The 43,254-nt window shown below is 72.9% G+C and carries 32 protein-coding genes and 1 riboswitch; of the genes, 19 read left to right on the top strand and 13 right to left on the bottom strand.

The window, feature by feature from the left end:
- The 3 genes from NOD94_RS21295 to NOD94_RS21305 all read left to right on the top strand — a co-directional run.
- On the top strand, window positions 1-945 hold a 945-nt coding region (locus NOD94_RS21295; RefSeq protein ID WP_281207611.1), incomplete at its 5' end, for a protein phosphatase 2C domain-containing protein.
- 66 nt (window positions 946-1,011) lie between these two features.
- Window positions 1,012-2,754: a pyruvate dehydrogenase gene (locus tag NOD94_RS21300; RefSeq protein ID WP_281207612.1), complete on the top strand. Its 1,743-nt coding sequence runs from the start codon at window positions 1,012-1,014 to the stop codon at window positions 2,752-2,754.
- Window positions 2,755-2,886: 132 nt separating this feature from the next.
- Complete coding sequence (locus NOD94_RS21305) at window positions 2,887-3,327, top strand: ATP-binding protein (RefSeq protein ID WP_281207613.1); 441 nt, start codon at window positions 2,887-2,889, stop codon at window positions 3,325-3,327.
- 143 nt (window positions 3,328-3,470) lie between these two features.
- On the opposite strand, the gene NOD94_RS21310 is transcribed toward NOD94_RS21305, so the two are convergent.
- Together NOD94_RS21310 and NOD94_RS21315 are read right to left on the bottom strand one after the other, a co-directional pair.
- On the bottom strand, window positions 3,471-4,529 hold the full coding sequence (locus NOD94_RS21310) for a DUF2637 domain-containing protein (RefSeq protein ID WP_281207614.1): 1,059 nt from the start codon (window positions 4,527-4,529) through the stop codon (window positions 3,471-3,473).
- 192 nt (window positions 4,530-4,721) lie between these two features.
- On the bottom strand, window positions 4,722-5,588 hold the full coding sequence (locus tag NOD94_RS21315; protein WP_281207615.1) for a (2Fe-2S)-binding protein: 867 nt from the start codon (window positions 5,586-5,588) through the stop codon (window positions 4,722-4,724).
- A 194-nt stretch (window positions 5,589-5,782) separates the two neighbouring features.
- On the opposite strand from NOD94_RS21315, the gene NOD94_RS21320 reads away from it, so the two are divergent.
- On the top strand, window positions 5,783-6,484 hold the full coding sequence (locus NOD94_RS21320; RefSeq protein WP_281207616.1) for a GntR family transcriptional regulator: 702 nt from the start codon (window positions 5,783-5,785) through the stop codon (window positions 6,482-6,484).
- 185 nt (window positions 6,485-6,669) lie between these two features.
- On the opposite strand, the gene NOD94_RS21325 is transcribed toward NOD94_RS21320, so the two are convergent.
- Together NOD94_RS21325 and NOD94_RS21330 are read right to left on the bottom strand one after the other, a co-directional pair.
- Window positions 6,670-7,428, bottom strand: a complete 759-nt coding sequence (locus NOD94_RS21325) for a hypothetical protein (protein WP_281207641.1) — start codon at window positions 7,426-7,428, stop codon at window positions 6,670-6,672.
- Window positions 7,429-7,632: 204 nt separating this feature from the next.
- Window positions 7,633-9,312, bottom strand: a complete 1,680-nt coding sequence (locus tag NOD94_RS21330) for a PucR family transcriptional regulator (RefSeq protein ID WP_281207617.1) — start codon at window positions 9,310-9,312, stop codon at window positions 7,633-7,635.
- 254 nt (window positions 9,313-9,566) lie between these two features.
- Between NOD94_RS21330 and NOD94_RS21335 the strand changes: the two genes are divergently transcribed.
- From NOD94_RS21335 to NOD94_RS21365, 7 genes are all read left to right on the top strand, one after another.
- Entirely contained in the window at window positions 9,567-10,460 is an 894-nt protein-coding gene (locus tag NOD94_RS21335) for a xanthine dehydrogenase family protein subunit M (RefSeq protein ID WP_281207618.1), read from the top strand.
- A 2-nt stretch (window positions 10,461-10,462) separates the two neighbouring features.
- Window positions 10,463-11,068, top strand: a complete 606-nt coding sequence (locus NOD94_RS21340; RefSeq protein ID WP_281207619.1) for a (2Fe-2S)-binding protein — start codon at window positions 10,463-10,465, stop codon at window positions 11,066-11,068.
- Between the two features lie 2 nt (window positions 11,069-11,070).
- Window positions 11,071-13,476 (top strand): molybdopterin cofactor-binding domain-containing protein, encoded by a 2,406-nt coding sequence (locus NOD94_RS21345; protein WP_281207620.1) that lies wholly within the window; start codon window positions 11,071-11,073, stop codon window positions 13,474-13,476.
- A gap of 320 nt (window positions 13,477-13,796) precedes the next feature.
- Window positions 13,797-15,260 (top strand): NCS2 family permease, encoded by a 1,464-nt coding sequence (locus tag NOD94_RS21350; protein WP_281207621.1) that lies wholly within the window; start codon window positions 13,797-13,799, stop codon window positions 15,258-15,260.
- 116 nt (window positions 15,261-15,376) lie between these two features.
- Window positions 15,377-16,540, top strand: a complete 1,164-nt coding sequence (locus NOD94_RS21355; RefSeq protein WP_281207622.1) for an XdhC/CoxI family protein — start codon at window positions 15,377-15,379, stop codon at window positions 16,538-16,540.
- A 150-nt stretch (window positions 16,541-16,690) separates the two neighbouring features.
- Window positions 16,691-17,989, top strand: a complete 1,299-nt coding sequence (locus NOD94_RS21360) for a YncE family protein (RefSeq protein WP_281207623.1) — start codon at window positions 16,691-16,693, stop codon at window positions 17,987-17,989.
- A gap of 140 nt (window positions 17,990-18,129) precedes the next feature.
- On the top strand, window positions 18,130-19,365 hold the full coding sequence (locus NOD94_RS21365; RefSeq protein ID WP_281207624.1) for a GNAT family N-acetyltransferase: 1,236 nt from the start codon (window positions 18,130-18,132) through the stop codon (window positions 19,363-19,365).
- 81 nt (window positions 19,366-19,446) lie between these two features.
- Here the strand turns inward: NOD94_RS21365 and NOD94_RS21370 are convergent, their stop codons facing one another.
- Window positions 19,447-21,663 carry a germacradienol/geosmin synthase gene (locus NOD94_RS21370; protein ID WP_281207625.1) on the bottom strand — a complete coding sequence of 739 codons (2,217 nt, stop codon included), beginning with the start codon at window positions 21,661-21,663 and terminating at the stop codon, window positions 19,447-19,449.
- Window positions 21,664-21,953: 290 nt separating this feature from the next.
- Between NOD94_RS21370 and NOD94_RS21375 the strand changes: the two genes are divergently transcribed.
- Window positions 21,954-23,216: a hypothetical protein gene (locus NOD94_RS21375; RefSeq protein WP_281207642.1), complete on the top strand. Its 1,263-nt coding sequence runs from the start codon at window positions 21,954-21,956 to the stop codon at window positions 23,214-23,216.
- Window positions 23,200-23,970 (top strand): hypothetical protein, encoded by a 771-nt coding sequence (locus NOD94_RS21380; RefSeq protein ID WP_281207626.1) that lies wholly within the window; start codon window positions 23,200-23,202, stop codon window positions 23,968-23,970. Before NOD94_RS21375 ends, NOD94_RS21380 begins: the two co-directional genes overlap by 17 nt.
- Window positions 23,971-24,038: 68 nt before the next feature.
- Here the strand turns inward: NOD94_RS21380 and cobN are convergent, their stop codons facing one another.
- Window positions 24,039-27,656, bottom strand: a complete 3,618-nt coding sequence (gene cobN / locus NOD94_RS21385; protein WP_281207627.1) for a cobaltochelatase subunit CobN — start codon at window positions 27,654-27,656, stop codon at window positions 24,039-24,041.
- Window positions 27,657-27,688: 32 nt separating this feature from the next.
- Window positions 27,689-27,848, bottom strand: a riboswitch (cobalamin riboswitch).
- Window positions 27,849-28,180: 332 nt separating this feature from the next.
- Here cobN and NOD94_RS21390 point away from each other — a divergent pair.
- Genes NOD94_RS21390 through NOD94_RS21400 form a run of 3 tightly spaced genes read left to right on the top strand, consistent with a single transcriptional unit; the run spans window position 28,181 to window position 31,681 of the window.
- On the top strand, window positions 28,181-29,524 hold the full coding sequence (locus NOD94_RS21390) for a cobalamin biosynthesis protein CobG (RefSeq protein WP_281207628.1): 1,344 nt from the start codon (window positions 28,181-28,183) through the stop codon (window positions 29,522-29,524).
- Between the two features lie 13 nt (window positions 29,525-29,537).
- A complete protein-coding gene (locus NOD94_RS21395) occupies window positions 29,538-30,185 on the top strand; it encodes a precorrin-8X methylmutase (RefSeq protein WP_281207629.1) in 648 nt (215 codons plus the stop codon).
- The gene (locus NOD94_RS21400; protein WP_281207630.1) at window positions 30,182-31,681 is read left to right on the top strand and encodes a precorrin-2 C(20)-methyltransferase; all 1,500 of its coding nucleotides are present in this window, start codon (window positions 30,182-30,184) and stop codon (window positions 31,679-31,681) included. Before NOD94_RS21395 ends, NOD94_RS21400 begins: the two co-directional genes overlap by 4 nt.
- 174 nt (window positions 31,682-31,855) lie before the next feature.
- Here NOD94_RS21400 and NOD94_RS21405 read toward each other — a convergent pair whose 3' ends face one another.
- The 4 genes from NOD94_RS21405 to NOD94_RS21420 are packed head-to-tail and all read right to left on the bottom strand — an operon-like array spanning window position 31,856 to window position 36,000.
- Window positions 31,856-32,731, bottom strand: a complete 876-nt coding sequence (locus NOD94_RS21405) for a cobalt-precorrin-6A reductase (protein WP_281207631.1) — start codon at window positions 32,729-32,731, stop codon at window positions 31,856-31,858.
- Window positions 32,721-33,470, bottom strand: coding sequence for a precorrin-4 C(11)-methyltransferase (cobM, locus tag NOD94_RS21410; RefSeq protein WP_281207632.1), 750 nt, complete (start codon window positions 33,468-33,470; stop codon window positions 32,721-32,723). Before cobM ends, NOD94_RS21405 begins: the two co-directional genes overlap by 11 nt.
- Window positions 33,467-34,786 carry a precorrin-6y C5,15-methyltransferase (decarboxylating) subunit CbiE gene (gene cbiE, locus NOD94_RS21415; protein ID WP_281207633.1) on the bottom strand — a complete coding sequence of 440 codons (1,320 nt, stop codon included), beginning with the start codon at window positions 34,784-34,786 and terminating at the stop codon, window positions 33,467-33,469. Before cbiE ends, cobM begins: the two co-directional genes overlap by 4 nt.
- Window positions 34,783-36,000 carry an MFS transporter gene (locus NOD94_RS21420; RefSeq protein WP_281207634.1) on the bottom strand — a complete coding sequence of 406 codons (1,218 nt, stop codon included), beginning with the start codon at window positions 35,998-36,000 and terminating at the stop codon, window positions 34,783-34,785. Before NOD94_RS21420 ends, cbiE begins: the two co-directional genes overlap by 4 nt.
- 272 nt (window positions 36,001-36,272) lie before the next feature.
- Between NOD94_RS21420 and NOD94_RS21425 the strand changes: the two genes are divergently transcribed.
- Together NOD94_RS21425 and NOD94_RS21430 are read left to right on the top strand one after the other, a co-directional pair.
- Window positions 36,273-37,241 (top strand): ArsR family transcriptional regulator, encoded by a 969-nt coding sequence (locus tag NOD94_RS21425; protein ID WP_281207635.1) that lies wholly within the window; start codon window positions 36,273-36,275, stop codon window positions 37,239-37,241.
- A 120-nt stretch (window positions 37,242-37,361) separates the two neighbouring features.
- Window positions 37,362-38,765: an FAD-dependent monooxygenase gene (locus NOD94_RS21430; RefSeq protein ID WP_281207636.1), complete on the top strand. Its 1,404-nt coding sequence runs from the start codon at window positions 37,362-37,364 to the stop codon at window positions 38,763-38,765.
- Window positions 38,766-38,828: 63 nt separating this feature from the next.
- Here the strand turns inward: NOD94_RS21430 and NOD94_RS21435 are convergent, their stop codons facing one another.
- Window positions 38,829-39,764: a trypsin-like peptidase domain-containing protein gene (locus tag NOD94_RS21435; RefSeq protein WP_281207637.1), complete on the bottom strand. Its 936-nt coding sequence runs from the start codon at window positions 39,762-39,764 to the stop codon at window positions 38,829-38,831.
- 199 nt (window positions 39,765-39,963) lie between these two features.
- Here NOD94_RS21435 and NOD94_RS21440 point away from each other — a divergent pair, with 199 nt between their 5' ends.
- Complete coding sequence (locus NOD94_RS21440) at window positions 39,964-41,028, top strand: phosphatidylinositol-specific phospholipase C domain-containing protein (RefSeq protein ID WP_281207638.1); 1,065 nt, start codon at window positions 39,964-39,966, stop codon at window positions 41,026-41,028.
- Between the two features lie 71 nt (window positions 41,029-41,099).
- On the opposite strand, the gene NOD94_RS21445 is transcribed toward NOD94_RS21440, so the two are convergent.
- Together NOD94_RS21445 and NOD94_RS21450 are read right to left on the bottom strand one after the other, a co-directional pair.
- Window positions 41,100-41,813: a 4'-phosphopantetheinyl transferase superfamily protein gene (locus tag NOD94_RS21445; protein ID WP_281207639.1), complete on the bottom strand. Its 714-nt coding sequence runs from the start codon at window positions 41,811-41,813 to the stop codon at window positions 41,100-41,102.
- Between the two features lie 10 nt (window positions 41,814-41,823).
- Window positions 41,824-43,095: an MFS transporter gene (locus tag NOD94_RS21450; protein WP_281207640.1), complete on the bottom strand. Its 1,272-nt coding sequence runs from the start codon at window positions 43,093-43,095 to the stop codon at window positions 41,824-41,826.
- Window positions 43,096-43,254: the final 159 nt, after the last annotated feature.

Below are 43,254 nucleotides of genomic sequence, written 5' to 3' on the forward strand. Positions count from 1 at the left end.
GCCGCGGCCCCGCCCGGCAGGCCGCCCGTGCGGGGGCCCGAGCGGCCCACGGTCAGTCACCTCGGGGACCGGGCTCCGACCTACGCCGCCGAACCGGGGGCGCTGCCCGCGGCCGACCCCGCGGCGCTGGACGACCTGACCCCCGACACGGTCCTGGAAGGGGCCCGCTACGGCACCTACACCCTGCGCGCCGCCTCGGTGCGCGGGGACTCCGCCCGCTACCGGGGCGAGGCGCGCCGGGACTGCCTGCTCACGGCCCGCTTCGGCAGCGGTGACGACGCCCTGGTGCTGGTGGTCCTGGCCGGCGGGGACCGGGCGGCCCCCGGCGCCGGCGAGGCCGCGGCCGAGCTGTGCCACACGGTCGCCGCGGCCGTCGGGCGCAGCAGGGAGCGGCTGGCCGACGACATCCGGGCGGGCCGGCGCGAGGCCCTGCGCTCGGGCCTCCAACGGCTCACCGACCGGGGCTACGGACGGCTCCGCGCCCGCGCCGCCGAGCTCGGGCTCCCCGAGGACGCCCGCACCGCCGGGCTGCGCGGCCTCCTGCTGCCCCTGGATCCGCGGTGTCCCCACCGGGTGTGCTTCGGCGCGGGCCCGGGCGGGGTCTTCCGCCTGAGGGCGGGCGAGTGGCAGGACCTGGAGCCCGGCACGGGGTCGCCCCCCGCCCCGGGGGCCGCCCCGACCGCCCCCGACCCCGAACCCGGTACGGGGACCGGCACCGGCGGCTTCCGGTTCCGGGCCTCCGTGGCCCGCCCCGGCGACACGCTCCTGCTGTGCTCAGGCGGCCTGGCCGAGCCCATGCGGGAGGAGGCGCTCCTTCCGTCGGAGCTCGCGGCCCGCTGGTCGCAGGGCGAGCCGCCCGGCCTCGCCGCGTTCCTCGCCGACACCCAGCTCCGCCTCAAGGGGTACGCCGCCGACCGGACGGCCGCCGCGGTCTGGGAGGCGTAACGGCGCGGAACGTGCGTGGATGGGAGGCGCACCCGGCAGTGCCGAACCGGAAAGGGCGCCCCTTCCATGGCCAAGCAGAACGTGGCGGAGCAGTTCGTGGACATCCTCGTGCGCGCGGGCGTGCGGCGGATGTACGGAGTCGTCGGCGACAGCCTCAACCCTGTCGTCGACGCCATCCGCCGGACCGGTGACATCGAGTGGATCCAGGTCCGGCACGAGGAGACGGCCGCCTTCGCGGCGGGCGCCGAGGCGCAGATCACGGGCAGGCTCGCCGCCTGCGCCGGCTCCTGCGGCCCCGGCAACCTGCACCTGATCAACGGGCTGTACGACGCCCAGCGTTCCATGGCGCCCGTCCTCGCGCTGGCCTCGCACATCCCGTCCAGCGAGATCGGCCTCGGCTACTTCCAGGAGACCCATCCCGACCAGCTCTTCCGTGAGTGCAGCCACTACAGCGAACTGATCTCGAACCCGCGGCAGATGCCCCGGCTGTTGCAGACCGCCGTGCAGCACGCCATCGGCCGCAGCGGCGTGAGCGTCGTCGCGCTGCCCGGTGACATCGCCTCCCAGCCGGCGCCCGAGAAGGCGGTGGAGCACGCGCTGGTGACCGCGCGGCCCACCGTTCGGCCCGGTGACGGGGAGATCGAGAAGCTGGTCCGGCTCGTCGACGAGGCCGACCGGGTCACCCTCTTCTGCGGCAGCGGCACCGCCGGCGCGCACGCCGAGGTGATGGAGTTCGCGGGCCGGGTCAAGGCCCCGATCGGGCACGCCCTGCGCGGCAAGGAGTGGATCCAGTACGACAACCCGTACGACGTCGGCATGAGCGGGCTGCTCGGCTACGGCGCCGCGTACGAGGCCACGCACGAGTGCGACCTGCTGATCCTGTTGGGCACGGACTTCCCGTACAACGCCTTCCTCCCCGACGACGTGAAGATCGTCCAGGTGGACATCCGCCCCGAACACCTTGGCCGGCGATCACAGTTGGACCTCGCCGTCTGGGGAGACGTACGGGAGACGCTGCGCGCGCTGAACACCCGGGTCAAGGCCAAGACGGACCGTCGTTTCCTGGACCGGATGTTGAAGAAGCACGCGGACGCCCTGGAGGGGGTGGTGAAGGCCTACACGCGCAAGGTGGAGAAGCACACGCCGATCCATCCCGAGTACGTGGCGTCGGTTCTCGATGAACTGGCCGATGATGACGCGGTGTTCACCGTCGACACCGGCATGTGCAACGTGTGGGCCGCGCGCTATCTTTCCCCGAACGGTAAGCGGCGCATCATCGGCTCGTTCAGCCACGGTTCCATGGCCAACGCACTTCCCCAGGCCATCGGGGCGCAGTTCACCGACCGGAACCGTCAAGTGGTCTCGATGTCGGGCGATGGTGGGTTCTCGATGCTGATGGGAGATTTCCTCACCCTGGTGCAGTACGACCTGCCCGTCAAAGTGGTCCTCTTCAACAACTCTTCGCTCGGAATGGTCGAGTTGGAGATGCTGGTTTCCGGCCTGCCCTCGTACGGAACCACGAACCGGAACCCGGACTTCGCCGCCATCGCCCGCGCGGCGGGCGCCTTCGGGGTCCGCGTCGAGAAGCCCAAGCAGCTCACAGGGGCTCTCAAGGACGCGTTCCGGCACAAGGGGCCCGCTCTGGTGGACGTGGTGACCGACCCCAACGCCCTGTCGATTCCACCGAGGATCAGCGCCGAGATGGTGACCGGTTTCGCACTATCCGCCAGCAAGATCGTGCTGGACGGCGGGGTGGGCCGGATGATCCAAATGGCTCGATCCAACCTCCGCAACGTTCCGCGCCCGTAACTCCGCAGGAGTGCGAATTGCCCCGGGGGGCATGCATTCCGTAGACCAGTTCGAGCAGTGTGGATGCGGGGGAGGTACATCGCCGTGCGGGTGGGGGCGAATACCGGAAAGCTGTGGAAGAGGGGCCGGCCGGTGCCGCGCGAACCGTCCGTCGGGGGCGGCGGCAGCACGACGGACGTGGTGCGGATCAGGCGGAGCGTGGAGCGGGCGGACCTGAAGGCCGTGGGTGAGGTCCGACGGGCGCTGCGGGAACTGCTGCGCCACCGGTGCCGGACCGACGCCGCCGATGTCGCGGAGTTGCTGATCACCGAACTCGTGACGAACGCACTCGTCCACACCGAGCACGGCGCGGAGGTGTCCGCGAGCCTGGCCGCCGCCACGCTGCGGGTCGAGGTCCGCGACTACACGGCCCGCCGCCCCCGCCCGTACGTACCGTCCGCCGACGACGGTACGCACGGCCGGGGGCTGGTGTTGGTGCAGGCGCTGGCCGACGACTGGGGGGTGGACCCCGCCGCGCTGGGGCGCGGCAAGGTGGTCTGGTTCGAGCTGCGCGCCGGCCAGGGCGTGTTGTGAGTCTCGCCCGGCCCGCGACGCCCGGCCCGCGACGCCCCGCACCGCGCCTCGCCGCGTTGTCGCCCGGAACGCGGCGGCGGGGCGGTTGCCCCCGGGGAACCCCGGGCGGCAGCCGCCCCGCCGTGTCGTACGAACGGTCCGGATCAGCCGAACTGTTGCTCCAGGTCCTTCAGTTTGCGCTCCAGTGAGTCGAGCCGGGGAATGGTCTGGGTGTCGTCCTCGGCGGTGAGGTCGACCGTCCGGGCGCCGGACGGATCAAGGGGTTCGGTTCCGTTGACGGCCTGCAGGGAGGGCCGGCGGCGCAGGGGCAGCTGTCCCGCTTCCGATATGGCCGGCTCCGCGCCGACCGGCGCGGAGCCCGTTCCGGGGTTGAGCCCCGGCATGTCGACCTGTCGGGCACGGGCCCGGCCGAACGCCCGGTTCTGCCGGCCGAGGGCCTTGATGTGGGCCCGGTCCAGGCGGTGTTGCTCCCGCCTGCGGTGACGGTCCTGTTCCTTCTCCTTCTTGTCCTCGCGCACCTCGTCCACGGCCTCGTCGAGGGTGCGGACCCCTTCCAGCAGCATGAGCGACCACGCGCCGAAGGTCTCGCGCGGGGCCCGCAGCCAGCGGACCATCCGGATCTGCGGCAACGGCCTCGGGATCAGGCCCTGTTCGCGCAGCGCGGCCCGGCGCGTCTGCTTGAGGGCCCGGTCGAAGAGCACGGCCGCCGACAGCGACATACCCGCGAAGAACTGCGGGGCGCCGTCGTGTCCGAGGCCGCGGGGCGCGTGCACCCAGTTGAACCAGGCTGCGGCGCCCGCGAACATCCAGACCAACAGGCGGGACCCGAGGGCCGCGTCGCCGTGGCTGGCCTCGCGCACGGCCAGGACCGAACAGAACATCGCGGCGCCGTCGAGGCCGAAGGGGACCAGGTACTCCCAGCCGCCGGACAGGTTCAGGTTCTGTCGGCCGAAGCCGACGAGTCCGTGGAAGGAGAGCGCCGCGGCCACCGCCGCACAGCAGAAGAGCAGGACGTACGAGGCGGTCCCGTAGACGGCTTCCTTGCGCCGTCGCCGTTCCTCGCTGCGTTCCCAGCTGTCCTCGGCCGCGGCCTTCTCGCCCTCCCGCTTGCCCCGGGCCAGTACCGCCACTGCCGCAAGTACGCCCAGGATCAACAGGCTGCCGGGCAGCAGCCAGTCCAGCGATATGTCGGTCAGTCTCATGCGGATGTCCCTTGCCTCGCGTATGCGGCTTTCCGGGCGCCATAGTGACGCAGCCGGTCCGTGGTGCACGCGGGTTTCGGGGCAAGTGGACGCCATCGGGGGGCGGGGCCCGTCGGATAGGGTGTTGTGGCTCGAACTGGCGCTCGTGTGAACGGGGTTGAGTTCGAATCCGCTTCATCCCTGCGGGTGGGTTCAGTCGGCGGCGGCCTCCGCCACGAGCCGGGCGACGCGGTCCGCGTCGCAGGTGCGCGGACAGGTCGTACAGGTGTCCTCCGGGCGGATCGTGTAGAAGAAGCAGCAGCCGGCCCGGTCCCGGGTCGACAGTTCCTGGCCCTCGGGGCCGCGCAGGGTGCGGAAGCTCGCCCCGCCCGTGTACGGGGCGGTCGAGCCGGGCAGCAGCAGTTCCAACTCCCGCATCGCCCGCCGCTCCTCGCCCAGCAGCTGTCCGAGGTACCACAGGCTCTCGACGAGGTCGTCGGTCGCCATCGCCCACAAGGCCCGCCGGCCGCGCCGCGTCCGCGGGCCGAAACCTTCCAGCAGCGGGGTGAGGTGCTGGGACACCGCTGCCCGCACCTCGCTCCGCAGTGACTCCTCGTCGGGCACGACACGGGCCCCGGGGAGGGCGGCCGCCGGATCGTCCGGCAGGCACGCGAAGGTTTCGACCCGTACGGACATCTGTCCGCGGGTCCGGTGGTACGCCACCCGGGACACCGGCAGCCGGGGTACCCGGCGGTCCAGGAACCAGGGGACCGTGATCAGCAGGACGGCGGGCCAGGCGTACCGGTGCAGTCCGAACCCGGCCACCACGTCGGGCCGGCCCGGGGTGCCGTAGTCGCGCAGCACCTGGGCGTGGTCCCAGGCGAGGAAGGCGTCGACCGCCTCCCCGCCCGCCGCGAGCTCGTCCGCGCCGACCCATCCCACACCGCGAGGGAGGGGTTCGTGCGCGTCGTGCTCCGTGATCCGCAGCCCGGGGTATGCGGCCGTCAGGCGCTCGTACGCGTCCGCCACCGGAGAGCCGGCCGGGGCGGGTGCGGGCGGGAGCAGGACGTCAACAGCCAAGCCGGTCATGACGGACCACCGAATCACGCGATCGTTAGAAGGTTAGCCTTACCTTATCTGACCTTTGGGGTGACGCGTCCACCCCCCGCCGCCGGGAATTCCCCCGACCGCGGCGGATTCGGCGCGCCCGGCCCCGTCCACCCCGCTGACCTTCGCCTATTCTCGGAGCCGGTCGAGACCCGGAGGAGGGCCGAATGCACGCTGCGGACCACTCCGCGGCATCGACGAACCCGTCGATTCCCGCACAGAACGCACCGAGCGCACTGAGCGCACCGAAGGTACTGCGCCATTCGGTGCGCGCGCAGGTGCTGGACGCCCTGCGGGCCGCCCTCGTGGAGGGTGAGCTGGCGCCGGGGGAGATCTACTCCGGCCCGGCCCTCGGTGAACGGTTCGGGGTCTCCGCGACCCCCGTGCGGGAGGCGATGCAGCAGCTCGCCCTGGAGGGGGCGGTGGAATGCCTGCCCAACCGCGGGTTCCGGGTCCTGACCCGCACCCCCCGCTCCCTGGCGGAACTGGCCGAGGTCAGGGCCCTGCTGGAGGTCCCGGTGATGCTCCGCCTCGCCCGCACCGTCGCCGTCGAAACCTGGGAATCCCTGCGCTCCCGGGCCCTCGCCACGGCCGAGGCGGCCGCCGCGGGTGACCTGCCCGGCTACGCGGCCGCCGACCGGGCCTTCCACCGGGCCGTGCTCTCCCTCGCGGACAACGCCGAGCTCGTCCGACTCGCCGAGGAACTCCACCGGCGTGCCCAGTGGCCCCTCCCCGGAACCCCCCGCGTCCGCCGCGCCGACCTCGTCGCCGACGCGGCCGAACACTCCGCCCTCCTGGAGGCCCTCATCGCGGGGGACCTCCCGGTGGTGGAGTCACTCGTACGGGAGCACTTCGCCGGCGCCCGCTGAGCCGACAGGCCTGGGGCCTGTCGGCGAACTCCCGTCTGCCTCGCGGCGCCCGGTGCGTGCTCCCGCCGCACCGGGCGGAAGCCCGAGTACGTCCGCTACGCGGGCTTCCGTCCGGCACGCCGGGAGCACGCACCGGCCCCCGCGACGCCGCCCTCCGGGCGACGACGGGAGTTCGCCGACAGGCCCTACGCCGGTGACGGGTGGAGCTGGTCGGCCAGCCAGGTCGGGATGCCGCCCAACAGGTGGAACAGGCGACGCGCCTCCGCGCGCAGCCGGGCGGCCTCGGGCTCGGGCTCGGCCTCGGCCAGGGCCGCCAGCGCCGGCGCGGTGCCGACCAGGAACCCCAGCTCCTCCCGGATCCGCAGGGACTCCGTGAAGCCCTTGCGGGCCTCCGCGACCTCCCCGTCCCGCAGGGCGAGCGCGGCCAGGTGCCGCCAGGTGAAGGACAGCAGCAGGGTGTCCCCGTGGGTCACCGCACCGGCGTGGGCACGCCGGTAGGCCGGCAGGGCCGCCTGCGGGGACTCCGAGAGGTGCTCCGCGACCAGCCCCCGCCGGAAGTCCAGCAGCGGCCTGGTCCGGGACCCCGGGGACAGCAGGGCCGCCGAGCGGCCGAGGGCCGAACGGGCCTCGTCGGCCCGGTCGCGGACCCCGAGCACGGTCGCGGCATAGGCCAGCTGGCCCCGTTCGCACGCGGCCGCGCCCCGCTCGTCGTCGTCCCGGGCCACGGCCTCCGCCACCCGCAGCGCGTCCTCCGCCTCGGCCCACCCCTGGCCGGTGAACAGGCACCGCTCCACCAGGAGCGCCGTCCGCTGCACCGCGGCGCCCGCGTTGTGCGCGTGGGGCGTCAGGAGGGCCGCCGCGTCGGTCCAACAGCCGCGCGAGCGCAGCCGCCATATCGCTCGCTGGAGGGGGTCGTCGCCCCCCGTTGATCCCGCACCGGACATGGCGGTATCCGCCACATTGCCCTCCCCGAAGCAACCAAGCAGCACGTCTTTGAGCCCTGGGGCGAAATGAGAGCACGGATCGGCTGCATCGGCCAAGGGGTCGGGTGAACTCTTTCACAAAGTCCGGACGACGTGTCAGGGGCCCCCGACCGTACGGCCGTCCCCGCGCACCGCCCCGGGGAGGTGGGGCGGTGCGGTCTTTCCTCAGCTCATCCGCAGTGCGAGGAAGAAGTCGAGCTTGTCCTCCAGCCGGGACAGGTCCCGCGCCGTCAGCTGCTCGATTCGCCCGACCCGGTAGCGCAGCGTGTTGACGTGGAGGTGCAGTCGGGTCGCGCAGCGGGTCCAGGAGCCGTCGCAGTCCAGGAACGCCTCCAGGGTCGGGATGAGCTCCGCCCGGTGGCGCCGGTCGTAGTCGCGCAGAGGGTCCAGCAGGCGGGCCGTGAAGGCCCTGCGGACGTCGTCCGGGACGAACGGCAGCAGCAGGACGTGCGAGGCCAGCTCGTGGTGGCCGGCCGCGCAGACCCGGCCCGGACGGGCGGCGGCGACCCGGCGGGCGTGCCGGGCCTCCTCCAGTGCCCCGCGCAGCCCCTCGGCGGAGTGCACGGCGGCGCTGACGCCGAGGGTGAGCCGTCCGTCGTCGGCCAGGCCGGCCGCCAGGGGCTCCCGTACGGAGGCCAGGAGCACGTCGGCGTGCAGGGCGGAATCGGGTCCGCCCTTGTCCTCGCCGGGCTCCCCGGGGAGCGAGGGCAGCGGCACCAGCGCGATGGCCTCGTCACCCGCATGGGCCACCGCGATCCGGTCGGACGGCTCGGGCCCCGCGATCGACGGGTCGACCAGGATCTCCTCCAGCAGCGACTGGGCGACCGGCCCGCCGGGGATGTCCCCGCCGTCCCAGTCCACCCGCGCCACCACGACCTGCCAGTGCGGGGCGCCGCCCAGTCCGGGCAGCAGCACCGGGGCGGCCACCCGCAGGCGGGCCGCGATCTCGGCGGGCGCGGCGCCCGTCTGGACCAGCTCCAGCACCTCCTGGGCCAGCCGGCGGCGCACCGTACGGGCCGCGTCGCGGCGGTCCCGCTCGACCGCGATCAGCTGGGTGACGCCCTGGAGCAGGTCCAGCCGCTCGGCGGGCCAGTCGCCCGCGTCCGCCTCGACGGCCAGCAGCCAGTCCGACAGCACGCTCTCGCGCACGTCACGGGCCGCGGGGCCCGGGCCCCGGCCGTGTCCCCTGATCGGGAACAGCGAGTAGGTAATACCCTGGATGGACATCCGGTGCGGGCCCCTGCGGCCGGTCCGGACCGCCGCGAGGTGTTCGCTCGCCAGCGTCGCGCAGACGCCCGGAGCCAGCGGCTCGCCGGCGCCGGCGATCTGCCGGCCCGTGGGCGAGAGCACCCAGGCCCGCAGATCGAGGTCCGTGGTGAGCAGATCCAGCACCACATCGGGTCCCCCTCCTGCCGGACCCGATGTCATGAGCCGCCGGTGGCGGTCCACGACCGCCGCGAGGTCGCCCGCGCGCTCGCCGGAGACCTGCCGCACCACGTATTCCGTGATGGTGGCGAATGCAACGTCCTCGTTCACGGCGAACAGCGGTAGCCGGTTGCGCCGACAGGCTGAAACCAGATCGTCGGGGATGTCGCCCAGTTCGGCCTCGCCGGCCGCGAGGCCCGCGACGCCCGCGCTCGCGAGGATTCGTACGAACGGCTCGGAATCGGCTGAATTTCTTCGCCATGCCAGGCCGGTGAGCACGAGTTCTCCTCCCGACAGGTACCGGCTGGGGTCCCGTAGGTCGGTCGTCATGACCCCGCGGACCGTCCGGTCGAGTTCGTCCTCGCCGCCCAGCAGCCGCAGCCCCAGCGCCTCGGTTTCCAGCAGTGCGCGCAGCCGCATGATGTCGCCGCCGATCTGTCTCGAATGTTGCCGTTGGAAATCGGGCAGGTCGTCGCATCCTGCCTTTCATACGAATCTACAAGACGAGGGAGGCCCCCAGCCAACTCCTTCATGGTTTCGGTGACTGCACCCGGGGGACGCGTGGCTTGTGTACTGACTCCACACCGCATTAACAGCACGTGAACGACCAGTCGAGGGCCCTTCGGCCTCCTGGCTTGAAGTGAACGACACGATGAAGAAGAAGAGAGCCGCACATGGACTTCCTTCGCCCCGCCAGCTGGGAGGAGGCGCTCGCCGCTAAGGCCGAGTACCCCACAGCTGTGCCGATTGCGGGTGGCACCGACATCATGGTCGAGATCAATTTCGACCACCGCCGTCCGGAGTACCTCCTCGACCTCAACCGCATCGGTCTGCTGCGGGAGTGGGAGGTAGGCGAGGAGGTCACCAAGCTGGGCGCCTCCGTCCCGTACACCCAGATCATGGAGAACCTGCGCGGCACGCTGCCGGGTCTCGCGCTCGCCTCGCACACGGTCGCGTCCCCGCAGATCCGCAACCGCGGCGGTGTCGGCGGCAACCTCGGTTGCGCCTCGCCGGCCGGTGACTCCCACCCCGCCCTCCTCGCGGCAGGCGCGGAGGTCGAGGTCGAGTCGGTCCGCGGCGCGCGACTGATCCCGATCGACGAGTTCTACACGGGCGTCAAGCGCAACGCGCTGGCCCCCGACGAGCTCATCAAGACGGTCCACATCAAGAACGCCTCCGGTCCGCAGCAGTACTCGAAGGTCGGCTCCCGCAACGCGATGGTCATCGCGGTGTGCGCCTTTGGTCTGGCGCTGCACCCCGACTCCCGCACGGTCCGCACCGGCATCGGGTCGGCCGCGCCGACCCCGATCCGGGCGAAGGCCGCCGAGGAGTTCCTGAACGCCGCGCTCGAAGAGGGCGGCTTCTGGGAGTCGGGCAAGGTCATCACGCCGTCGATCGCCAAGCAGTTCGGTGACCTCGCCTCCGGCGCGGCCAACCCGATCGACGACGTCCGCGGCACGGCGAAGTACCGCCGCCACGCGGTAGGCATCATGGCTCGCCGCCAGCTCGTCTGGACGTGGGAGCAGTACCGCGGCACCAACGGCCGCTCGCTCGAAGGGGCTGCGTAACCATGCGCGTCAATTTCACTGTCAACGGTCGTCAGCAGGAAGCCGACGACGTGTGGGAGGGCGAGTCCCTCCTCTACGTCCTGCGCGAGCGCATGGGCCTGCCGGGCTCGAAGAACGCTTGCGAGCAGGGTGAGTGCGGTTCGTGCACCGTCCGACTGGACGGCGTGCCGGTCTGTTCCTGTCTGGTGGCCGCCGGCCAGGTCGAGGGTCGCGACGTCGTGACCGTCGAGGGCCTGGCGGACTTCGCCAAGCAGCGCGAGGAGCACGGCCACGGCGGTGCCTGCGGCACCGGCGGCGGCTGCGGAAGCAAGGGCGTGACCACCGACGAGGCGAAGCGCTGGGCTGCCAAGCCCGGTGACTCCCAGACCGGTGAGGGCATCGAGCTCTCCAACATCCAGCAGGCGTTCATCGACGCCGGCGCCGTCCAGTGCGGTTTCTGCACCCCCGGTCTGCTCGTCCAGGCGGACGCGCTGCTGGAGGAGAACTCCGACCCGTCCGACCAGGACATCCGTGAGGCCCTGTCCGGCAACCTCTGCCGCTGCACGGGCTACGAGAAGATCCTCGACGCGGTCCGCCTCGCGGCCGCCCGTCAGGGAGAGGCGGTCTGACCATGGCTCAGAACACCCGCACCGTGCCCGCCGGTACGCCGACGAACGTCACCCAGAAGCACAACAAGGGCGGCATCGGCGAGTCCATCCTCCGTCCGGACGGCACCCTCAAGGTCACCGGCGAGTTCGCCTACTCCTCGGACATGTGGCACGAGGACATGCTGTGGGGCCAGACCCTGCGCAGCACCGTCGCCCACGCCGAGATCGTCTCCATCGACATCTCCGAGGCGCTGGCCATGCCGGGCGTCTACTCGGTGCTGACGTACGACGACCTGCCGGCCGAGATGAAGAACTACGGCCTGGAGATCCAGGACACCCCGGTTCTCGCCAACGGCCGAGTACGTCACCACGGTGAGCCGGTCGCCCTCGTGGCCGCCGACCACCCGGAGACCGCCCGCCGCGCGGCCGCCAAGATCAAGATCGACTACCGTGAGCTGCCGCTCGTCACGGACGAGGCCTCCGCCCTCGCCGAGGGCGCGCCGCTGATCCACGAGGGCCGCGACGACCACCACATCGGTCACGTCCCGCACCCGAACATCGTGCACCGCCAGCCGATCATCCGCGGCAACGTGGAAGAGGCCCGCAAGCGCGCCGACGTCATCGTCGAGGGCGAGTACACGTTCGGCATGCAGGACCAGGCCTTCCTCGGCCCGGAGTCCGGTCTGGCCGTGCCGTCCGAGGACGGCGGCGTCGAGCTGTACGTCGCCACCCAGTGGCTGCACTCGGACCTCCAGCAGATCGCCCCGGTCCTCGGCCTGCCGCCGGAGAAGGTCCGCATGACGCTCTCGGGCGTCGGCGGTGCCTTCGGTGGCCGCGAGGACATCTCGATGCAGATCCACGCCTGCCTCCTGGCCCTGGCCACGAACAAGCCGGTCAAGATCGTCTACAACCGCTTCGAGTCGTTCTTCGGCCACGTGCACCGCCACCCGGCGAAGCTCTACTACGAGCACGGCGCCACCAAGGACGGCAAGCTCACCCACATGAAGTGCAAGATCGTCCTGGACGGTGGCGCGTACGCGTCCGCCTCCCCGGCGGTCGTGGGCAACGCCTCCTCCCTCTCGGTCGGTCCGTACGTCCTGGAGGACGTGGACATCGAGGCGATCGCGCTCTACACGAACAACCCGCCGTGTGGCGCGATGCGCGGCTTCGGCGCCGTCCAGGCCTGCTTCGCCTACGAGGCCCAGATGGACAAGCTCGCGGAGAAGCTGGGCATGGACCCGGTCGAGTTCCGCCAGCTCAACGCCATGGAGATGGGCACGGTCATGCCGACCGGCCAGGTCGTGGACGCCCCGGCGCCCGTTGCCGAGCTGCTGCGCCGGGTCAAGGCCCGCCCGCTGCCGCCCGAGCGTCAGTGGGAGTCGGCCGGCGAGGGCGCGGACGTCCGCGCGCTGCCCGGCGGCCTGTCCAACACCACCCACGGTGAGGGCGTCGTCCGCGGCGTCGGCTACGCGGTCGGCATCAAGAACGTCGGCTTCTCCGAGGGCTTCGACGACTACTCCACCGCCCGCGTGCGCCTGGAGGTCATCAACGGCGAGCCCGTCGCGATGGTCCACACGGCCATGGCGGAGGTCGGCCAGGGCGGCATCACCGTCCACACGCAGATCGCCCGTACCGAGCTGGGCGTCACGCAGGTGACGATCCACCCGGCCGACACGCAGGTCGGCTCCGCCGGTTCCACGTCCGCCTCCCGGCAGACGTACATGACCGGTGGCGCCGTGAAGAACACCTGTGAGGCGGTCCGCGAGGCCCTGCTGGAGATCGGCCGTCGCAAGAACGGCTCGTACCACCCGGCGTGGGCCACGGCCGAGCTGCTGCTCGAAGGCGGAAAGGTCGTCACCGACGGCGGCGAGGTCCTCGCGGACATCGCCGACATCCTGGAGGGCGAGGACGCGATCGACCTCGAACTCGAATTCCGTCACGCGGCGACCGAGCCCTTCGACCTGGTCACCGGCCAGGGCAACGGGCACGTCCAGTACACCTTCGCCGCGCACCGCGCGGTCGTCGAGGTGGACACCGAGCTGGGCCTGGTCAAGGTCGTCGAGCTGGCGACCGCCCAGGACGTCGGCAAGGCGCTGAACATGCTCTCCGTGGTCGGCCAGATCCAGGGTGGTACCACCCAGGGCCTGGGCGTCGCGATCATGGAAGAGATCATCGTGGACCCGAAGACCGCGAAGGTGCGCAACCCCTCCTTCACGGACTACCTGATCCCGACCATCCTCGACACCCCGACCATCCCGGTCGACGTCCTGGAGCTCGCCGACCCGAAGGCCCCGTACGGCCTGCGCGGCATGGGCGAGGCCCCGACCCTCTCGTCCACCCCGGCCGTCATCGCGGCGATCCGGCAGGCGACCGGTCTGGAGATCAACAAGACGCCGATCCGTCCGGAAGCCCTCACCGGCACCCTCTAGGACGGCGTGGTCCGGGGGCTCCGGCCCCCGGACCCACTCCCCAAGATTTCCGGGCGGTGTGACAGGGAACGTCACACTTTCGGCCACACCGCCCGGAGCACGAAGTACCGCACCGCTCGCGGTCCTCGCACCTGGCAGTACCCCTGCAGAAACCCCCACGTAGTACCAGCGGTCACCCCCGCACTACCCGCAGTAAACGCAGTGAACATTCGCGTCGCCTCGGGCCGTCACCCCGGGTCGTGCAGCCAAACGCAGTTTCCCAAATCCCGTGTCTCCAATCTTTATGCGGGTGCCCCTTTGAACCTTGGGAGTTAGGCACCATGACCCAGTCATCAGTGGAGCCCAAGACCACCGCGGAGGAGGCCGGCGACGGCACTCTGAACCCCGCGGGCCGTTCTTGGCTCGACCGGTATTTCCATATAACGCACAGAGGATCCAACGTCGGCAACGAGGTTCGTGGCGGTATCACGACCTTCATGGCCATGGCGTACATCCTGCTGCTCAACCCGCTGATCCTTTCCGGCAAGGACGTCGCCGGAAACACCATGGCCCCGGCAGCGCTGATCACGGCAACCGCGTTCGCGGCCGCCCTGACCACGCTCCTCATGGGCTTCGTCGGCAAGGTGCCGCTCGCACTCGCCGCCGGTCTCTCCGTCTCCGGTGTGCTCGCCTCGCAGGTGGCACCGCAGATGACCTGGCCGCAGGCCATGGGCATGTGCGTGATGTACGGCGTCGTGATCTGTCTCCTGGTCGTCACCGGCCTCCGAGAGATGATCATGAACGCGATCCCCCTCGCGCTCAAGCACGCCATCACCATGGGCATCGGCCTCTTCGTGGCCCTCATCGGCCTCGTGAAGGCCGGCTTCGTGGGCCGCGGTCCCGAGTTCGGCGCCCCGCTCCAGCTCGGTGCGGTCGGTGAGCTCGCCGGCTGGCCCGTCCTGCTCTTCTGCATCACCCTGATCGCCATCTTCATGCTCCAGGCCCGCAAGGTCCCCGGCGCGATCCTGATCGGCATCGTCGGCGGCACCATCCTGGCCGTGATCCTGAACCTCATCGTCGACATCGACCCGAAGGCCTGGAAGAACGGCCCGCCGGAGCTCTCGGGCTCCGCGGTCTCGATGCCCGACTTCTCGCTGTTCGGCGAGGTCTCCTTCGGCGGCTGGGGCGACGTCGGCGTCATGACGATCGGCATGATCGTCTTCACCCTGGTGCTCGCCGGCTTCTTCGACGCGATGGCCACCATCATCGGCGTCGGCACCGAGGCCAAGCTGGCGGACGACAAGGGCCGCATGCCGGGCCTGTCCAAGGCCCTGTTCATCGACGGCGCCGGTGGCGCCATCGGTGGTGTCGCGGGCGGCTCCGGCCAGACCGTGTTCGTCGAGTCCGCCACCGGCGTCGGTGAGGGTGCCCGCACGGGTCTCGCCTCCGTCGTCACCGGCCTCTTCTTCGCCGCCTGCCTCTTCTTCACCCCGATCACCCAGGTGGTCCCCGGTGAGGTCGCCTCCGCGGCCCTGGTCGTCATCGGCGCGATGATGATGCAGAACGCCCGCCACGTGGACTGGGCCGACAGCGCGACCGCGATCCCGGTCTTCCTGACCGTCGTGATCATGCCGTTCACCTACCAGATCACCGCCGGTGTCGCGGCCGGTGTCATCTCCTACGTGGCCATCAAGGTCGCGCAGGGCAAGGCCCGCGAGATCGGCGCCTTCATGTGGGTCCTGACGGGCATCTTCCTGGTGTTCTTCGCCCTCAACCCGATCGAGGGCTGGCTCGGGGTCCACTGACCCGAGCCGGAGCACCGGCCGATCGGGTCGATCAGGTCGATCAGGTCCGATCGGTCGAAGTACCGCACCCTCCACGTACTCGATACTGGAAACGAACCCCTCCGAGGAGGCCGCACATGCTGGACATCGCCGAAGAACTCAACCGGTGGGTCGAGCAGGGACGTGACTTCGCCGTCGCCACGGTCGTGGCGGTCGGCGGGAGCGCACCCCGGCAGCCCGGTGCCGCGCTCGCCGTCGACGGCGAGGGCACCGCGATCGGTTCGGTTTCCGGTGGATGTGTGGAGGGTGCGGTCTACGAGCTGTGCCAGCAGGCGCTGGAGGACGGCGAGACCGTCCAGGAGCGCTTCGGCTACAGCGACGACGATGCCTTCGCCGTGGGTCTGACCTGTGGCGGAATCATCGACATCCTGGTCACCCCGGTCCCCGTGGGCTCGCCCCTGCGCCCGGTACTGGCGGCCGCGCTGGCCGCCGCCGCCCGCGGCGAGGCCGCCGCGGTGGCCCGGATCGCCGAAGGCCCGGCCGAGCTCATGGGCCGCGCCGTCACCGTCCGCGCCGACGGGTCCTACGAGGGCGGCTTCGGGGGACACCCCGAACTGGACCGCACACTCGCCGAGGAGGCCCGCGCCATGCTGGACGCCGGGAAGACCGGCGTACTGGAGATAGGCGCCGACGGCCGGCTCTGCGGAGAGCCCCTCAAGGTGCTCGTCGAGTCCAGCGTGCCGCCCCCGCGGATGATCGTCTTCGGTGCCATCGACTTCGCCTCCGCCCTGGTGCGGATCGGCAAGTTCCTCGGCTACCACGTCACCCTTTGTGACGCCCGGCCCGTGTTCGCCACGAAGAACCGTTTCCCCGAGGCGGACGAGATCGTGGTCGACTGGCCGCACCGCTACCTGGAGGCCCAGGCCGAATCGGGTGCCGTCGACGCCCGCACCGTCCTGTGCGTCCTGACCCACGACGCCAAGTTCGACGTCCCGCTCCTCGAACTGGCCCTCAAGCTTCCCGTCGCCTACGTCGGCGCCATGGGCTCCCGCCGCACCCACGAGGACCGCAACAAGCGGCTCCGCGAGGTCGGCGTGACCGAGCTCGAACTGGCCCGGCTGCGTTCCCCGATCGGCCTGGACCTCGGCGCCCGCTCCCCGGAGGAGACCGCGCTGTCCATCGCCGCCGAGATCGTCGCGAACCGCCGCGGCGGCACCGGGGCGGCGCTCACCGGCGCGCACATCCCGATCCACCACGACACCTCGAACTCCGTGATCGGCAGGATCGGATCCGTCGCTTGAAGCGGTGAGACCCGGCCGGGAGTGAGCGAAGGCCGGAAATGAGCGAAGGGCGCGACCCCATGGGTTGCGCCCTTTTGACGTTCCCCCTATCTTACCGGCCGGTAAGGGGAGGCAACCTCTCCGTCCCTTCGGAACACCGGAGTTGACCGGATGTTACGTACCGAGCGAACCCCGCGAACCCCGCGGCCCCCGCGGGCGCGGCGGCTCCTGCGGACCCTGGCCGTGCCGGCCGCGGCCGCCCTGCTGATCACCCTCGCGCCGGCGTCGGCCGCGACGGCGCCCCCGGCCGCCCCCGGCGACGGCCTGCGCGAGGTGTTCTTCGTCGGGAACAACTGGGAGGGGACCGCCGACGTCCTCGCCTCCACCGGCGACCTCGCCCGGATCGGCCGGATCGACGTGATCCCCGACAAGGCCGACCGGCTGTGGGAGATCCACCTCAACCCGCTGAAGCTCGCCTTCTTCCTCGGTATCCGCGAGAGCGCCGGCGAGGGCCACGACCAGTTCGTCGACGACATGTACACCACCCCGGACGGCTCGGCCGTCGTGGTCTCCCGGCCGAGCTTCGCCGACGTCGTGTCCATCGACGTCCGCTCCGGTCGGATCAACTGGCGCTTCCCCGTGGCCGGGTTCCGATCCGACCACATGGCCGTCTCGCCGGACGGCACCCGCGTCGCGGTCTCCGCCTCCACGGCCAACACCGTTCACGTGTTGGACATCGCCACCGGGCGTCAGGTCGGCTCGTTCAGGACCGGCGACAAGCCGCACGAGAACACCTACACCCGCGACGGCCGCTACCTGTGGAACAGCTCCATCGGCGAGGTGAACACGGCCCTCGACGCGCCCTGGCTGGACTGGACGAAGGGCGACCGGAAGATCACCGTGGTCGACACGCAGACCTTCCGCACCGTCCGCGTCATCGACATGCGCGAACGCCTCGACGCCTTCGGCCGCTCCGACCTCTCCGATTCCGTACGCCCGGTCGCCTTCGGTCCCGACGAGTCGAAGTTCTACTTCCAGGTGTCGTTCTTCAACGGTTTCCTGGAGTACGACGTGCCCACCGACCGGATCACTCGCCTCAAGACCCTCCCGATGAACCCGGACACGAGCGCCGACCGGACCACCTGGGTCAACGACTCCCGCCACCACGGCATGTCCATGAGCCCGGACGGATCCAAGATCTGCATCGCGGGCACGATGGACGACTACGCCACCGTCGTGGACCGCGCCACCCTCGCCGAGGGACCGCTGGTGCCCGCGGCCAAGCCCTACTGGGCCACGGTCGACGGGGACGGCAAGGGCTGCGTGATCTCGGAGAGCGGCGCCGACCGGGTCACGGCCATCGACTTCGCCACCGGCGCCAAGCGGGTGTCCGTGCCCGTCGGCGACCACCCGCAGCGCGTCCGGCTCGGCCACGTCCCGACGGGCTGGACGGGACCGGCGGCACACTGACGGATCAGCGGCGCGGGCGGGGCGCGGCGGGGGCGGTGAGCGACGCGGGTGCCGCGTCGCCGGCGCTGGAATTGGCCATTCCGGCGCATGAGGGCCCTTATGGGGTGACCGGTCCACGATGACCGATTAGTCTCACGATCATGGTGGACATCCGCGAGGTACCCGAGGCCGACATCGACCGCGCCCAGGAGCTCGCCTACCTGGTCTTCCACGACCGCCCCGAACCCGAAGGACGCCGGCGGCACCACGCCCTGCTCACCCGCTGCGCGCGCCTCGGCGCCTACGACGGCGCCGCGCTGGTCGGGTTCATGGCCGCGCACGACTTCCGGCTCTCCGTCCCCGGCGGCGAACTCGACTGCCCCGGGCTCACCTTCGTGTCCGTTGCCCCCACCCACCGCCGCCGGGGCGTCCTGACGGCCCTCATGGACGAACAACTGCGCCGCGCCGCCTCGGCGGGCAGTCCGCTCGTCGCCCTGTGGGCCTCCGAGGCCGCCATCTACGGGCGCTTCGGCTACGGGGCCGCCACCCAGGGCCTCACCATCGAGATCGACTCCGGCCGGCCGCTGGCCCTGCGCATCGCCCCCGACCCCCGCCCGCTGCGCCTCGTGGCGCCGGAGGACGCCCTCGCCGTGATCGGCCCCCGCCACGAGGTCGCCCGTACGGAACGGGCCGGTCGTCCGAGTCGCAGCACGCAGCGCTGGAACGAGGAGTGGCTCTGCGAACAGGACGAGGAGGACGACGAGTTGGGGCCGCCCCGGATCATCGTCCTCGGCGATCCCGGTGAACCCGTCGCGGGATACGTCCTCTTCCGCACGAAGCCTGAGGACGACGCGGCCGGACCGGGCCGGACCCCGGGACTGGTGCGCGTCGACGAACTGGAGGCCGACACACCGGCCGTGGCCGCCGCCCTGTGGGACTGCGTGGCCTCCCTGGACCTGACCGGCCGGGTCCGGGCCTGGGGTCGCCCCGCCGACGACCCGCTCCTGCACTTCGCCGCCGACCGGGACCAGGTCAGGGTCACCGCCCAGTTCCCCGCGCTCTGGCTGCGCCTGGTCGACGTACGGGCGGCCCTGACCGCCAGGGGCTGGGCCGCGCCCGTGGAAGTGGTCCTGGACCTGTCCGACGTGCGCAGGCCCGCGAACGCGGGCCGCTTCCGGCTCAAGGCGGGACCGGCCGGCGCGGCGTGGGAGCCGGCCCGGGCGGACCCCGATCTGACGCTCGACGTACGGGAGTTGGCGGCCTGCTACCTCGGCGGGACCCTGATGACCGAGCTCGTGGCCGCCGGTCTCGTCACCGAACGCACGCCCGGCGCGGCGGCCGCACTGGACGCCGCGCTGCGCACCGACGTACTGCCGCACACGGCGGACGAGTTCTGATCCCGGGCGGGGGCTCCGGGGCGGGGACGGGCGAGCGGTCCGCCCCCGCACCCGGTCGGTGCCGCCGCCCGGCCCGCGGGCTCAGGCGGGCAGCGAGATCCGCGCCGCCGACATGCCGAAGCCGGGCCGCAGGACCCCCGTGGACAGGGCGTCGGCCGGTCGGTGCAGGTCCTCCTGCCGGTAACGACGGCACTTCTCGTGCCAGTTGAGGATCCCCGCCAGCCAGTCCTGGAGCTCGCCGACGTACGCGTCGAGACCGGCCCGGGCGTCGGAGTCCAGCTTCCAGTCCTCGTAGAGCAGCGGCAGCTGGTTCGCCACGATGTGCTGGAACTCCTCGATGCGCTGCGTCATCAGCGAGTGGCAGATCCTCAGGGCCTCGGGGTAGCCGATGTCGAAGAAGTTCTGCGTGACCAGCACGTGGTTGTGGACCTCGCCCTCGACCTCCAGCTCCTTCTGGTAGGAGAAGATGTCGTTGATCATGCAGGCGGCGTCGGCCGCCGCGTTCTCCAGGGACCGGATGGTGCCGCAGGCGTAGATCTCGTCGGGGATGCCCCGGCCCGCCTGCCCCAGCCGGCACAGGTACATCGTCAGGTGGGAGCCGAACGTGCTGCGGCGCATCTCGGCGTAGTCGACGGGGTCCGGGATGCGGTTCTGGATCTGGTTCCCGACCTCCCACACCCAGCTCTCCAGCATGCTCACCAGGGTGGCCCGGAACTCGGTCCGCACCTGCGGGCTCATGCCCGCGCTCGTACGGACCCACAGGTCGGCGAGTGAACGTTCCATCGCGGTGACCGGTGGCGGCTGCTCGCCATGGTCCACGGGGATCATGGAGATGAGGCGGGCGGTGGTCGCCTTGGCCGCCGAGAGGTCCTTCGTCCGGCCGAACACCACCGGGTAGTAGTCGTCCCCGTACGTCCCCCAGGTCAGCCAGCACGCGTTGAGGAGCAACGCCTCGGGCGTGGCGTCGGGGTCGATTCCCGCGGAGCAGAGCGCGAAGTCGAAGCCGCGCATCCGGTCCTCGGTCCAGATCGAGGAGCCGGGGTCGCCGGGCTGCGGGTCGAGCAGCCCCATGTCGCGGGACCATGCGACGGCACCCTCGCGGGCGTGGTCCAGGTGGGGACTGAGGGAGAGCGGGAACGGCATGTACAGGTCCGGGATCACGGAGGGCCCGGTCGACCGGAAGGGCACGTGCGTGAAGGAGCGCCGGCGCAGTTCCATCGAGCGGCGGGTGAAGAGGGAGCCCAGGTCGAGGGCGGTGGTGCCCAGGCCCGAGGGGAGGAAGGGGAGGGTGAGCGGGGCGGTGGGTTTGGCTTCCTTGTTCATGTAGCGGCTGGAGACCATGTGCCACTCGTGGCCGCCGGACTGCCAGTCCTGGAGGCCCTTGGTGTACGCGAGCACGGCGGCGATCTCGGCCGGGTTCATCGCCCGGTCGGCGAAGAGCTGGGGGAGTTCGGTGAGGGCGGTCTGCTCGAACTGGTGCAGGCGGGAGGTGAGCAGGTCGTTGGAGGCTTCGGCGGCCTCCTGGGTGGTGCAGTCGAGGAAGGTCTCCAACACCAGGATCGCGTTGGAGAGTTCGCCCTCGTCGGCGACCTCGCGCTGGTAGGAGAAGATGTCGTTCCTGATGTGCACGGCGTCGGAGAAGGCGTCGCGCAGCACGCCGAGCGGCCGCGAGTGCGCGACGCGCGCCGGGACCTCGGCGGAGACGTACTCGATCAGGCCCGCCGACCAGGGGGCGCCGCCCACCTTGCGGCGCATCTCGATGTATTCGAGGGGGTTCGCCACCCGCCCGATGTTGATGTTGGCGAGTTCCCACATCGACTCGTCGAGGAGGTTCTTCGTCGACAGGGAGAACCGTTCCCGCCAGTCCATCGTCATCGCCGGGACGGTACGGGCCCACAGGTCGGCGAGGCCCGCCTCGACCGGGTTGGTGGGCTCGGGGAACCCGTCGGCCAGGTCCATCGGCATGAAGGCGGCGAGCCGGTCGAGATAGGCCTTGGCGCCGTCGCGGTCCTGGGAGCGCTTGTACATCTCCAGGAAGTGGTCGTCGAAGAAGAAGACCCACACGTACCAGTCGGTGACCAGGGAGAGCGCGGCGGCGTCGCAGTCGGGGTGGGTGTACGAGCAAAGGAGGGCGTAGTCGTGCGAGTCGAGGTCCTTCTCCTCCCACACGCCGGAACCCTCCAACATCCCGAAGGCGCGGGCCCACTTCTTGGTGTGGATCCGGGCGTCCTCCAGGTGTGGGTTCAATCGCGCCGGATAGGGCACGTAGAAATCCGGCAGTTGGAACGGCTGCGTCACGACGGGGTCGGCCTTTCGTCCACGGGTGCGGGGAGCCGGCGTTTCGTCCCCCCGGCACGAGATCAGCAGGGCCCTACCCCTGATGCAGGTGGGATAAGGGGGAGTTCACCGCATCAGGTGACACGAGCTCCTTTGTACGGCGGCGCGACACGGCGGGGGCTAAGGGGGCGTCTCAGGTGGGACGGCCTCCACGCCTTGATCGGTGCGGCCGCCCCGGCGGCCCGCTCGATCTTCGCGCGTGGCTTCCTTTGACGCTTCGCGACGCGAATGAAAGAGTGCGGATCATTGTCATGTCCGCGGTTTTCACTGGCAGGTACCGCTTGTCGCACTCAACAGAGCCGAGAGAAGCCCGCATCGACGATGCGGGCAACATCCTTGTCGCGCCTTCCATGTTGCGGGACCACGCCTCGATCAGGGACTTCTTCGGGTCCACGATCACGCCCGAGGACCTGGCCTCCGGTTCGCGTGACCTCGCGGGGAGGTCCGTCTATCTGTGTGGCGATGTATCCGGGATCAGTGCCCGCCAACTGCAAGCGGCCGAGCGGGTGTTCGTCATCCGGGAGCTGTCGCACGGTTACCGCGAGGGCGTCGACGAACCTTGGACCGCCGTCGACCTCGGTCGGGTTCCCCTCCGTGTGCACGGCGTCGGCGTGTACTACCGCCGCTTCTTCGCACCCGGCGCCGATCACTTCGGTCGGATCCGCGCGGAGCATGAGTTCCAGTCCCTGACGGAGTCCACCAAGCCCGGAACCGCGCATCGCAGCGGGATCTATCTGACGCCCGTCACACGAGACGATGACGAACTGCATTTCCGCCTGCTCCGGTGCTCCACGAATCTCTCGGGGCCGACCGAGAACTTCCGCCCGACCGACACGAGCATCGTCGAGGATCTGAACCGCGAGGCCGCCGCCGTCTTCCGGGACCAGGCACCGCTGAATCACGTCCTCGCCCAGATCTACCACAACACCGCCGCCACGGCCGAGCGCAAGCAGTCCAAGGCGAGGATCTCGGCCCACGCCGACAAGACCAAAGACATGCCGGTCAACGGCATCATGGCGTTCTGCACCTTCTACGACGGGATCGACGCGCTGCGGCCCCTGGCCGAAGACGCCTTCGATCACGGCGTGCGGGGTGCCAGTGGACTGACCAAACTCCGCTTTCGCCTCAAGGACCCGACCGGGGAACGCGACGGGGTCGCGCTTCCCGCGCAGTTCACGCTCACCCTCCACCCCGGCTCCGTGTTGTTCATGCCACTGTCCACCAACCGCCTGTACACGCATGAGATCCGGCCCTCGGCTTTGGACGCGGACCTGCTCCCGACCCGTTTGGGATACGTGGTGCGCTGTTCGAGCGCCGAAGCCGTCCACAAGCTCGGCCGGACGTTCCTCAAGGTGGGAGGAGAGCTGGTGAAGCTGGGGCCACCCACTCCGGCCGGCCTGGACGAGCTGCGCAGGCTGTACGCCGAGGAGAACAGGACCTCGTCCTTCATCGACTACGGCGAAGAATTGCTCTTCAGCATGAACACGGGAGACTACGTTGCCCCCCGAGCCTAGGATCTCGGACGAGATCCTCTCGTTCGCGTTGCCGACCGGGGAGAACCCCTTCGCGGAGCTGTCCGCTTCGGCCCGTATGGAAGACGCGGGAAAAGGCCGGCGAGGCGCCGTGCTCACCCGGATCGACGACGCGGGTGACGTGCCCCTCGTACGCACCACCACTCGGTACGGCAGCCCGGCACGGTGTTTCCGGGCGGCGCACGAACGGCTGGCGCGGACGATTCAAGAACGAGCGGGGCTGTCGGTCGGCTTCAACAACGCTCTCATCGAGAATTACACGAACGCGTACCGAACCATGGGCAGTCATTCCGATCAGGCCCTCGACCTTGCCGACGAGTCGTTCGTCGCCGTCTTCTCCTGCTATCAACATCCCGAAGCGGGCCCGCCGAGGAAGCTGATCTTCGAAACGAAGGGATCCGGCGGCGAGAAGTTCGAGATCCCGCTCACGCACAACGGTGTCGTCGCGTTCTCCGTCGCCTCGAACCGGCTGCTCAAGCACCGGATCGTGTTGGAGGCGCCCGTCGGGACGGCGGACAACCAATGGTTGGGCGTGACCTTCAGAACGTCGAAGACCCTCGTTCGGTTCCGCGACGGACACGCGTACCTCCCGCAGGGCGCGCGCCTCACGTCGGCCGACGACGAGCAGAGGCGCGAGTTCTACCGACTGCGGCGCCGTGAGAACGACGAATCGGATTTCAGCTACCCCCTGCTGACGTACACCATCAGTGAGAGTGATCTGATGCCGCCGGTCTGACCCGCGGGCCCGGAGGTTCCGGCGGCATGCGCGCAAAAGGGGCGCATGCCGCCGGAGAGCAGGGGCTGTTACTCCGCCTCGCCCTCCAGGTTGCCCTCCGTGTCCAGGTAGACCTGGCGCAGGGATTCCAGGATCTGCGGGTCCGGCTTCTCCCACATGCCGCGGGACTCCGCTTCCAGCAGGCGCTCGGCGATGCCGTGCAGGGCCCAGGGGTTGGCCTCCTCCAGGAAGGCACGGTTGGTCGGGTCCAGGACGTACGTTTCCGTCAGCTTGTCGTACATCCAGTCGGCGACCACCCCGGTCGTGGCGTCGTAGCCGAAGAGGTAGTCGACCGTCGCCGCCAGCTCGAAGGCGCCCTTGTAGCCGTGGCGACGCATCGCCTCGATCCACTTGGGGTTGACGACGCGGGCGCGGAAGACGCGGGAGGTCTCCTCCACCAGGGTCCGGGTCTTGACCGTCTCCGGGCGGGTGGAGTCGCCGATGTACGCCTCCGGGGCCGTGCCGCGCAGCGCGCGGACCGTGGCCACCATGCCGCCGTGGTACTGGAAGTAGTCGTCGGAGTCCGCGATGTCGTGCTCGCGGGTGTCCGTGTTCTTCGCCGCGACGGTGATCCGCTTGTAGGCGGTCTCCATCTCGTCCCGGGCCGGGCGTCCTTCGAGACCGCGGCCGTACGCGTACCCGCCCCACACCGTGTAGACCTCCGCGAGGTCGGCGTCCGTGCGCCAGTCGCGGGAGTCGATCAGCTGGAGGATGCCGGCGCCGTACGTGCCCGGACGGGACCCGAAGATACGGGTCGTCGCGCGCCGCTCGTCACCGTGCTCGGCCAGGTCCGCCTGGGCGTGGGCGCGCACGAAGTTCGACTCCGCGGGCTCGTCCAGGGACGCCGCCAACCGCACCGCGTCGTCGAGGAGGCCGATCACGTGCGGGAACGCGTCGCGGAAGAAGCCCGAGATGCGCAGCGTCACGTCGATACGAGGGCGCCCCAGCTCGGCGAGCGGGACCGCCTCGATGCCGGTGACGCGGCGCGAGGCCTCGTCCCACACCGGGCGGACGCCCAGCAGCGACAGGGCCTCGGCGATGTCGTCGCCCGCCGTGCGCATCGCGCTGGTGCCCCACAGGGACAGGCCCACCGAGGCCGGCCACTCGCCGTTGTCGGTGCGGTAGCGGGTCAGCAGGGACTCCGCGAGCGCCTGACCCGTCTCCCACGCGAGGCGGGACGGGACGGCCTTCGGGTCGACCGAGTAGAAGTTCCGGCCGGTCGGCAGGACGTTGACCAGACCGCGCAGCGGGGACCCGGACGGGCCGGCCGGCACGAAGGAGCCGTCCAGGGCGGACACCACGTGGGCGATCTCGTCCGTCGTGCCCGCCAGGCGCGGCACGACCTCGCGCGCCGCGAAGTCCAGTACGGCCGCCACGTCCGCGGAGTGGCCCGCCGCGACCTCGGCGACCGCGTCCGCGGACCAGCCCGCGTCCTCCATCGCCTGCACCAGCGCGCGGGCCTGCTCCTCGACCGCGTCGGCCGAGGTGCGCGTGGCCGCCGACTCGTCCAGGCCCAGCGCCTCGCGCAGACCCGGCAGGGCCGTCGTACCGCCCCAGATCTGGCGGGCGCGCAGGATCGCGAGGACCAGGTTCACCCGGGCCGCACCGGTCGGCGCGCCGCCGAGCACGTGCAGCCCGTCGCGGATCTGGGCGTCCTTGACCTCGCACAGCCACCCGTCGACGTGGAGCAGGAAGTCGTCGAAGCCGTCGTCGTCCGGACGCTCCTCCAGACCCAGGTCGTGGTCCAGCTTCGCAGCCTGGATCAGGGTCCAGATCTGCGCGCGGATCGCCGGCAGCTTCGACGGGTCCATCGCCGAGATCTGCGCGTACTCGTCGAGGTGCTGCTCCAGCCGGGCGATGTCGCCGTACGACTCCGCACGCGCCATCGGCGGCACCAGGTGGTCGACCAGGGTGGCGTGCACGCGGCGCTTGGCCTGCGTGCCCTCGCCCGGGTCGTTGACCAGGAACGGGTAGATCAACGGCAGGTCCCCGAGCGCGGCGTCGGGCGCGCAGGACGCGGACAGGCCCGCGTTCTTGCCCGGCAGCCACTCCAGGTTCCCGTGCTTGCCCAGGTGGATCATCGCGTCGGCGCCGAAGCCGCCGTCCTGCTCGCGGGCCTGGATCCAGCGGTACGCGGCCAGGTAGTGGTGCGACGGGGGCAGGTCCGGGTCGTGGTAGATCGCGATCGGGTTCTCGCCGAAGCCGCGCGGCGGCTGGATCAGGATCAGCAGGTTCCCGCGGCGCAGCGCCGCGAGGACGATGTCCCCCTCCGGGTTCGCGGAGTGGTCGACGAACATGTTGCCGGGGGCCTCGCCCCAGTGCCGCTCCACGCTCTCGCGCAGCTCGGCCGGCAGCTGCGCGAACCAGCGCCGGTAGTCGGCGGCCGGGATGCGGACCGGGTTGCGGGCCAGCTGCTCCTCGGTCAGCCAGTCCTGGTCGTGGCCGCCCGCCTCGATCAGCGCGCGGATCAGCTCGTCGCCGTCCCCGGAGACCAGCCCCGGGATGCCGTCCGCGGGACCGAAGTCGTAGCCGCCGGCGATCAGGGTGCGCAGCAGCTCCACGGCGCTGGCCGGGGTGTCCAGGCCGACCGCGTTGCCGATGCGGGAGTGCTTGGTGGGGTACGCGGAGAGGACCAGGGCGACCTTCTTGTCGCGCCGGTCGATGTGCCGCAGTCGGGCGTGGCGCACGGCGATCCCGGCCACGCGGGCGGCGCGCTCCGGATCGGCGACGTAGGCGGGCAGACCGTCCTCGTCGATCTCCTTGAAGGAGAACGGGACGGTGATCAGGCGGCCGTCGAACTCGGGGACGGCGACCTGCGTCGCGGCGTCCAGCGGGGACAGCCCCTCGTCGTTCTCCTCCCACGTGCCGCGCGACCCGGTCAGGCACAGGGCCTGCAGGATCGGCACGCCGAGCGAGGCGAGGGCGCCCGCGTCCCAGGACTCGTCGTCGCCGCCCGCGGAGGCGGTCGCGGGGCGGGTGCCGCCGGCCGCGAGGACCGTCGTGACGACCGCGTCCACCGACTCCAGGGCGGTGATCAGCTCCGGCTCGGGGGTGCGCAGGGAGGACACGTACAGCGGCAGCACCTGTGCGTCATGGGCCTCGACGGCCTCGCACAGGGCGTGCACGAAGGCGGTGTTGCCGCTCATCTGGTGGGCGCGGTAGTACAGCACGGCGACGACCGGACCGGTGGTGCGGCCCGGGGTGCGTTCCAGGGGGCCCCAGGTCGCGGAGGCGGCGGGCGGCTCGAAGCCGTGACCGGTCAGCAGGACCGTGTCGGAGAGGAAGCGGGCGAGCTGGTCCAGGTTGGCCGGGCCGCCGTGCGCGAGGTAGCCGTGCGCCTCGGCGGCGATGCCGATCGGGACGGTGGACGCCTCCATCAGCTGCGCGTCCGGGGCCTGTTCGCCGGTCAGCACGACCACCGGGCGGGTCTGGCCGGGCGCCAGCAGCAGGTCGAGGCCCTCCTGCCAGGCGCGCAGGCCGCCGAGGAGGCGTACGACGACCAGGTCGACGCCGTCGAGGAGCCCGGGGAGGTCGTCCAGCGGGAGACGGGAGGGGTTCGCGAACCGGTACGGGACGGGGCCGTCCGCCGTGTTCGCCGCGCGGGCGCTCAGCAGATCGGTGTCGGACGTCGACAGCAGCAGGATCATGCGGCGGCAGGCCTTCCTCGGGGTTTCCGCGCCCCGGGCAGTGTGAGGACAGCGGGAGTTCCTGACTCACCCCGGTCGCCGGATCGCTCCGCGGGGTTCACAGTGGCGGGACCGCGCCGGATTCGCACCGGGCTTCCTCCCATGTCGCCGTCCTCGGCGATGACGGGCCGAACGGTCCGTCGAAAGGTCATCCTAGGCGGCCGGGTCCCCGGCCGGAATGTTCGGGGTGGCCGGGTGCCGGTGCGGGTGCCGGTGCGGGTGTGTTGGGGGGGCTCTGCCCCGGGCCCCGCGCCTCAAACGCCGGCGGGGCTGGATCGGGCGGGCGTCGGTGGGAGCGGGGTCGGTGGCGCGGGGTGCGGGTGCCGGTGTGTCGGCGGGGCTCTGCCCCGGGGCCCGCGCCTCGAACGCCGGCGGGGCCGGATCGGGCGGGTGTCGGTGGGGCCCGGTGGGTTGTGGCTGGTCCGGGGGGTGGGGTGGCGACGGACACAGGTCGGGGTGGGGGAATCGTGGGTATGCTCGCGGCCATGCCCCAGCCCCCTTCCGCCGCGTCGCGGGACGAACCCGTCATGCGGGAACGCGGTGACGCCTGCCCCGGCGCGCTGCGCCTGCACGCGGCGGACGACGGGCTGCTGGCGCGGGTCCGGATCCCCGGCGGGCTGCTCACGGTGGAGCAGGCGACCGTGCTCGGGCTCGCGGCGGACCGGTTCGGCGACGGGCACCTGGAACTCACCTCGCGCGGCAACGTCCAGCTCCGGGGCCTGACGGAGGACTGCGGCGCGGGACTGGCGAAGCTGCTGACGGCGGCCGGCCTGCTGCCCGCGCCCACCCACGAACGCGTGCGCAACATCGTGGCGACCCCCGTGTCCGGGCTCTTCGACGACGGACGGCCCGACGTCACGCCGTGGGTCGGGGAACTGGACCGGCTGCTGTGCGCGAGCACCCGCGCGGCCGCCCTGTCCGGGCGGTTCCTGTTCGCCCTCGACGACGGCCGCGGCGACGTCGCCGCGCTCGACCCCGACGTGACCGCCCTCGCCCTGCCCGCCGGCCGGGCGCTGATCCGCCTCGGCGCGGCCGAAGGGGCCCTCGAAGTCGCCACCGCCGACGCCCCCCGAGCGGCGCTGCTGGCCGCCGAGTACTTCCTGGACACGGCCGACTCCGCCGGTACCCGCGCCTGGCGCGTCGCCGAGCTGCCCGACCGACACGGCCTGCGCGCCGACGAGTTGGGGCGGCGCCTGGCCGCCGCCGGGATCGACGCCACCCCCGTGTCCGACGTGCGGTGGCCGTACGCGCCGCCGCCGCGCCCCTGGGGCACCGGCGCGGGAGACCTGACCCCCCTGTGCGTGCTGCCGCCCCTGGGCCGGATCGACTCCGGCCAGTGGAAGCTGCTCGTACAAGTCGCCTCCCGGGGCAGGGGCGGTCTGCGGATCACCCCCTGGCGGACCGTCATCCTGCCGATGGCGAGCACCCGTAGGCCCATCAACGGCGCCGACCGGATCGAGTCGGCCGGTCTGGTCATCCGGGCCGACGACCCCTGGCAATCCGTCACCGCCTGTACGGGGCGGCCCGGTTGTGCCAAATCCCTGGCCGACGTACGGGCCGACGCGCGCGCGGTCGTCGCCGGGTCGACCGGAGCGCTGCCCGTGCACTGGTCCGGCTGCGAGCGCCGGTGCGGGCATCCGCGCGGCACCGCCTGGGTGGACCTCGTCGCCACCGGGGACGCGTACGCGCTCTCCGTGCACGGGCGGGACCCCGTACCGGCCGACCGCGAAGGCCTGGCCGCCGCACTCAAGGCCGCGCGTGACAGCGGCGACGGCGAGAGCGGCGACAACGTCGGCACCACCAGCACGTCCACCTCACCGCCGCAGTGAAGACAGTGAAGAAATGAGCGAGTACACCGTGTTCGAGTACGAGAAGGACGGCGCGGCCATCTACCGCCAGTCCTTTGCCACGATCCGCGCCGAGGCGGACCTCTCCGGGCTGCCCGCCTCCGTCGCCCAGGTCGCGGTGCGCATGATTCACGCCTGCGGCATGACCGACCTCCCCCAGGACCTCGGATACACCCCCGAGGTCGTCCTGCGGGCTCGCGCCGCCCTGGAGGCCGGCGCGCCGATCCTCTGCGACGTCCAGATGGTCGCCAGCGGCGTCACCCGCAAGCGGCTGCCCGCCGACAACGAGGTGATCTGCACCCTCTCCGACCCGGCCGTACCGGAACTCGCCGCGAGGATGGGCACGACGCGCAGTGCCGCCGCCCTCGAAGTCTGGCGCGACCGGGGCCTGTTGGAAGGTTCCGTGATCGCCGTCGGCAACGCGCCGACCGCGCTGTTCCGGTTGCTGGAGATGATCGAGGAGGGCGCCCCGCGCCCCGCCGCCGTCATCGGCGTACCCGTCGGCTTCATCGGCGCCGCCGAGTCCAAGGACGCCCTCGCCGCGCACCCCTCGGGCCTCGACCACCTGATCGTGCGGGGCCGGCGCGGTGGCAGCGCCATCGCGGCCGCCGCCGTCAACGCCATCGCGAGCGTGGCCGAATGAGCACCGCACCGGCCAAGGGACGCCTCTACGGCGTCGGGCTCGGCCCCGGCGACCCGTCCCTGATGACCCTGCGCGCCGTCGAGGTGATCGCCGAAGCCGACGTGGTGGCCTACCACAGCGCCCGCCACGGGCGTTCCATCGCCCGCTCGATCGCCGCGAAGTACCTGCGCGACGACCACGTCGAGGAGCCGCTGGTCTACCCGGTCACCACCGAGACCACTGATCACCCCGGCGGCTACCAGGGCGCGATGGAGGAGTTCTACGAGGCCTCCGCCGCCCGTCTCGCCGCCCACCTGGAAGCCGGCCGCACCGTCGCGGTGCTCGCGGAGGGCGACCCGCTCTTCTACGGCTCCTACATGCACATGCACAAGCGCCTCGCCGACCGCTACGAGGCCGAGGTGATCCCCGGAGTCACCTCCGTGAGCGCCGCCGCCGCCCGGCTCGGCACCCCCCTCGTCGAGGGCGAGGAGGTGCTGACGATCCTGCCCGGCACCCTGTCGGAGGAGGAGCTGACGGCCCGGCTCGCCGCCACCGACTCGGCGGTCGTGATGAAGCTCGGCCGGACCTTCCCCACGGTCCGGCGGGCCATGGAGAACAGCGGCCGGCTCGCGGAGGCCCGCTACGTGGAGCGCGCCACGATGGAGGGCGAGCGCACCGGACTCCTGGCGGACACCGACCCGGAGTCGGTTCCGTACTTCGCCGTCGCCGTCGTGCCCAGCCGGATCGGCAACCCGGGCAGCGTGCCGTCCGGCCCCGGCGAGGTCGCCGTCGTCGGCACCGGCCCGGCCGGGCCGCTGTGGCTCACCGCCGAGACGCGGCGGGCGCTGGCCGACGCCGAGGTGCTCGTCGGGTACACGACCTACCTCGACCGGATCCCCGCCAGGCCGGGCCAGGTCCGGCACGGCTCCGACAACAAGGTGGAGTCCGAGCGGGCCGAGTTCGCCCTCGACCTCGCACGGCGCGGCAAGCGGGTGGCCGTGGTCTCCGGCGGCGACCCCGGGGTCTTCGCCATGGCCACCGCCGTCCTGGAGGTGGCCGCGCAGCCCGAGTACGAGGACGTGCCCGTACGGGTCCTGCCGGGGGTGACCGCGGCCAACGCGGCGGCCGCCGCGGCCGGAGCCCCGCTCGGCCACGACTACGCGACGATCTCGCTGTCCGACCGGCTCAAGCCCTGGGAGGTCATCGCGGAACGGCTGCGCGCCGCGGCCGCCGCCGACCTGGTGCTCGCCCTGTACAACCCGGGCTCCCGCAGCCGCACCTGGCAGGTGGCGCAGGCCCGGGAGCTGCTCCTGGAGCTGCGGCCGCCGCAGACCCCGGTGGTCGTCGCTCGGGACGTGGGCGGTCCGGAGCAGTCGGTGCGGATCGTCACGCTGGCCGAACTGGAGCCGGCCGAGGTGGACATGCGCACCATCCTGCTGATCGGCTCCTCGCAGACCCGGGTCACCGAGCGGCCCGACGGGTCGAGGGTCACCTGGACGCCGCGCCGCTATCCCTGAGCCGCTCCGGCGGTCGACCCTCCGCGAAGAGCGGTAGGAGCGGGGCGGGACGGCGGAAGTCGCCCCGTCCCGTTCCGTCGGCTCCCGCCCGTCCGGAACACCACGAGGACGACCGGCGGCGAGGAACCGCTTGCGCCGACGGGGGCGCGGGGCGGACGGGGCGTGGTGTCCGGGTCAGGAACCGCCGGCATCCGTGGACGGTTCGATGCCGTCGCCCGGGGCGTCGCCGGCACCGGGGGTGCCCAGCCACCGCAGCGCCGCCCCGACCGATCCGACCTCGGCGACGCCCGCCGGCACCGGGGGGCGGCGCACGACGAGGACCGGGATCCCGGCCTCGCGGGCAGCCGTCAGCTTCGGGGCGGTCGCCGCACCGCCGCTGTCCTTCGTCACCAGCACGTCGATCCGGTGCCGGGCCAGCAGCTCCCGCTCCTCGTCGAGACCGAACGGGCCCCGCGCCAACAGCACTTCCAGTCGCGGCGGCACCGCTCCGGCCGGTGGATCCACCGAACGCACCAGGAACCAGGTGTCGGTGAGTTCCGCGAAGGCGTGCAGCCCCGTCCGGCCGGTCGTCAGGAAGGCCCGCCCGCCCAACGACGGCAGGGCGGCGGCGGCCCCGGCGAGGGAGTCCGTGAAACTCCAGTCGTCACCGGGCCCCGGAGTCCAACCCGGGCGGCGCAACGCGAGCAGCGGCACGCCCGAAAGCGCCGACGCGGCGGCCGCGTTGAAGCTCATCCGCTCCGCGAACGGGTGCGTGGCGTCGATCAGGTGCGTCACCCCGTGGGCGGCGGTCCAGTCCGCGAGACCGGCGGGCCCGCCGAAACCACCGATCCGGACCTCGCCCGGCGGCAGCACGGGCGCGGCGACCCGGCCCGCCAGCGAGGTCGTCACCCGGTACGGGACCTGCCGCGACAGCGCCTCCGCGAGGCGGCGGGCCTCCGTCGTACCGCCCAGCAGCAGGACGTGCCCGAGCGGCGCCCGGACGGAAGCCGGAGCCGGTCCATCCGGGGCGGGAGCCGGTTCGGCGGCGGTGGGACCCGGTTCAGCAGGCATGCCGGTCGCGCTCGGCGGAGTACAGGTGACTGTCGCGGAACTGCTCGGCGCCCAGCGTGCGACCCACCAGGATCACCGCGGTGCGCACCAGACCCGCCTCCTTCACCTGGCCGGCGATGTCGGCGAGGGTCCCGCGCAGGACCAGCTCGTCGGGTCGGCTGGCCATGGCGACCACGGCCGCCGGGCAGTCGGCCCCGTAGTGCGGCAGCAGTTCCTCGACGACGCGGTCCGCGTACCGGGTGGCCAGGTGCAGCACCAGCAGCGCGCCGCTGCGGCCGAGCGTGGCCAGGTCCTCGCCGGGGGGCATCGGGGTGGCCTGCTGGGCGACCCGGGTCAGGATCACGGTCTGGCCGACCGTGGGCACCGTCAGCTCCCGCTTCAGCGCGGCCGCCGCCGCGGCGAAGGCCGGTACGCCGGGCACGACCTCGTAGGGGATGCCCGCGGCGTCGAGGCGCCGCATCTGCTCGGCGACCGCGCTGAACACGGACGGGTCGCCCGAGTGCAGCCGGGCCACGTCGTGACCCGCGGCGTGGGCCCGTACGAACTCGGCGACGATCTCGTCCAGGTTCAACTGCGAGGTGTCGACGAGCCGGGCGTCCGCCGGACATTCGGCGAGCAGCTCGCGCGGTACGAGACTGCCCGCGTAGAGGCACACGGGCGCCGCGGCCAGCCGTCGGGCACCGCGCACGGTGATCAGGTCGGCGGCGCCGGGGCCCGCCCCGATGAAGTACACGGTCATGTCCGGTCCACCTCTGCCTCGTTCGTACGGATCGCGTTGTGCGCGTCGTTCACCGGGGCGGCCGCGTCCGCCGCCCGCGCGGCGGGCTTGGTCACCGACCATTGGGTGACCGCCATCGCCTGCCGCCAGCCCGTGAAACCGCCGACCGGCACGGCGTGCGCGACGGCCAGTTTCACCAGGTCGCCGCCGTGCCGGCGGTAGCGGTCGGTGAGGACCGCCTCCGATTCGAGGGTGACCGTGTTGACGACGAGCCGGCCACCGGGGGCCAGCGCCTCCCATGCCGCGTCGAGCAGGCCCGGAGCGGTCAGCCCGCCGCCGATGAACACCGCGTCGGGCGCGGGCAGCCCGTCCAGGGCCCCGGGCGCCGCACCGGTGACCACGCGCAGTCCCGGGACCCCCAGGGCGTTCGCGTTGCGGGTGATGCGGGCGGCCCGCTCCGATACGCGCTCCACCGCCACCGCCCGGCAGGACGGGTGCGTGCGCATCCACTCGATGCCGATCGAACCGGAGCCGCCGCCGATGTCCCACAGCAGCTCGCCGGGGGCCGGCGCCAGCGCGCACAGGGTCGCGGCGCGGACGTGCCGCTTGGTGAGCTGACCGTCGTGCTCGTACGCGACGTCCGGCAGGCCGGGGGTGGCGCCCAGGCGCGGGGTCGGGTGCGCGGGGTCGCGCCGGCAGTCCACGGCGACCACGTTGAGGGCGTCACCGGGCGGGTGCTCCCAGTGCTCCGCGGTCCCCTCGTGGAGGTCCTCGCGTTCGGAACCGAGCTGTTCCAGCACCCGCATCCGGCTCGGGCCGAAGCCCCGCTCCCGCAGCAGCGCGGCGATCTCGCCGGGGGAGGCGGCTCCCGCGCTCAGCACCAGTACCCGACGGCCCTCGAAGAGGGCGGCCGTGAGTCGGGCCACGGGACGGCCGACGACGGTGACCACCTCGGTGTCCTCGACGGGCCAGCCCAGCCGGGCGCACGCGTACGACACGGAGGAGGGGTGGGGGTGGACCAGCAACCGCTCCGGGCCCAGTTCCTCACCGAGGGCGCGGCCGATCCCGTAGAACATGGGGTCCCCGCTGGCCAGCACGGCGATCCGGCGGCCCGCGTGCTCGGCGGTCAGCTTCGGCACGGCCGGGCGCAGCGGGCTCGGCCAGGCGACGCGCAGGCCGGGGCAGGCGTCGGCGGGCAACAGGTCCAGTTGGCGGGGTCCGCCGATCAGCACCTCCGCCGAGGACAGCGCGGACCGCGCGGCGGCGGTGAGCCCGGCCCAGCCGTCGGCGCCGAGGCCGACGACCGTCACCGGGGCGGGGGGTGCTGGGGAGCTCACTGCGCGGTACCTCGGGCAACGGGAGAAGGAGCGTGCGGGGGACGGACCCGCAGCTTACTGGGGTGGAGCCCGGGCTCCAGTGCCAGGGTGACCGCCACCGAGGCGGTGGCCAGAGCGGTGATCGCGACGGCCGGCGAGGTGTACTGGGCGACGGCTCCGGCGAGCGCCGCGCAGACGCCCTGCATCGTCAGCATTCCGGCCGAGTGCAGTCCGAGGGCCTGGCCCTGGGTGCCCTCGGGGAGCAGCGGGACGAGGCGCTCCTGCATGAGGAGGCCGGCCGAATAGCCGACGGAGGCGACGGTGACGGTCGCCGCGGCGACGACGGGCCCGGGCTCCAGGAGGAACACCGGGTAGGGCGCGGCGAGCAGCAGCCGGAGCGGGGCCGCGAGCCGGATCCGCAGGCGGGCGGGCAGCCACCGCCCGGCGACGGTGTCCCCGGCGAGCATGCCGGCGGCGGCGCAGCCGAACAGCAGCCCGGCGTGCGCGGGGTCGTAGGGGACGAACAGGGACTCGCAGCCGACGATCAGCCCGTTGGGCACCCACAGGGCGAGGTAGAGGTGACGTCGTGCCGGGTCGGAGAGGAGCAGGACGTTGATCCGCCAGGTCTCGCCCGCGGAGGGACGCCCGCCCGCCCGGGCGGGGCGGCGGCTCAGGCCCAGCCGGACGGTGAGGGCCGCTGCCAGCCCCAGCCCGGCGGCCACCAGCAGGGCCCCGCGCGGGGACAGCACGGCGAGGAGCAGCCCGCCGAGGGCGAACCCGGCGATCTGTGTCACGCCCGCGCAGACGGCGAGCAGGGACCGGCCCGTGAGGTAGTCCCCGGCGGGGAGGATCTCGGTGAGCAGTCCGTACCGGACCCCGCCGGCGAGGGAGTCGGCGAGGCCCTGGCCGAGGAGCACGGCCAACACCGCCCACCAGGGCAGGCCGGGCACGGCGAGTACGGCGGCGCCGGCCGCGCCGAGCGCCGCCAGGGAGCCGAGGGCGGCCCGCGGGGGCAACCGGTCGGCGGCGGAGAGCAGGAGGGTCGCACCGAGCACCTGGGCGAGGGAGGGGCCGAACATCGCGAGGGCCGCGAGGAGCGGGCTGCGGGTGCGGTCGTAGACGAGCACGCCGAGGGCGAGCCCGCCGACGGTCGCCGCGCCGACGCGCAGCGCGGCGGCGGCGAAGAACGGCACGAACTCGGGGACACGGGCGAGCGAGCGGTAGGAGCGGGGCATGCGGGGAGTCTCGGGGCGGGTGGGGGCGCCGCCCCAATGTTTCGCGTGGGAGCGAAACCTCGCGGGCGGGTTCGGGGGTTCCGGGTGCGCGGGCGGGGGTGACCGGCGGGGGCCGGGCCGGTGGCCGGTGGCCGGTGGGTGACGCGGGTCCGGCCGTGTGGTGGGTCGCGCGGGGCCGGCCCTGTGGGGGTGGGGCCGGCGGAGCGGGCGGGGCAGGGCGGGGGAGACTGGGCCGTCCGGGTTGGTGGGCGGGGGAGCGGGAGGCGGGGCGGATGGGCTGGTGGCGGATCGACACGGACGCGTTGGCGCGGAGCCGGTTCGTGGTGTCCGCGCTCGCGGAGACCACGGCCGCACTGATGGCGTTGCACCGGCGGACCGCGACGCACCCCGCCGAGCGGGTCTGGCTGGAGGACCGGTTCCCGCACTACCGGGCCCACCTGGCAGCCGAACCCCTGACGGCGGAGCTGGTACGGGCGGCCTTCGGCCGGACGTGGATCGCGGGGTACCTCACCCCGCCGCCCGACGGGCGCGCGTTCGAGGAGGAGCTGGCCTCCGTACGGGCCACCCCGGACGCGGTCGTGCGCACGGACCTCCGCGCCGCTTCCGGGCTCCCCGACGCCCTCGCCCGCGCCCGGGGGCTGGGCCCGAGGACTGCGGAGCTGCTGGAGTGGGTGTGGGCGGAGGCCGTGCGCCCGGACTGGGAGCGCCGCCGCCGGGTGGCGGAGGCCGACGTCCTGGTCCGTACCCGGCACCTCGGCCGGGGCGGCCTGGCCGAGGCCCTGTCCGGGATGCGGCCGGACATGGCCTGGCTCGGCGAGGGGCGGCTGCGGATCAACCTGCAGCAGCGACGGCCGCGCGAACTGTCGGGGGAGGTCGGGCTGGTCTTCGTGCCCGTGACCCCTGGGCACGGGTGGGTCAGCTGGACCGGGACCCGTCGGCACGCGCTGGTCTACCCGTGCGCGGGCCAACTCACCCAGGGCGCCGCGCGGCCGGCCCCGCAGGCCCTGGTCCGGCTGCTGGGGCCGGTGCGGGCGAAGGTGCTGGTCCTGCTGGAGAGCCCGAAGTCCACGACGCAGCTGGTGGCGTTGACCGGGTACAGCCTCGGAGCGGTCGCCGGACAGCTGAAGGTCCTCCTCGCCGCGGGGCTGGTCCTGCGCCGGCGCACGGGGCGCACGGTCCTCTACAGCCGGGTCGCGGCGGGCGACGTCCTCGTCGCGGCGGCGACCCCGGACGGAGCCTGACCCCGGCCCCGGCAGGGCGGGGCGGGCGCCCGTGAGCGCCCCCTGGCGCCCCCCGGACGCCTCCGGGCGCCCCGGGCCGGGGCCTGACCGCGGCGCGCGGCCCGCCCGACAATCGGGGGTATGGACGACACTCCGGACAACCACCCAGAAGCCCGGGACGACCACGCGGTGGTCCTCGGGGCCGGTCTCGCCGGGCTGTTGGCGGCGCGGGTGCTCGCGGAGCGGTTCGCCCGCGTCACCGTGGTTGAGCGGGACGAACTACCCACCGAGGGGCCTGAGTTCCGGCCGGGAGTACCGCAGTCCCGGCACGCGCACGTGCTGTGGTCGCGGGGCGTGGACGTGATGGAGCGACTGCTGCCGGGGATCACCGCCGCATTACTGGAGGGCGGCTCCGCCCTGCTGGAGTCGCCGCGGGACTTCCTGTGGCTGAGCCCGGCCGACTGGTTCCGTTCCGTGCCGGGCGCCCCCGTGCTCGTCGGCAGCCGCGAGCTGATCGACTGGTGCGTGCGCCGCGCCGTACTGCGGGACCCACGGATCGGGATCCTCGACGGCCGCCCGGCGAGCGGGCTCCTCGCCGGTGAGGACGGCCGCTCGGTCGCCGGGGTGACCCTGCGCGGCGGCGAACCGCTGGCCGCCCGCCTCGTCGTGGACGCCACCGGACGCACCTCCAGGGCCCCGGCCTGGCTGGCGGCCCTCGGTCACCCCTGCCCGGCCGTCACGCGCTACGACTCGCACCTCGGCTACTCCAGCCGCCTCTACGCCACCCCACCCGACCCGGACCGGGGCTGGCACGGGATGTACGTCCAGGGCCGACCGGACAGCCCGCGCGGCGGCGTACTGGTGCCGCAGGGCGGGGACCGCTGGCTGGTGACCCTCATCGGCAACGGCGAGCACGCCCCCTCCACCAAGGAGGAGGAGTTCCTCGGCTTCGCCCGGAGCCTGCGCAGCCCCGCCCTGCACGACGCCATCCGGGGCGCGACCCCGCTGTCCGACCCCACCGGTTTCCGCGGCACCGCCAACGAGCGGCGCCACTACGAGCGCATGGACCGCCTGCCCGACGGATTCCTGGTCATCGGTGACGCGGCCTGCCGCTTCAACCCGGTCTACGGGCACGGGATGACGGTCGCCGCGCTCGCGGCGCAGGCCCTGGACGAGGCCCTCACCGGGCTCGCCCCCGGGCGGATCCCGGCCGCCACCCGGCGGATCCAGCGGGCCACGGCGGACGCGGCGTCCGTCGCCTGGCAGATCGCCACCAGCGAGGACATGCGCTACGCGCAGACGGAGGGGCCGCCGCCCGACCGGGCGACGAAGGTACTGCAGCGTTACATGTCCCGCGTCATGGTCGGCGCCAATGCCGACCCGGCGCTCTCGTCCCGCTTCTTCGGGGTGCTGTCGCTGTCCACCCCGCCCAACGCCCTGCTCGGACCGGCGACGATGCTGCGGGTCCTGTCGAAGTGGCGCCTGCCGACCACCCCCGCGACCTCCGCCTACCCGCCCCACCATCCGCCGCCACCGGGCCCGTAGGGCCACGGCCGGCCCGGGTGACGGGGACGTCGGCGGCCGGTGCGCCCCACGGCCGCCCGTCGGTCAGCCGGCCGGGGCCGTGGTCGCGCGCTCGTACAGGGCACGGGCGTCCGCTCCGAGATGGCTGCTGTACGAGGTTTCCTCGTCCCCGCCCCCGTCGCGGCCGCCGATCACCCCGATCAGGGTCCGGTCCCCGGTCACGACGGGGCCGCCACTGGTGCCGTTGGGTACGTCCGCGCAGTCCAGCCGCAGCTGCGTCGGTCCGGCGGCGACGGCCGTGTTGGCGCAACCCAGCGGCTCCTCTCCGTCGTTCGGGTAGCCCACCAGCCGCGCCGGCGCGGGCAGTTCGGGCCCGAAGCCGGGCGACAGCGCCCCGGCGACCTCCTCCAGCGCGGCCCCGGGCTCACCGGCCCGGCGCACCCGCAGGAAGGCCACGTCGTGGTCCGGGTCGGCCGAGCGGCTCCAGCGGGGGTCGACCTCGATGCGGGTGGGCACCCAGACGCCGTACGGGGCGACCCCGTCCCGGTAGCCGGGGACGAAGGCGAGGTTGGTGCGGAAGCCGCCCTGGTACACGCAGTGCGCGGCGGTGACGACGAGGTCGCCGGTCGGGGAGTGGAGCACGCTCCCGGAGCAGTGGTGGTCGCCGTCCCAGTCCGGGCCGGGCGAGAACAGGGCCCCGATCGAGGGATCGGTGGGCACGGGCCGGGCCTCCAACGGGTCGGAGGGCCGCCACCCGGCGGCCGGGTCCTGTCCGGTCGCGGCGAGCGGACGGGCGCCTGCCGCGACGCCCTCGCGCAGGGTCGCCCGTACGTCGGCGCCGGCCCGATCCGCGAGCCCGGGATCCTGTACGTAGCTTCCGCGCGCGGCGTCGCCCCGCGCGACGGGCCCGAACAGCGCGGCCAGTTCCGCCCGGTGGGCGAAGCCGCCGGCCACCAGGGCGCAGCAGGCGACGGCCGGCAGGAGGACCCGTACGGTCCGCCCCCTCGTCCAGCCCGGCATCAGGTGCTCCCGCCCTCGTCGATCCTCCACCGCCCTGTTCGACGGGCGCAAAGGCGGCAGGGGTTCCCGGACCGGAACGTGTCCGCCCTCACAGCCGGCCCCGCCGTCCTCGGCCCGCCATCCGCCGTCCTTCCGCCCGTCACCGAACTCCCATACCCTCCAGGCGACTTACGCGCCGGTAACCGAGGGAGTCGACGGCATGAGCATACGGAATCGGATGGCGGGCGCCGCGGTGGCCGCACTCGCGGCCCTGGGCCTGGTCCTGGGCACGGCCCCGGCGGGAGCCGCAGCCCCGCAGGGCACGGACGGCCTGCCGTTCGCCGGCTCCACGGGCGTCGGGGTGCACAACGCGTACGAGAAGACGAAGTACCCGTACTTCGCCGACGCCCTGGACTCCGGGGCGGCGATGCTGGAGATCGACGTGTGGACCAACTTCTTCGGGAGCTCCTGGCGCGTCGCGCACGACAACCCCTTCGGCAACGACAACAACTGCGAGAACGCCGGCAACGCCGCCCAGCTGCGCACCAAGTCCCGCAACCAGAACCTCGCGGGCTGCCTCTCCGACATCCGCAGCTGGCACGACGCCCACCCGGGGCACCGGCCCGTCGTCCTGAAGATGGAGCTCAAGGACGGCTTCGCCGCCAATCTCGGGCGCGGCCCCGCCGAACTCGACGCGCTGCTCAACTCCAAGCTGGGCGACGCCCTCTACCGGCCCGGCGAGCTCGCCGCCGGCCACCCCGACCTGGACACCGCCGCCCGCGCCGGGGCCTGGCCGAGCCGGGCGGGCATGGCCGGCAAGTTCCTCGTCGAGCTGATACCCGGCACGCTGGAGGAGGGCAACGGCGCCGACAAGCTGTGGACCGACCGCGAGTACGCCCAGCACCTGCGCTCCCTGGCCGCCGCGGGCCTGCTCGGCCGGGCCGCGGCGTTCCCGGCCGTGCACCGGGCCGAGGCGGGGGATCCGCGCGGCCGCTACGCCGACGCCACGCTCCGCCCGTGGTTCGTCGTGTTCGACGGCGACGCGAGCGCGTACGTCGGGAGCGGCATCGACACCGGCTGGTACGCCCGCAACAACTACCTGCTGATCGCCACCTCCGCACACGGCGTCGCCCCCGCCATCGACGGCGTCCGCCCCACCGAGGCCCAGGCCCGCGACCGCGTCGCGCTGCTGGCCGGCCGGCACGCCACCGTCGTCTCGGCGGACTGGTACCCGCTGCCCGCCGTCCTCGCCACCGTCCTGCCCCGCGGCCAGGGCGTGTCGTGAAGGCGCCGCCCGGCCCGCGGCGACCGGCAGGTACGCCGGGGGCCGGGGGCCGGGCCGGGAGCGGGGTTCGGTCACCGGCGCAGGGCCACCGCCGCGCGGTGGCCCTGCGGGACCCGCACGTCCGTCAGGGACCACCCCGGCGGTTGGGCGGGGGTCCGTCCCGACCCCACGTAGTCGGCCGCCGGGTTCTCCGACAACCCCACGCCGAGCCCCTTGAGGTAGGCCTCCTTGCGGGTCCACACCCGGGTGAAGGCCACCGGCCGTTCCTCGGACGGGAGCGCGGCGAGTTCCGCCGCCTCCCTCGGGTGCAGGACGTCGGCGGTGTCCGCGATCAGGCCGGGGGCGACGAGTTCCTCCACGTCCACGCCGACCGGCGCGTCCGCGAAGGCCAGCAGGCTGAGCCCGGTGCAGTGCGACAGCGAGAAGTGCAGGGCCCCGCCCGGCAGTACGGGCCGGCCGTGCGGCTCGTCGCAGTGCGAGCACGGCGCCCGCTCGACGGTCACCTCGCGCGGGGCCAGGCCCAGGTAGGCGCCGAGCAGCCGGCGCAGGGCGACGTGCGCGCAGACGTAGCCGTCCCGGTCCGCGGCCCGCGCGAACTCGGCGGCCCGCGCCAGTTCCTGGGCGTCGAGCGTGCCCGGCGCGTGTCGGGCGGCGTGCGCCCGATAGGCGCTGGTGTCCACGAGCCACAGCTGCGGACTCGCGGGCACCACCACCGCCCGGGCGGGCCCGGGGTCGGTCAGGCGGCGCGGAACCAGCAGCCGGCCGTCGGCGGTCGCGGTGGCCATGGCCTCCCCCTCACACCGAGGCCGTGACGGGCGCCCGCGCCGCGGCGGGTTCCTCGGCGTGGACGGGGTGGCGCAGCGCCAGGACGGCGGCGACCGGCGACACGAAGGCGATGGCACCGCACACCAGCCAGGTCGTCTGGACGCCGATGACGAGCGACAGCGAACTGAAGACGGCGATGGAGATCGGGGCGGTGCCGATCCCGGCGAGGGACAGGGTGGACATCGCGGCGCCCATCCGGTCCTCCGGTGCGGACTGCTGGTAGAGGGTGACGATGGCCGGGCCGTTCAGCCCCGAGAGCAGGCCCACCCCGGCCGCGACGGCCGTCAGCGAGAGCACCGAGGGCATCAGGGCCATCACGAGGATCCCGGCGGCGAGTCCGACGCCGGTCACCACGAGCCGTACGAACATGGGGATGCGGTGTGCGAGCGCCGCCCCGACCGCGCTGGAGCCCAGGGCGCCCACGCTGAACGCCGCGAGGACGATGCCCACCGCGCTCACGCCCCAGCCGCGCTCGGAGACCAGCAGCGGCAGGGCCACCTCGGCGGGCCAGCTGAACGCCAGGTCCAGGCAGAGGGCGGCGACGAACATCCAACGCAGCCTCGGGTGCCGCGCCAGCAGTCGGAACCCGTCGCCGGACCGCTTGACCAGGGAGACCCCGGGCTCCGGCTTCGGGCGGACGAAACCGTGGGTGACGTGCAGCAGGCAGCCGAGCCAGACGGCGCCGGTGACCGCCCCGACCAGCATCGCCACCCACAGTTCCCCGACGGTGATCAGGAAAGCGCCGGCGGGGGCACCGAGGATGGGAGCCACGCGCAGCACCATCGCGTACAGGGAGTTGGCACGGGCCAGCTGGTCGCCCCGGGCGAACATGGGCAGCAGGACACCCGACGCCGGGCCGGCCAGCCCCAGCAGGATCCCCTCGATCAGGGCGATCACCACCAGCGGCCACAGCTCCTGGGTGGTGGCCGTGACGACCGCGCCGACGGCCAGCAGCGCCACCCGGGCCGCGGTGGTGCGCAGCAGGACGAAGCGGGGGCCGAGGGTGTCCGCGACGGCCCCGCCGAAGATCAGCATGAGGGCGCGGGGCACGGTGGCGGCGAGCATCAGCAGCGTCACGGCGCGGGTGCCGCCGAGCTCGACCGCCGTCCAGTTCATGGCGATCAGCAGGGCGAAGCTGCCGAGTTGGACGGCGGCCTGGCCGCCGACGAGGGAACTGACGCGGCCCCACTGCACCCGCTCGTGGTCGGGGGGCCGGACGGGCTGCGGTACGGGGGTGTCCATGGGGCACCTTCTCTGGGAGGGCGTACGGGGGAGGTGGGATCGGGGGCTTGCGGGCCGTGCCGCTACGGGTCGGGGGCGGGACTTCGCGTCGGTCGTCGTGCGGGCCGGGGCCCGCGGCGCGACAGGCGGCCGGTGTGGCACTCGGGCGTGCGGGGCGCG

This window comes from Streptomyces sp. Isolate_45, from assembly GCF_024721315.2.
Taxonomy (GTDB): Bacteria; Actinomycetota; Actinomycetes; order Streptomycetales; family Streptomycetaceae; genus Streptomyces.

What these genes read in the sequence shown, in the direction of transcription:
- NOD94_RS21375 (WP_281207642.1), top strand. Translation starts at nt 21,954, where the DNA reads ATGTCCGCGGTTTTCACTGGCAGGTACCGCTTGTCGCACTCAACAGAG.
- NOD94_RS21335 (WP_281207618.1), top strand. Translation starts at nt 9,567, where the DNA reads ATGGACTTCCTTCGCCCCGCCAGCTGGGAGGAGGCGCTCGCCGCTAAG.
- NOD94_RS21350 (WP_281207621.1), top strand. Translation starts at nt 13,797, where the DNA reads ATGACCCAGTCATCAGTGGAGCCCAAGACCACCGCGGAGGAGGCCGGC.
- NOD94_RS21325 (WP_281207641.1), bottom strand. Translation starts at nt 7,428, where the DNA reads ATGTCCGGTGCGGGATCAACGGGGGGCGACGACCCCCTCCAGCGAGCG.
- NOD94_RS21425 (WP_281207635.1), top strand. Translation starts at nt 36,273, where the DNA reads ATGGGCTGGTGGCGGATCGACACGGACGCGTTGGCGCGGAGCCGGTTC.
- NOD94_RS21435 (WP_281207637.1), bottom strand. Translation starts at nt 39,764, where the DNA reads ATGCCGGGCTGGACGAGGGGGCGGACCGTACGGGTCCTCCTGCCGGCC.
- NOD94_RS21390 (WP_281207628.1), top strand. Translation starts at nt 28,181, where the DNA reads ATGCCCCAGCCCCCTTCCGCCGCGTCGCGGGACGAACCCGTCATGCGG.
- NOD94_RS21330 (WP_281207617.1), bottom strand. Translation starts at nt 9,312, where the DNA reads ATGCGGCTGCGCGCACTGCTGGAAACCGAGGCGCTGGGGCTGCGGCTG.
- cobN (WP_281207627.1), bottom strand. Translation starts at nt 27,656, where the DNA reads ATGATCCTGCTGCTGTCGACGTCCGACACCGATCTGCTGAGCGCCCGC.
- NOD94_RS21450 (WP_281207640.1), bottom strand. Translation starts at nt 43,095, where the DNA reads ATGGACACCCCCGTACCGCAGCCCGTCCGGCCCCCCGACCACGAGCGG.
- NOD94_RS21445 (WP_281207639.1), bottom strand. Translation starts at nt 41,813, where the DNA reads ATGGCCACCGCGACCGCCGACGGCCGGCTGCTGGTTCCGCGCCGCCTG.
- NOD94_RS21430 (WP_281207636.1), top strand. Translation starts at nt 37,362, where the DNA reads ATGGACGACACTCCGGACAACCACCCAGAAGCCCGGGACGACCACGCG.
- NOD94_RS21345 (WP_281207620.1), top strand. Translation starts at nt 11,071, where the DNA reads ATGGCTCAGAACACCCGCACCGTGCCCGCCGGTACGCCGACGAACGTC.
- NOD94_RS21405 (WP_281207631.1), bottom strand. Translation starts at nt 32,731, where the DNA reads ATGCCTGCTGAACCGGGTCCCACCGCCGCCGAACCGGCTCCCGCCCCG.
- NOD94_RS21420 (WP_281207634.1), bottom strand. Translation starts at nt 36,000, where the DNA reads ATGCCCCGCTCCTACCGCTCGCTCGCCCGTGTCCCCGAGTTCGTGCCG.
- NOD94_RS21355 (WP_281207622.1), top strand. Translation starts at nt 15,377, where the DNA reads ATGCTGGACATCGCCGAAGAACTCAACCGGTGGGTCGAGCAGGGACGT.
- NOD94_RS21440 (WP_281207638.1), top strand. Translation starts at nt 39,964, where the DNA reads ATGAGCATACGGAATCGGATGGCGGGCGCCGCGGTGGCCGCACTCGCG.
- NOD94_RS21320 (WP_281207616.1), top strand. Translation starts at nt 5,783, where the DNA reads ATGCACGCTGCGGACCACTCCGCGGCATCGACGAACCCGTCGATTCCC.
- NOD94_RS21400 (WP_281207630.1), top strand. Translation starts at nt 30,182, where the DNA reads ATGAGCACCGCACCGGCCAAGGGACGCCTCTACGGCGTCGGGCTCGGC.
- NOD94_RS21360 (WP_281207623.1), top strand. Translation starts at nt 16,691, where the DNA reads ATGTTACGTACCGAGCGAACCCCGCGAACCCCGCGGCCCCCGCGGGCG.
- NOD94_RS21395 (WP_281207629.1), top strand. Translation starts at nt 29,538, where the DNA reads ATGAGCGAGTACACCGTGTTCGAGTACGAGAAGGACGGCGCGGCCATC.
- NOD94_RS21310 (WP_281207614.1), bottom strand. Translation starts at nt 4,529, where the DNA reads ATGAGACTGACCGACATATCGCTGGACTGGCTGCTGCCCGGCAGCCTG.
- NOD94_RS21300 (WP_281207612.1), top strand. Translation starts at nt 1,012, where the DNA reads ATGGCCAAGCAGAACGTGGCGGAGCAGTTCGTGGACATCCTCGTGCGC.
- NOD94_RS21340 (WP_281207619.1), top strand. Translation starts at nt 10,463, where the DNA reads ATGCGCGTCAATTTCACTGTCAACGGTCGTCAGCAGGAAGCCGACGAC.
- cobM (WP_281207632.1), bottom strand. Translation starts at nt 33,470, where the DNA reads ATGACCGTGTACTTCATCGGGGCGGGCCCCGGCGCCGCCGACCTGATC.
- NOD94_RS21365 (WP_281207624.1), top strand. Translation starts at nt 18,130, where the DNA reads ATGGTGGACATCCGCGAGGTACCCGAGGCCGACATCGACCGCGCCCAG.